The organism is Halobacillus sp. KGW1 (assembly GCF_001592845.1).
Classification (GTDB): Bacteria; Bacillota; Bacilli; order Bacillales; family Halobacillaceae; genus Halobacillus.
Genome location: NZ_LSOC01000004.1, coordinates 431,110 through 488,780 on the forward strand (window position 1 = coordinate 431,110; position 57,671 = coordinate 488,780).

The window sequence follows — 57,671 nt, forward strand, 5'->3', positions numbered from 1 at the left end:
CGTTCCGGCGACAGTCTCCACATTGACGTTGTCTGCCTGCTCCAATACTTGGACATCCTTCGGCTGTGTTTGGAGAAGAATATCGATCTCCCCGTTTCGGATGGCTGTAGTTCGTGCTGTTTCATCCGGAATCGAACGCCACACGACTTTATCTAAGTACGGCAGTCCATCTTTAAAGTAGTCCTCATACTTCTCCAGGACCATTTCCTGATCCTTCGTCCACTCACCCAATGTGAATGGGCCGCTGCCGGCATCCGCACCAGCCAGGTCGCCGCCGTTCTCATCGACGATCGTTTTGTTGACAATGGCATTCATCGGATAAGCAAGGAATGTCAGGAACGGAGCGACCGGCTCGGCTAAAGTCAGGACGACTGTCGTGTCATCCGGCGTCTCGATACTTTCCAAGGACTCAAACTGAGCCGCCCTTACTTCGTTTTCTATAATTCTTTCAATGGAGTACTTCACATCTTCTGAAGTCAAAGCGTCCCCATTATGAAACGTCACGCCGTCGTGGAGGGTCAAAGTATAGACCGTACCATCATCAGAAACTTCATAATCCTCTACTAAGTCTCCTTCGATTTCTCCGTAGGTCCCTTTCTCATACTTGAACAAGGTGTTGTACATGTTCTCGATGTAGCGCATGGAGGCTGCATCTGTCACGACGTGAGGATCGAGACTCTGTCCTTCGGATAGATCTGTGATCGTCAATGTTCCACCTTCCGAAGCCTCCCCTTCCTGATTTGTCTCCTCCGAACCGGAATCAGATGAACCAGACTCCGTCGGGTCCTGACAGCCGGCAAGCAAGAGCAGCAGGGATACGAGCAGCAACAACCAGTAGATTTTCTTCATTCAATAATGGCCCCCTTTTTTATTTTCAGTAAATTTAAAAAATACAGTAATTTTATTATATTGTAGAAACCTGTCGTATTTATATGGGAGATGTTCCAAAGAATAAAAGCAAATGTTAGGAAAGTTTACAAATCAGGTGATCTTCAAATTTTATGGATTTGAACGTTACATTTCGGAGAGGACAGGGAATGCTTACAATGGACATTCCATAAAATTCTGGAAGGAGCAGATAAGATGAACCAGCAACAGCTCGACCGAATTAAAAACGGAAAAGGATTTATTGCCGCTCTGGATCAAAGTGGCGGAAGTACGCCGAAGGCTCTGGCTGATTACGGCATTCCTGAAGATGCCTACAATAATGAAGACGAGATGTTCGATAAAGTCCACGAGATGAGGACAAGGATCATCACCTCCCCTGCTTTCGATTCCGAAAAAATTCTAGGAGCTATTCTTTTTGAGAAAACGATGGACCGTAAAGTCGAAGGGAAATACACAGGAGACTATCTCGCGGATAAGGGCATTGTGCCTTTTCTGAAAGTCGATAAAGGGCTTGCCGATAAAGAAAACGGCGTCCAGCTCATGAAGCCGATCAACGATCTCGACGAAACGCTTCGTCGGGCGAACGAGCGGAAAATATTCGGAACGAAAATGCGCTCCGTCATTCACGATCCGGATGAAAGTGGAATCGAAGCAGTGGTTCAACAGCAGTTTGATATTGCCAAACGGATCCTCGCTTCCGACCTGATGCCGATTGTCGAACCGGAAGTGAATATTCACAGCGAAGAGAAAGAGAAATGTGAAGAGCTTCTGCGCAATCATATTCTTAAACACTTGAACGAGTTGGAAGAGGATCAGCAGGTCATGTTGAAGTTGACGATTCCAACAAAAACGAATGCGTATAAGGAACTTGTCGACCACCCGAAAGTCATTCGTGTCGTCGCTCTCTCCGGAGGTTATGAACGGGAAGAGGCCAACGAGAAGCTGACAGCGAATGATGGGTTAATCGCGAGCTTCTCCCGGGCACTTGTCGGCGATGTGTATGCAGACCAATCAGACGAAACGTTTGATCAGGCCCTGCAGAATGCCGTCGATTCCATTTACGCAGCTTCTGTACAAAAAGGCAGATAATAGAATCCAGAAAAGGCGTACACCGTGGTGTACGCCTTTTTCATGAACGGGAAACCTATTCTAAGGAAATAGGAAATAGTAACGATATTCCTCTTTCCCTTTTCCTATCATTTGTTCATGATCCTTCCAATCTTTTATACTTTACTTAAAGAAAGGTGGTCCCCACTTATGGAAACGATGGAACAGCTTTACCAATCCAACTTCAAAGATAACGCCTACCCTTTTTATGAAAAAATGAGAGATAAACAACCCGTATTTCAAATGTCTGATGGCACTCCCGCTACGTGGCTTGTCACCAAATATGACGATGTCAAAGAAATGCTGAAGGCGCCGGGTTTCCTAAAAGATCAGACGAAGCTGATCCAGAGGACGCCTGACGATGACGGTGACAAAGAAATCACTATCTTCGAAAACATGATGCTTGATGTCGACCCTCCTGACCACACGCGCTTACGCAAGCTTGTCCAGCCCTACTTCCACCCGAAAACGATCAAGGAATTGACTCCACGGATCAGTGAAATCGCTGATGATCTAATCGAGCAAATGAAAAAGAAAGGAGGACCGGTGGACCTGATCGACGATTATGCCTTCCCTCTGCCGATCATCGTCATCAGTGAGATGCTCGGTGTACCGGCAGAAGACCGGGATAAGTTCCGGAAGTGGTCCAATTCCATCGTGGCCGCCTCCAACGAAGAGGACTCGGATTTTGCAGCGGATGTGGAAGCCTTCACTACCTATTTGACCGACCTCTTTGAGAAGAGAAAGCAGAATCCGACCGACGATCTTGTTTCCTACCTTATCCAAACAGAGGAAGACGGAGAACAGTTGAGCCGGCAGGAGTTATATTCGATGATCTTTCTTTTGATCATCGCCGGTCATGAAACCACCGTCAATTTGATCGGTAACACGATGCTCGCCCTTTTTGAGCACCCGGACCAGCTGGATTTAGTCAAAAAAGATGCTTCCCTCATCCCGGGAGCCGTTGAAGAAGGACTGCGCTACTACAGTCCTGTCGACTTCTCGACAGCAAGATGGGCAGCCGACGACATGGAGTTTCGCGGGCAGACGATCCGGCGCGGCGATATGGTCTTAGCCTCCATCAGCTCCGCCAATCGGGATAACGATAAATTCGAAAAGGCAGACGCGTTTGACGTTACAAGGAAGAGCAACGGTCACGTCGCGTTCGGCTTTGGCATTCACTTCTGCCTCGGTGCCCCACTCGCCAGATTGGAAGGGAACATTGCATTGGAGAAGCTGTTTGCATCGCTCCCTGCCATCACAATCGACCCGAACGGAGAGGCGCCCGAATGGCGCTCGATCTTTCTTCTACGCGGCCTGCGCAGTCTCCCTGTCACCTGGTAAACGAAAGAGGCACTCGTTATAGAGTGCCTCTTTTCCTATTTATCAAAAAATGTAAAAAAACCAGCTGAGATACGATAAAATGTAGAAAAAGGAGAGATGAAGATGGAACAAACGTTGATTCAAGCAGATGACACGTGGCTGTTGTGGGCATTTCTTGCCGGCTGGGCAGCTGTAAGCATTTATCTGGAGCAAAAATACAAATGGGCAGCCAAAATGACCGGAGCCATCATCGCCCTCGTCGGTGCCCTGATCCTCGCCAACATAAAGGTGATTCCGACAGACGCACCCGCCTACGATGCCGTATGGACATATGTCATTCCTCTGGCTATCCCGCTGCTCTTATTTCAAGCCAATTTAAGAAAAGTGATCAAAGAAAGCGGACGGATGCTGTTCATCTTCCTGATCAGCTCCATCGGTACCGTCATCGGTGCGTACATAGCCTTCTTCTTCCTGAAAGATACCATTCCAAACCTGGATAAGATAGCAGCAATGGAAACAGGCTCTTACATTGGCGGAGGTGTGAACTTCGCCGCCCTGTCCGGCAAGCTGAACCCACCCGGAGAGCTCGCCGCTTCCGCAATCGTTGCCGACAACCTGTTGATGGCTTTGTATTTCTTTGTGTTGATCCTGATCCCGGCCTCCTCCTTCTTCCGCAGGAAATTCCGGACTCCCTACATCGATGAGCAGGAACGCACCGTCGACTCGTCTAAAAATACGGCAGCAGATTATTGGAAGAGGAAGGACATCTCTCTTAAAGATATTGCGCTTGCAAGCGGGAGTGCGTTCGTTTTGGTGGGTGTTTCCTTCAAGCTGGCGGATTGGATCAGCGCCTGGATTCCATCAGGCGAAGGAGTACCGGTGTATTTAAACATAATGAACGGATTATTTGGAGATGGTTATTTGATGCTGACGACCATCACCGTTCTTGCTGTCACCCTATTTGATAAATTTTTCGATAACATACGTGGTGCACAGGAATTGGGGACCTATCTTATATACATTTTCTTCGTCGTCATCGGTGTACCCGCATCCATTCCATTGTTGATCCAGAATGCTCCGCTGCTTATCATCTTTGTCGCAATCATCGTTTTCTTCAACATGCTCCTGACATTCGGAGTCGGTCGTTTGTTCCGTTTCAGCCTGGAGGAAATGATCGTAGCAAGCAATGCCAACGTCGGCGGGCCGACGACCGCAGCAGCCTTTGCTATTGCGAAAGGGTGGCAGCGGCTGATTGTCCCTATCATGTTGGTCGGCACACTTGGATACATCATCGGCAACTACGCCGGCAGTATGATGTACTATGTCTTTCAATCTATGTAAACGGGACCTGACTGCCTGAACTATGCCTCAGGTAAAGCCTTTTTCCCTTCCTATCTCTTTTCGAACAAGCGAAAGGCCCCTCCAGAGAGGGGCCTTTTTTACTTATATAGAAAGTTTCTTCGCGAGCGAATACATGGATTCATTCCGAACCGGCGTTTCTTTATCAATCTCTGACAGCTCATAAGTAATGAGCTCCTCTTCCTTCAAGCTGACATAGAAGCCTGTCTGGCCAGAATTCAGAAGTTCGACCGCATAGGCACCGAGACGTGTCGCCATCATCCGGTCTCTTGCAGACGGCGTTCCACCATATTGGGTATCATCCAAAATCGTTACCCTCGCTTCCACGCCGGCTTCCTCCTTCAACCTCGCTCCGAAATCCGCTGCATTTCCGACTCCCTCCGCCATGATGATAATGCGGTAACGGTGGTCCTCCTGATCTTTCATTTCCTCGATCACCTCATCAAGCTCCGCTTTTCTCTCCGGGATGATGATGGTTTCCGCACCACCGACCAAGCCGGCTGATAGAGCAAAGGTACCGGAATCTCTCCCCATCACTTCGACGATGGTCGTCTTCTCATGAGAATCCGCCGTATCCCGAATACGATCGATATTCTCCATGATCGTATTCAAAGCCGTATCGAAGCCGATCGCCGACGCTACATGAGGAATCGTAGAATTGATCGCAGCCGGGACTGCTATACAAGCGACACCCTTGTCTGCGAGAACATGCGCCATCTGCAATGCTTCCAGACCGCCGATTACGATTAAGGAATCGATTTCAAATTTAGTAAGCTGCCGCTTGATTTGTTCCTGTGCTTCTTCTTCGAACATATCCATATCCTGAGAAGACTGTAGAATCGTGCCCCCTCGGGCAAGAATCGTCCGTACCGCTTCCTTGTCCAGTGTCTCTACGGATTCTTCTAATAATCCGTGAAATCCGTTATGGATTCCTACCACTTCCTTGCCGGAAGCCATTCCTGACTTCACTACTGCCCGAATGACAGCATTCATACCGGGAGCATCTCCTCCACTTGTCAACACGCCTATTCGATTCATTATCATCACTCACTTTCTGTCGTTCACATCTGGATGTTCAGAGGCAAAAGGAATTCCACCTTTTCCCTGACCTAATCCTTATAATAACATTTTGCGCCTTTCAAAGTCGTGGGAATGCTCTTCATCCATGATTTATGAAAAAAATCCCCCGCCCGGCAGGATCCCGGACGGAGGATTTCGTTCTTATTTAAATAATGCTAACAATCGCTCAAAGAACCCTTTTTCTTCTTTCTTTTTCGGTTTCTTCTCTTCTTTTTCCTCCTGCTTGACCGCTTCCGTCTTCATGACGAATTGGACAGAATTGACCTGCTCATTTTTCTCAGAAACGAAGGACACCGGCTCATAATCCGACTTGTCGTATTCCTCTACCATCTGATCGATTTCGGACTGCATCTGGCCCGGGAGATCACTCGTTGCAGAAGCCAGCTCTGAAGTGCCGCCTTTCAACCGGCCGGCCCCCTCTTCAAGCTCTGCCGTTCCATCCGTCAAACCGGCAATTCCCCCGTGGATATCCTCATAGGAATTCGTCAGTTCCGCTACGCCCCCCGTGTACTGCTTCAAACCCTGATGGAAGGTCGCATAATTGGAAGTGAGCTGATCGAAACCCGTCTGCAGTTCAGTAATGGACCCTGCAATATCCATTCTTTCAAGACCGGCTCCGACCTGATCTGCTACGTTGTAAAGCTGGTTACTCATCTCTCCGAGAGAAGCGGAGCTCTGTTCCAAAGCAGGCGTCACTGCTTGGAATGCCCCCTCTGCATCCGTGAAGGCTCCTTTAGCCGCTTGGGCTGCTCTATATGTTTCCAAAAGCTGGTCAATGATATCCTGATCCGCCCCGCTGTCACGAAGTGCCTGAATATCCGCTTCTGTAATGTTATATCCCGGAATTGCTGCGATGGCATCAGCCAGTGCCTGATTCGCTTTTCCATACTGAGCATTCAAATCATCGATTTCCGACTGGGCGTTCTTCAGGCTGTCCGCCAACTCACGCAGCCCGCCCTCTACCTTCGTCAAATCATTTAAATCGACGTCACCAGTGCCGCCCTGAACCGCTTCATTCATCTGCTGAAGGGCGGATTGTATGGAAGCAGATCCTTCCACAAGTTCTGATGACCGGCTGTTCAGGCTTTCCATCCCCTGTTTGTATTGCACAGAGCCGTCATAGAGGCTCGCCACCCCGCCGTTCAATTCTTTAATACCATTCTGTAAATCGCCGACACCGTTATCAATGCTGGCGGTTGCCTCTGCTAAAGACCCCATGTCGTTTTTCACTCCACCGATATCCGGTGCATCAATGGCCATGGAGGAAGGTACAGCGGTGAACTCGATACTTTCCATCTCCATATTGTCAGCGTCCGCCGTAACGGTGAAATCACCTTCTTCTTCGGGGAGAACGGTAAAGGTCACTTGCCGGTCCTTCCCGGCATTGGCCACCGTTCCTTCCTCCGCTTCAATATTCTCGAATTTAGAAGAAGCCATCGGAATCGTAATCTGCATTAAATAGTTGTTGAAGAAACTAGCGTCCGCCTTCTCATTCTTCGTCGTCTTAATTTTAATTTCGAGCTTTCCGTCCTTACCGGCAAGTTGATCCGCGGAAATCTCTTTGCCATTAAGCACATAGGTCACGTCCAGGTCCCAAGGAAGAGGGGTATCCCCTTTCAAGTTGCCTTGGTAATAGAACTCGTCTTCTTCTGCTGTCCATTCGACCTTTTGACCTTCCTGTTTGATTTCATTAACATCGGTCAGGTTCTGCACGCTCGTATAAGGACCATAATCGACAATGCTTCCTTTATCCTTTATATCAAAATTGTTGATGACATAGAGCTTTTCCTGGTCTCCATCCGGTTTCAAATTGGCGTAGACCACCTCATGTTTTGCTGAAAAGGATCCTTTGTCTCCCAGATCCTTCCCACCTTCTTCTGCTGCAACTGGAGAAACAGCTGTCAGCATGAGAACACACGCAGAGCCGACTGCCGTCATACGTTTAATACTCATCGCTCATTCTCCTTTATAGAAATTAGCTTTGTACGTCGTCTTCCTGATGATTGGATCAAGAACGACCATCAGAGCCGGAAGTACGAATACAACCATCAGGAAGGCAAGCAGCGCCCCTCGACCAAGCAGCAATCCGATCGATGAGACGATCGGGTTGGAAGAGGTCATCCATAAGATGAATCCGACGCTCGACAAAATGGCAGCCGACACGAAAATTGAGAAGATCTTCTCATCAATCGTTCTCTTGATGGCCTGCAGGGCCGGCATGTCTTTACGCAGATGGTTGTAATTCTCTGTGAACAGGATCGCATAGTCCACCGTAGCTGCCAGTTGAATCGTACTGATCAGCAGGTAGCCGACATAGACAAGTGGCGTATCCGAGAAATACGGAAACGATAAGTTAATCCAAACCGACAGCTGAATCGTCACAAGCAGAATCAGCGGAATCGAAATGGAACGGAACGTCAACAGCAGCACAAGCGCAACCGTAATGATCGTCAGTGCATTGACAAGCGTGTTATCCTTCTGCACGATATTCTTCATGTCATACAAGGTTACGCTTTCCCCAAGAAGGTGGTTCTCTTCATAATATTCATCCGCGGTTTCTTTCACCTTCTCAATCAGAGAGAAAGCTTCCTCTCCTTCCGCGTCCGTTTCCGTATATAACGTGATGCGGGCATAATGCTCGGAATAAAAGGCCTCGGTCATCGATTCATCCAAAAATTCAGGCGGAATGGCCGGGCTTACGATATTCACGTAAGACATCACGCTCGAAATACCTTCCATATCCTCCAATTCCTGAACAATCTGCTCTTCTTTAGCCCTGTCTCCACGCGGGACGAGAAGCACCATCGGCATATTCTTGCCGAACTCCTGTTGAATCGCTTCGACATCCTGGCCTGCTCTCGTATTATCAGGCTGCTCCCCCGTTCCGTAGATGAAGCTCGTTTGCCCTTGCGCAAGGTATGCCGGGACAATAAGCAGGACGACAAGAATCAGACTGGGAACCTTGAACTTCATGACTCGGCGCCCGACATTCTTGAAATCAGGAATGAACGCTCTATGCTTGGTCCGGTCGATCCACTTATAGAACATAAGCGTAAGAGCCGGAAGGAAGATCATGACGCTGATGAAGCTGAGCAATATCCCTTTCAAAAGGTTCAGACCGAGGTCGGAACCGATTCCGAAATCCATGAATGTAAGGGCAGTGAATCCGAAGAACGTCGTGGAAGCACTGGCAATGATTGCGGGGAACGAACGTTTCATGGCCAACTGCATGGCTTCTTTCGGATCTTCCACCTGCTTGCGGTAATCGGAGAAACTGTGCAGCAGGAAGATGGCATAATCCAGGGATACAGCAAGCTGCAGAATCGGTGCCACCGACTGAGTAACGAATGATACTTCACCAAGGAAGATATTCGTCCCTAAATTAATCAGAACCGATACGCCGATCGCCACCAGGAAGAAGACAGGCTCCATCCATGACGTCGTCGACAGCACGAGAATAAGAATGATGATCGGAACGAGCAGAGCCGCCGCGTAGGCTGATTCACTACCGGTCATTTTCTGGGATGTCGCGGTATTGACCGCTTCCCCTGCAACCGCATTATCCTCTCCGATCAACTCATAAATCGCATCGGTCGCATCTACTTCAAATCCTTCCGCGATGTTCAACGAAAACAAAGCGGCGTTATCTTTATAGTAGGAGTCCGTCATATCGGCATCTGCCATTTCCAATGGAACTTTTAAATCAACCACATCGTCGAGCCATGTGACGCCGCTGACTCCTTCAATCGCCTCCAGGTCTTCTTTATACTGAAGTGCCTCGGTGATGGAAACATCCTGAATCATCACTCGCGCATTCTCCACCGGCTCATCGAACTCTTCCTCCATTAAATCCATCGCCTCCATCGACGGTGAATCCTGTGGAAGATAATCGACCATATTATAGTTCACCGATACAGCGAACTGTGCCACAGCACTTAGTAAGGTAAGTATCGTAAATAGGATGACAATGCTTTTCTTATGTTTGATTACTGATGATGTCCAGCCTATAAGGCCTCCCCCTCTCTTGCAAAACGCGTTGGTACACTTTAATATTTTATTGACACTGTGTTGGATATTCAACAAACAGTTTTATAAATTACGTCAGTTTCCCGACACGAACATGCCTTTGTGTTGGATTGTCACATAACTGTAACGGTTAAGGAGTGAAATCATGAGTGGAAAACTGGACCGCAGAAAGAAATACACAAGAAAAGTTCTCAAAGAAAGCTTGATCATCCTGCTCGCAGAAAAGAAGATAGCCGACATCACCGTCAAAGAAATTTGTGAAATCGCCGATATCAATCGTTCCACCTTCTATACCCACTATACGGATCACTACGACCTCCTTCATAAAATAGAAGCAGAGATTACCGAAGATATGAAGCAGTATTTACAAAATTACAGCTATGAAAAAGAAGAAGAATCCCAGCAGATGACGGAGAAGATCCTGGAGTATATCATCGACAACAAGCGTATGTTCCAAACCCTTCTTACGAGCGACTCCGCTTCCAGCTTCGAACAGAAGATGATGGAGCTCGCGAGGAGCTTCATGCTGAATAATTGGATGAGCGACAGTAAGGTAGAGAAAGAAGAATCCGAATACTTCAGCTCCTTCGTTATCAGCGGCGCCATTCATGTCATTAAGGATTGGATCAGGAACGACATGACCCAGCCGCCAGGGCAGATGGCTGCCATGATCCACACCTTCATCAACCACGGCTTCTCTTATGTAGAATAACCTGCAGACAAACTACGATACAAAAAAGAGCGGTAGAACCCTTGAGTTCTACCGCTCTTTTTGCAAGTTCAGATAGAGAGCTTGCCTGAACGGATATCATCCGTCATCCCTTTGTATGGAGCCTCAGAAACAACCGTCTCCTTATCTATTCCAACGTGCTTCTTAAAGGTGATATCCGCGAATTCAGGTACGACATATTTAGGATACGTCTCATACTTCTCTCTGGATTCCTCCATCAACTCGATATGATCGTTCTGATAACAAACTGTGATATCCGGACGTTCATGCACCCACTTAGGGAAGAAAATAACTCCGTGCATCCGGTCTTCATCGGGCATGAAATTCAGCGAAACGTCGGTACCTGTAGGCTCGGTCCAGGAAACCTTGAACACACCGTCGGTAATTTTGACGATATCTGCTTTTTGGTTACGGACCCAGCGTCCTCCGACCATACCGCTGTGGATCCGGTAGTCGATCGTATCCGCATTCTTAATGTACATTTCATATTCCCAGCCGTTCTCGTACGTATAGATCATTTGCGTTCCAAGAAATTCATTCAAGTTTTTCATGCTGATTTCACCTCTCCAATTATCAAAACATGTAACTATTTACATGTTCTATTTTACATGTAAAACTTTACTCTTATGCTATAATGTTGTCAAACGATCGAATCAGGAGGTCACGGATGGGACGCAGAGTATTAAAATATGCAATTTTAGGTTTACTGAGTAAAGAAGATAAGAGCGGTTATGATATCACTGCTGAATTTAAAGGGGCGATCGGACAATTTTGGAGTGCCAAGCACAGCCAAATCTATGTAGAATTGAAAAAGCTCCTGGAGGAGAATTTAATTTCTCTCTATATTGAGATGGCAGGAGCCAAGCTGGAGAAGAAAATGTATCACCTTACCAGTGAAGGAGAGGAAGAATTGAAGAAGTGGCTGACCGCCCTGCCGGAGGAGGTCGAAACAGAAAAAGATACTTTCGCTCTCCGGATGTATTTCCTGAAGGATATCCCCGAGAATAAACGGGCGGAGGTATTTGAAAACCAGAAGAAGCTTCGAAAAGATAAGCTGTGTGAGCTTAAATCAGAATTCCAGAGCCTTTTCGGGCCGGATACCGACCCACTTCAATTAAATGCAGAAGAACTCGGTCATTATTTCGTATTGACGAAGGCCATTACCAGAGAAGAAGGCTATGTTGCCTGGCTCGAAGAGAGTATTCACTTCCTTCAGAGATGATCATAAGAACAGGAAGGCATCATTACAGCAGATGCCTTCCTGTTCTTAATTACTAAACATGTATTTTCTGTGATTTTTACGGAGCGACAGAGCGATTCCCACCATCATCATCGTCGAGAACAGGGAACTTCCCCCGTATGTAATGAAAGGAAGTGCGATCCCCTTCACCGGCATCAAACCGATGACCATTCCGATATTCTGAAAAATTTGCGCAGACATGCTGACCGCTATAGACACCATTAAACAAGTTCCGAAGAATACCTCCGTTTCTTCCGCAAACTTGAAGAACTTGTAGATGAGCAGAAAAAAGAGGAGTACAACGATAGTGGCTGCAATGAATCCTCCCTCTTCAGCAATGGCGGCAAAGATGAAGTCGGTGTGTTTCTCCGGAATGTAAATTTCTCCGTTCATCAGCCCTTTTCCGGTGAATTGACCACTTCCCGCTGCCAATTGCGCCCTGTGACTCTGATAAGACTGATCCTGACTCGTCGAAGGATCGAGAAAACCGACAATCCTATCCTGTTGGTGCGGCTTCAAAAGAGGCAGCACATATTCCTCCATCACTTCAGACTGATACAGGAAAAGAGTGACCACCGAAACAAGGAGCACCACTGGGACGATCACTAAAACAGCCAAAATTCGTTTCGAAATGTTCGAGAGAAAGATCATACTCCCGATTCCGATGAAATAGAGTATGACCATTCCCGTATCCGGCTGCTGGTACACGAACAAGGCAGGCGGAACGGTCAACAACATAAGTTTCCCTAACATCCTTATATCTGTCCAGATAGTACGGGCTTTCCCGGCCTGGTAAGTGGCAAGGATGCTCGCGGTTAAAATAAACAGACTGATCTTCAGAAATTCCGACGGCTGTATGGAACCGATCAACGGGATATTGAACCAGCGCTTCGCTCCATAGATCACAGGCGCAATCCCCGGCGGTGCCCACCTCAACACGAATACCGATGCAAACGAACCGATGTAAAGCGGCCACGCCAGACGCTCAATTTGATCGATATCCAATTTAGCCACGATCAGCATTAATGTGACACCAATTGCATAATTGATGACTTGTCGACCCGCAAAGTTGATCGAATATACGCCTGCATTCTGACTGCTGTATATAAAAAAAACACTGATCACAAAGAATGAAACGATTATACATAAAATCCCTTGGTCCAGCTTCTCCCAGTACGAAGCTTTCGTAGTCAATGATGCGCTCCTTCCGACTGTCCGAAACGCCGGAGTCCGTTCTTACCTTAGGTCATGACTTCGTAACCATCGACAGATACAACTGAACAGCTAACGCGTCATCCACATACCCGATTGGGAAGAAATAATCAGGGATGACGTCAACCGGGGCTATGAAGTACAGAAGAACTCCTCCAATAACCATAAGCTCCCGTCTACTCTTCTCTTTTTGAAAGAAAGCGTCATACATACGTTCCAGCTGTTGTATAAACGGGCCGGCGGCGCTTCCGACTTTCATTAATTTTTGTTTGAAATTTTCTTTTATGGACGCTTTTCCTTCCTCTGTATCGGCATAGGCCTGGTAAGAGGATAACTCTCCTTTAAGACGATCAAGGGAAAAATCACCATCATAACCTTCACTCACCTTCAGTAACTGATGGATCGTTTCGACGGATTGTGCAAGCTCATCGCTTCCCTTCTCCTCCTCATCCAAAGGATAATCCGCCAACCTATATAAATCTTTCAAAGGCACATCTAAAACTCCAGCGAGTTTTTCCAGATGTGCCGGTGTCGCTCTTCTTCTGCCGTTCATGATTTTAGAGACAACAGCAGGGTCGATGCCCGCCCTTCGTCCGATTTCTCTCATAGAAAGAGCAAGCAGCCCCATTCGTTCCTTTAAATATTCACCAAGTTTTGTTGATGAAGACAACAGCTTCACATCCTTACCGATTCATACATTTCATTTCTTTATTATAACATCTCAACCGTAGACGAATTGTCAACATTTTAAGCATACCTTTTCCTGACAGAAATCCTGCGGTATGTAGAGATATTAACAAGGATGCCTGCCGAGAGCAATAGAACGATCAAAGAAGAGCCTCCATAACTGATGAACGGGAGCGTTATTCCGGTAATCGGGAGTAATCCTGATACGGCGCCGAGATTGAAGACCGCCTGCAAACCGATTTGGAAGGTCAGTCCGACAGCCAGCAGCTTCCCGAACGTATCCTTTGTTTGGACAGCGATACGTACCCCGCGGTACAAAATCGTCACATATCCCCCGAGGATGATAAGCAAGCCGATCAAGCCAAGCTCTTCCAGTACAATCGACATAATGAAATCCGTGTGCGCTTCCGGTAAATAGCCCATTTTCTCCACGCTGTTTCCAAGTCCTCTTCCTGTCCATCCCCCGGAAGCGATCGCTTTATAAGAGCCGATTAGTTGATACCCTTCCCCATTCGGGTCTGCCAACGGATCACGGAAAGAAAGGATGCGATCGAGACGATAAGAAGCAGTAAGGGCGAAATAGACGACGGCACTCCCGGCAATGGATCCAAGTATAAACAAATGCTTCCCCTTAACACCTGCACTCCATACGATGAACCCGCATGGAATGGCGATCGCGGATGCTGTCCCCAGATCCGGCTGCTGAAGCACGAGCAGGAAGACGACTGCCAGAAGAATCAAGGGCGGGGCGACCCCTTCCCGGAAATGATGGATCACCCGCTGGCGTTTCGAATAGAAATAGGCAAAATAGAGAAGCATGACAAGCTTGATCATTTCCGTCGGCTGAAGCAGAACGGGACCGATATGCAGCCACCTTTGAGAGTGGTTCCTCTCTACGCCCACTGTCAGCACGGCAACCAGCAGCACGAGGGAAACGACGACCATCATGGTTATCCACTTCCCGTACCATCTGTAAGGGAGATAAGATGCTAAGGCCATGACAGAAATGCCGATTACAAGAGAGAACAGCTGCCTTTTGAAGAAGAACTGAGCATCTCCAAACTCCATGTACCCTTTGACGAAGCTCGCACTATATACCATCACCACACCGAAGGCTGCCAGAAGAATGACTACGACAATCAGCGCGTGGTCCATTTTCTTAAATTGATTCCACATCTCCTGTCACCATCTCACCGTTATATTTATTCCCTGGTGCTCGTTCATTATGGTACAAACGTTGACAAATTGTCAACGTTGATCCGATAAAAAATAGACAGACCGAGCTGCCTATTTTAACTTTACAGAATTTCGTTGGACCAATTTCGTATGAAGCGTATATTTAGAATCGACATCCTGATTCTGGAGTGCTTGAAAGATGATATGGACGGCAAGTGCACCCACCTCATACTTCGGTTGAGATACCGTCGTCAGCGGCGGGGAAACGAATTCAGATATCTGGATGTCATCAAACCCGATGATGGAGATGTCTTCCGGCACCTTAATCCCGTATTCCTCAAAGGCCTTCAATCCACCGATCGCCATTTCATCATTTGCGAAAAAGACAGCTTCCGGCATCTCCTGCTGGGCAATCAACAATTTTGCAGCTCTGTAACCACCCTCCCTGGTAAAATCACCAGAGACCTTCCACTTGGATTGAAAAACGATGTTGTGCATATCCAATGCTTTCTTGAAACCCTCCAAGCGCCTCTTGTTATCATAAGAATTCGAAGGGCCGCTTACATACCCGATTTTTTTGAAGCCGTACTTAATTAAATACTCGGTCGCAATGAAACCACCATGTTCGTTGTCTACCTCTACATGATAAATATTATCGTTATTCAACTTCCTATCGAGAACGACCAAAGGAAAACCTTCTCTCGCAGCTTCGACGGCGATATCATCGTCAATGTTGTGCGCGAGTATAATCGCTCCGTCGACTCTCTTTTCCCGCAGAAATTTAACCGCAGTAGACTCTTTTCCTCCCACGGAACTGCAGGCGATCAGGTCATAGCCGTTCGATACGGCAACATCCTGAACTCCTTTAATTAACTCGGAATAATACGGACCGGATAAATCACTTAATATCAACGCGATGGTATTCGTCCGATGCTTCTTTAAGTCGGAAGCAATGCCGTTTTTCTGATAGTTCAAGGCGCTTGCTGCTTCTTTCACGCGACGCTTTGTTTCCAGACTGATTTTATTACTGTCATTTAAAGCGTACGATACCGTCGATACAGCTACCCCGGCTAATTTAGCTACATCCTTAATCGTTGCCATTGTTCGTGCCCCCATCAAACTTATTTCTTCTGGTTCCTTATCGGCAACCACTCGAGCACGTGTCGAATAGCATGATCCCAATATTCCCAGTTGTGATCTCCCGGCTCGAAAGCAGAATCAATTTCTACTCCTTCCTGCTTACATTGCTCCAGGAACCGTACGTTATGTTCAAACAGAAAGTCATCTTCGCCGCACCGCTGATACAACAGCGGCAGACGTTTACCCGACTGTGAGATTTTGCTGACTCTATCCATTATATCGTTTTCCGTACCTCTTACATCCCCGTCCCCGAAAATCAATTGCAGCCAACGGGATTTATCACTATCTTCTTCTCGCATTTTGTCCAGGTGGAACACCATATCCGTCACCCCGGACATCGATGCGACTGCTTTAAATTGCTCCGGGCGATTCAATCCCCATTTCAACGCTCCGAACCCGCCCATGGAATGGCCGGCAGCGAATGTATCCTCCGCTTCCCCCGATACAGGAAACATGGACTGTACCCGCCTTGGCAGCTCTTCTGTCAGGAACGTCCAATATCTTCCACCGTATTTCATGTCGGTATAGTAACTGTTATCCACTCCAGGCATAACCACAGCCAAACCGAGTCCTTCTACATAACGTTCCAGAGAAGTACTCCCTGTCCACGTGCGGTGATTGTCACTAAAGCCGTGAAGTAAATATAAGACCGGATATTTACTACTGTCTCCCTTTTCCAATTCTTCCAAAGACGGCTGCGGCAGCAGGACCGTGATCGTGGTTACTTTAGACAATACTTCTGAGAAAAAGCTGCACTCCATTTTCTGCATCGTCCTCGCTCCTTTCTTTTTTCCTCACTTAATTCCGGACACATTAAACCCTTCGACGATATACTTCTGAAAGATGATAAAAATAATTAAAATCGGGAGAACCATGAACGCTGAACCTGCCATCTGCAATCCATAGTTCGTTACATTTTCATCTTGAAGCAGCGCCAATCCTACCGAAAGGGTATAAAGCGACTCATCATTCGCTACGATTAACGGCCATAAGAAACTGTTCCATGATCCGATAAAGGTCAAAATGACTTGAACAGCAAGAATAGGTTTAGACAGAGGAATGATGATACGGGAGAATATATAAAACTCCCCGGCCCCGTCCAATCGGGCCGCCTCGATTAAATCATCCGGGATCGTAACCATGAACTGTCGAATAAGGAATATATTAAATGCAGCGATCAACCCAGGAAGAATAATACCAGCCATCGTATTGGTCAATCCCATTTCATTCAGAATCAAATAAGTAGGAATCATCGTCACCTGACCAGGCAGCATCATCGTAATCAATACCACCATAAACCATGCTTCTTTCCCTTTAAATTCGAATTTGCCGAACCCGTAGCCGGCCATTGTATTAAGGAGCAGCCCGAACATAGAAAATACAACAATAATTAACGTATTGATCAGATAAACATCGAAATTCAGTTCCTGAAACAGCTGTAAGTAATGCTGAAAGGTAGGATTTTCCGGAAAAATAGTAGGCGGAATCGCCAATACTTCGGTTTCCGTTTTAAACGAGCTTAGAATCATCCACAAGAAAGGCAAAGCCACCAATATACCGCCGATCAGCATGATTGCAACGACCAGCGTCTTTTCAAACCTATTCCTTAAATACATAGGAATCCTCCTTACACCGTTTGGTCTTTCCTGAATTTGAACTGCACTAAGGTTGCAATAATGACGATTGCAAACAAGACGAAGGAAGCGGCAGCTCCATATCCGAACTCACTATACTGGAAGCCTTCCTGATAGATGAATAAAGCGATAGAGTTCGTCCCGTTCAAAGGACCACCCTCTGTCATGACGAAAGGCTCCTCGAAGAATTGAAGCCAGCCGATCAAGGTCGTCACGGTAACAAAGAAGGTAGCAAAACTCATGGAAGGCAGAGTAATGTGAATGAGCTTGTGCCAACGGTTCGCACCATCAATATCAGCCGCTTCATAGTATGTACGAGGAATGGACTGTAATGCAGCAAGGAAGATGAGCATGCTTACACCATTACTCTTCCATACAGCTAAGAGAATGAGAGATAACTTCGCGATAAAAGGATCTTCCAACCACGGAACCGGATCGATGTGCAGCGTGTTAAGTACAAAATTAAACAATCCATACTGCTGGTTATACAGAAAGCCCCACACTACCGCGACTGCCACTATGTTGGTAATGGAAGGCATATAGTAGATAACCCGGAAGGTAGAGGAAAGCCATGAACTCAACAACTGCAGAAACAATGCAATAATAAAAGAACTACCCACCGCAAGCGGTACACCGATCATGACATAAATGAATGTATTCCCTAAGGATTGTATAAACACAGGGTCTTTAAACAGCTCCACATAGTTGCTCAGTCCGGCAAAACTGATTGACGACCAGTCTGCAAGACCAGCGAGGTTCATGTCTGTAAAGCTGATTCCAAGAGCAATGATGATAGGTAAGAAAGCGAAAACCATTAATAATAAAACAGCCGGTCCTATAAATAGAAACGGCGTCCACTTTGTCTTCATGTGATTCATCCACGATCCCTCCAAGCCTCTTCCTTAATGTCTGAAAGACTCAGGTCATCCAGGCAGGTATCCTAGTACCCGCCCGATCGACCTGTCATGCAGATGTTTCCTATTAGTCAGTCTGCTAAGACCCTTTCCGTGTCAGCTTTATATTCCTGGATGGCATCATCTATATTCTTCCCGCCGCGATTGATTTCTTCGAGCTTTGTGATCAATTCCTGTCCTAGTCGTTCAAACTCCGGAATCAACGGAAGCGGCTGGGTGGACTCTAACTGTTCTCCGAAAGTACTGACCATCGGATCCTCGGAAAGCAACGGATCTTCCCACGCTTCTTTGTTAGCCGGGAGCTCACTGTTTTCTTCATACCATTTCAATTGCGTATCCTTATCAGCCATCCAATCAATAAATTCAAGAGCAAGGTCTTCCTTATCAGAATTATGGAAAACGGCCAAGTGCGCTCCGCCCATCATCGATTTGTTATTGTCTGCTTCCGGCATGACATGCACGTCCCAGTTCCCTTCAATTTCCGGGGCACGCTCCTTGATAGTCTTAATATCCCATGGTCCGCTGAAGAACATCGGTTTAGATCCGTCCGCAAAAGATTGGAAGAATTCTTTTCCCTCTTCCATTTGAGACAGTCCTTCATCATAGAATAAGTGATGAAGCTCTACCGCTTTCTTAAAGTCAGGACTGTCAAAGTTGTCCGCTCCTGCTCCGACTTCATACTCCCATCCCTGCTGCCATGCCATCATGAAAGGGAATTGAGGATCATTTGCAGGCAAATCGACCGCAAACTGACCTTCCCCGCGATCAGCAAGCTTACGGGAAGCATCGATCATATCCTCCCACGTTTCAGGCCCTTCCGGATAGCCGACTTCCCCCAGGATATCTGTACGATAGAAGAGAAGACGTGTATCTACATACCAAGGAACAGCTATCGTTTTGTCTTCATAAGTAGTGGTACCGATCGCTCCTTCATAGAAGTGATCCGGTTTCAAATTTTCATAGTCCCCGATTTTGTCTGACAAATCCATAAAGGCGCCGGCTTCTGCAAACTCAGCCACCCATGTCGTTCCGATTTGAATGACGTCCGGCCCTTTTCCGGAAGCAACCGCTGTTAATAGTTTGTCATGAGCATTCGCCCAAGGGATGGTCTGCACCTCCACCTTGGCACCGTTCGCATCTTCAAATTCCGTCACAAACTCCTTCAACCCACCGGACATGGTCCACACTTGGAGTGCGTCGGAATCTTCCCCTTCCCCGGAACTTTCATTGGAAGAACATGCCCCCAGAATGAATAGTCCACCGATAAATAAACATAAGACCAATCCTCTTTGCCACTTACTTATTTTTCTCTCCATTTCCGCACACCTCTCACTTTTTAAAAGAATTTAAAACCGAACCGTCGTCTAAACTCTTGCCACAAACAGGTGAAACGTTTCAATAACCAAAGTATAAAATAGCTTGCAAGCGGTTTCAAGTTATTTTTTAAAATATTCCGTATAATCCTTTAATTATAAGTTATATCAGCTATAAATCTTTTTATATCCGTGTGATGTTATATAAAAAACCAATTGAAACGTTTCAATAAATCCCGTATAGTTATCTACAAGTTCTTGGAAAGGAGACAGATTATCTTGGACATTACATCGATCTTGAACCAAATGACGTTGGAAGAAAAAATAAATCAATTGATGCAGTTGGCTACTCCATTCTTCCACGGATCTATGGATAGAGGGGAAATTACGGGGCCGATGAAAGCTATGGATGTATCAGAATCTGCAATTATCCAAGCCGGTTCTGTATTAGGCGCTTCCGGTGCAGAGCAGACCATTTCGATTCAACGGGAACATTTAAAACGCAATCGTCTCGGAATTCCACTCTTGTTTATGTCAGATATCGTACACGGATACAAAACCATCTTTCCGGTACCATTAGCATTAGGCTGTTCCTGGAATTTGAATCTTGCGGAAGAATGTGCCGAAATCGCAGCTAAAGAGGCGGCTGTATCTGGAACCCATGTAACGTTCGCACCGATGGTAGACCTTGTCAGAGATCCCAGATGGGGAAGAGTGATGGAGTCTACCGGCGAGGACGCCTATTTGAACAGCGAATTCGCCAAAGCCCAGGTAAAAGGTTTCCAAGGAGATCATTTGAAAGATGATCCTTACCGGGTCGCGTCCTGCGTCAAACACTTCGCAGCGTACGGTGCTGCAGAAGGCGGACGTGATTACAATACAGTAGACCTGTCGCCGCGTGAGCTCATGGAGTCCTATGTACCGGCTTTTCAAGCGGCCATTGACGCAGGCTGCGAAATGGTGATGGCGGCTTTCAATATAGTGGATGGCGTACCCGCTACGGCTAACGAGCCCCTGTTAAAACAGTTACTTAGAGAACAAATGGGGTTTGGAGGTGTCCTGATTTCCGACTGGGGAGCAGTCAAAGAACTCCTCCCGCACGGGGTGGCGGGAGATGAAGCCGATGCTGCCAGACTGGCCATGCAGGCTGGGATAGATATTGAAATGATGACGACCTGCTACTCCAACCATTTGCCAACGAAGGTAAAAGAAGGGACAGTCGAAGAACACCAGTTGGACGAGGCCGTACTTCGCATCCTGCGGTTAAAAGAAAAGCTGGGCTTATTTGAAAACCCTTACAGAGGGGCGGACATCGAAAAGGAGAAGGAATTTGTCCTTTCAGAAAAACATAGAGAGACCGCTTATGATGCGGCTGTACAATCAATCGTCCTTCTTAAAAACAAATGCCACCTTCTCCCTCTCGATCTAAAACGATCCCTCGCATTGATCGGACCATTCATCGACAGCACCGATATACTTGGTCCATGGTCATGGAAAGGATCACCGGAGGATACGGTCTCTGTATACGACGGGATTGGTAAACATTGCGAATCAACCAGGTTGGTATCCGCCGAAGGTTCCCATATCGAGAAGACTTCCTCTTCCCTTTTGGAAGACGCCCTGAAGAAAGCGGCACATGCAGATACCATCTTGTTAGGACTCGGGGAAGCATCCAAAATGAGTGGAGAGGCAGGCTCCAGAACGAACATCCAAATACCCGAAGCTCAAATGCGGTTGTTCCGGGAAATACAGAAGCTTGGGAAGCCGATCGTCGTCGTCTTGTTCAATGGGCGTCCCCTTGATTTAACGGAGATCGAAGCCGGGGCCGATGCCATTCTTGAAGCATGGTTCCCGGGTACAGAAGGCGGGAACGCCATTGGTGATATCCTGTTCGGACAGGCCAATCCCAGTGGAAAGCTTACAATGTCGTTTCCGAACTCAGTCGGACAAGTTCCCCTTTACTATAATCATTTCAATACGGGAAGACCGAAAGACGCTCCTGATGCACAGGAAAGGTACGCGTCCCAATACTTAGACAGTCCGAATGAACCACTGTTTCCTTTCGGATACGGCCTTAGTTATACAAGCTATCGGTACGATAACATCAAGTCTTCTTCGGGCACTTTATGTTCCGGTGAGAGCATTACATTTTCTATCGATGTGACAAACACAGGAAACATGGCCGGTACAGAAATTGTTCAATTATATATTCAGGACCTCGTTGGAGAGGTCGTACGTCCGGTGAAGGAGCTTAAAGACTTCCAAAGAGTATCTCTGCTGCCGGGTGAAACGAAACGTGTATCGTTCACTATTACAGAAAAGCACCTCCGGTATGTCCATGCCGACCTGTCACGCTCCAGTGATCCAGGTGAATTCAAGACGTTTATCGGAACAAGCAGCCGGGATGTGTCCGAAGTATCCTTCCGTTTAAAAAAAGATGTTAAGGAGAGCCTCCAATGATAAATCACACGCACGAATTAGAAGCAGGACGTTTGAAATTCACTTTTCTCCCAACGGGCGATCTATACAGCATTCGTTATAACAACCTCTTAATCAACCAAGTTTTATCAAACGGAATAGATGGATCGTTGAATAACCTTTACCTCCGCATCCATCAAGATGATGGCACGTATGCAGCCACCCCTCTCCTCGGCATTCAATCACCCAGTACCGTCTGTTTCGGAAACGAAGCAGTAAGCTGGACCGGTGTTTTCGAATCTGTCGCGTATGAGGTCGTATTCCGGCTGTCCGACGATCATCTATGGTTTTGGGATGTGACATTGAAAGGAAATGCCAGGGCGGATCTTTTCTACACACAGGACGTCGGACTTGCAGATATTCAAGCCGTACGATCCAATGAAGCGTACACTTCTCAATACATCGAGCACACGATTTTCAATCAGGAGGAGAAGGGATATATTGTCTCTTCAAGGCAGAACCAGCCTCAAGGTGGTTCGTTTCCTTATCTGCAGCAAGGAGGATTGAGCAGAATTGCCGGATTCTCAACAGATGGATTTCAATTCTTCGGTTTATCCTATAAGGCAACCAACCGTCCGGAAGCTCTTGAAAAACCCACCCTGGCCAACCAGAAATATCAATATGAATTTACCCTGTGTGCCCTTCAGTCGGAGACCATAAAACTGAACGGAGAGGCCACTTACACGTTTTACGGTTTATTCAAAGAAAACCATGCCGAAGCAGTGGAAGAACCGTTTCATCCCGACCATATAGAGAAGGCCTGGAGCAAATCCCGCAATTCTGTACCAGACACGTCTTCCTCTGGCCAACCAAGGTTCAGCGAAATGATCGGTTCTCCTTTAATAACGACAGAACTATCGGAAACAGAACTGCAGGACCTTTACAGCGATCGCATATTGGAGGAGGAAGCAGACGGCACATTATTGTCCTTCTTCACACCGGACTATGCACATGTTGTCCTCAAGCAGAAGGAAGAAACGATGGAACGCCCGCACGGCCATATTTTAATGGATGGGCACAATGATCGCATCCGAAATGATGTGCTCACAACTACTTCCTACATGTATGGCATTTTTAATTCTCAAGTGGCCGTCGGCAATATTTCTATGAACAAGATGATGTCCAACAGCCGCAATCCTCTCAATCTGATTAAGACAGCCGGACAGCGGATATACGTGGAGGTGGAAGGAACATACCGTCTCCTTACCATGCCTTCGTTATTTGAGATGGGGCTTAATTATGCGAAGTGGATATACAAGACCTCAGATGAGGTGTTTCTCGTTACGAATTTCATCGATACGGACGGCAGAGGTATTCAGATGGACTTCCAGGCTGAAAGCGGCAAAAGCTATCGCTGCATCGTGACGAGTCAAATAGTAATGAATGCAAACGAATACGACGCCCCCTTTCATTACGACGAGGAAGAAGGCTCTCTGATCTTCAAGGCGGATGAGACAGCGGCTAGTTATCCCGTCCACCCGGGCCTTCGTTATAGAATGAGTATCTCAGGAACGGATTACGAAGTAGTAGACGAAGACTTCCTGACATCGGGAGTAGAGAAAGGAAGCACCTCCCTCGTCATCATGGCTCTGGAGTCTGCTTCAGAATGGACGCTGCATCTGGCAGGTCATTTAAGTAAGACCCCTGCCCCAACGAAGATGATGGACTTCGGTGTGGAAAAGAAACGCTATCGAAACTATATAAATCAGGTCAGGAACCATTTCCATTTATCTCATGCGGATGAACGGATCAATCGGGACATGGAGAAGTTCAATGCTTTGAGCTCCTGGTACACCCACAACATGCTGGTCCATTTCTCCACTCCCCATGGTCTGGAGCAATACGGAGGAGCTGCCTGGGGGACAAGAGATGTCAGTCAGGGACCTTTTGAATTTTTCTTGGCGACAGAGAACTATCAAACAGCAAGAGATATCATTCTTCATGTGTATGCCCATCAATACGCCGGAGACGGCAACTGGCCCCAGTGGTTCATGTTCGATGAGTATTCTTCCATACAGCAGGCGGAAAGCCACGGGGACATTATTGTGTGGCCGTTAAAAATGGTCAGTGACTACCTGAAAACAACCGGGGATTACAGCATTCTGAAGGAAGAAATCCCATATACAGAAGCAGACACATATTCCTTCACAGAATCGAAGTTTCCGTTAATCGAACACATGGATCGACAACTATCCTATATGGACCAACACTTCTTACACGACACCTGCCTCCCCTCTTACGACGACGGGGATTGGGACGATACGCTTCAGCCGGCTAAGGAACAGTTGAAGAAGTACTTGGTAAGCAGTTGGACGACGGCTCTGATGTACCAGGCCGTCCATTCCCTTTCCAGCCTGCTCACCGACAAGGATCCCACACGCGTGGAACGTACAAAGAAAATGGCCGACGGAATTCGAAGAGACTACCACCGATTTATTAATAAGACGGATGTCATTCCAGGGTTCATTTATATGGAAGACAAGGAGCACCCGGAATACATGCTTCATCCCCAGGATCAAACGACCGGCATACACTACAGACTGCTCCCGATGCAGCGAAGCATTATCAGTGAATTATTTACGCCGGAAGAAGCTGCTCGTCATTATGAAATCATAAAAAACCAGCTTACTTATCCTGATGGAGTGAGACTGATGAACCGTCCCGCTACTTATCGGGGAGGAGTGAGCACACACTTTAAGCGGGCAGAGCAGGCTTCCAACTTCGGACGGGAGATTGGTCTACAGTATGTTCATGCACACATCCGCTTCATAGAAGCAATGGCGAAGCTCGGAAAAGATCAAGATGTGTGGGATGGGTTGGCCGTGATTAATCCTGTCCGCATACAAGAAGTCGTACCGAACGCCTCACTACGTCAAAGCAACGCTTATTTCAGCAGCTCCGACGGGGCTTTCCTGGATCGTTATGATGCCCAGGAGCACTTCCATCAATTGAAGGACGGAAGTGTACCAGTCAAGGGCGGATGGCGGATCTATTCCAGCGGTCCCGGTATCTATATGAACCAGCTGATCAGTCAGGCTCTCGGGGTACGGCAGGAAAAGGACAGCATCGTCATCGATCCAGTCGTTCCACCCAATATGGACGGCTTACATTTTCATTTCGATCTTCTCCACCGGCCCGTTACATTCATCTACCATCTGAATTCCGAAGCATCTATGATCACGGCAAACGGAAATAAACTCACATTAAAAAGTACCTCCTCCCCTTACAGGCAAGGCGGATGGAAAATTGCAAAAGGAGAATTAGAACCATACCTTAGCAGCAAAGAAAATACGATCGACATCTATCTTTGAACAACAAAAAGGACTTCCGTCTCCGGAAGTCCTTTTTATTATATCCAGATCCAATCAACCATCCATATCGTCGATGCCATGACAAGAAAGCTCAAAGGCAGACCAACCTTTAAATAATCTTTGAATCGATATCCCCCCGGTCCGTATACAATCAAGTTCGTCTGGTATCCGATTGGAGACAGGAAGCTTGCAGACGCCCCGATGGTTACCAAGATGACAAAGGCCATCGGTTCTACTCCCAGCCTGTTGGCGGCCTCGACAGCGATTGGGAACATTAAGACAGCGGCAGCATTGTTTGTGATCATTTCTGTAAAGAGAGCCGTCAGAACATACAACAGAACGAGGGCTCCGAAAATCCCGAATGGATCGGACAGTCGGATCAGTCCGCCGGCTACCCATTCGGCAGCGCCCGTTTTGAACAAGGCCTGCCCGATTCCAAAGGCACTTGCGATGAGCAGAAGGACGTGGAACTGGACATTCTGCTTGGCTTCATCAGGAGTAACAATCTTGCACAGGAGATAAAAGACGACCAATATACTCATTGCCGTAAACATGGACAGGGCGTTCATGGTGACAAGGCCGATCATTCCAACCAGGGACAGGAGTGCCGTCCACGCCTTCCAACTGCTCATCTTATTTAAGAGCGGGTGTTTCTTAAGCGGTGTAACGACATAAAAATCTTTTGACTGAGCTGCTCTTTCCTGAAAATCAGCTCCTGTCAAAAGCAGGAGCGTGTCTCCGGCTCTCAACTCTATGTCACCAATTTTACTTTCAATCCGTTCATTGTTCCGATGAACAGCGACCACTCCTGCATCAAACGTCGCCCGGAATTGTGTTTCTTTTATCTTTCTATGCAGCAGAGAGGACTGGTGAGAGACGACGACTTCCACAAGACGGCCGTGTCCGTTCTCCAATTGTTCCAGGGAGACGTCCGTTCCTGTTTTGATCGTCAATCCTTTCTTATCCTGCAGCTCAGCGATCTTGGAAATGATACCAGTGAAAATAAGGCGGTCCCCCGCTTTTATCGTTGTAGAATTCTTAACCGGACACACTTTATCTTTGGAGCGCGCAATTGCCAGCAGATAAACTCCTTCCAAATTACGGAGTCCCGCCTCTTCAACCGTCCGATTGACGGCTGGAAAGTGATTCTCTACAACCACTTCCATCAAATATTGCTTCCGTTCATCCCCGCTTCTTTTATTCAAAGGTTTGTAGTCAGGAAGAATACGGTAACCGACCGTCACCAAATAAATCAACCCGATCAAGCTTGCGGGAAGACTGACTTGTGCAAGAGTGAAAAGACTGTATCCCTCCATCCCCCGCTCCAGCAGCAATCCATGGACGACAAGGTTGGTGGACGTACCCATCAAGGTAAGTATTCCTCCCAAGATGGAAGCGTAAGATAACGGAATCAGAAATTTAGACGGTGATATATTATGATCGGCACACCATTCGCGAACGATCGGTGTCAGCGTTACGACGATCGGTGTATTATTCAAAAATGCCGAAGCACCGGATATCGGTACAAGAAACCGGAACAACGATCTCCTCTCCGACTTCCCTTTCCCGAGCAGGGCTGCCACCGATCTCTCAACCAACCCGCTCTTCTGAATGACACCAGCTATGACGAACAGCATAGCAACCGTCAGCATACCTTCATTGGAGAAGCCGGAAATCGCCTCTTCCGGTGTAATGATGCCCACTGCAAGAAACGCAATCAACGCGACGAACACGATAATATCCGGCCGCGCCACCTCTTTAAATAAGCAGATCATCATCACCAAGACGACCAGCAGCACAAACCCCATCTCCCAGGTCATTGTCAATCCTCCATACCCACCTGTTTATAGTCTTACGAAATTAAATATTCAGAATAATCATCAATTGATATTTAAGTCTATAGGTTTACTCGGAATTACGCAACTCTTTTATAGTAAAATATTTCAAAACTATTGGCCGTGTTCCTTAATTTTGAAAAAAATACGTACCTTCGCCCTGTCTGTAAGCAGGATATGTGGAGAAAATCGCGTCATATATATGAATTCTAGAGATTGGGTACACTACGAATACTTTCAAATCAAAGGAGATGCAGGAATGATGAATAACTGGAAAACACTATCCGTGCTGGCGGCAGTCCCGTTTTTCCTGTTAGCAGGATGTAACGATAATGATGAGGTAAGCAACCCACCTGAGGATGCACCTCAAGAGGAGCAGGCAGAAAATGGTGCAGCAGAGACGGATGAACAATCTTTTCCGTTCACCAGCTTCGACTTAGAGGTCCACTATCCGGAGAACAATACATTTGATGTGGATTATGAAAAGGAGAAAGATGGAATGGAAGCGAGTTATCAAGATGACATGGACGACCAAAACCTTCAGTCCGACGAGGCATTGGCACAAATGACACCTCTGTTCCAGGAGCTGACGTTCGACAAGGACACCGCAGACGATGAGGTCATCAAGCAAGTGAAGGAAGCCTTCAACCTGCCGGATGATTATGAGTCCTTCGAGCTCGACGTCGATTTCCCGGATGGTACGGAGAAAGAATACAGGGATCAGACAAAATAAAGGAAGAACACCTCCGGCAGGATGATCGGAGGTGTTCCTTTTTTATGAAATTATCCCCTCCTAAACTCCTGCCATTCATTGTAAAATAAAAGGAGTACATCCATTACATAATGGAAGCAGGAGGTCGTTCGACTATGTCGGAAGCAAACGCTGTCCAATTTTCAAAGCAGCCACAAACAAGGAAATCCCTCGCGGAGGACCTTAGAAATCTAGGAGTGGAGGAAGGTATGACGGTGCTTGTTCACAGCTCGATGAGTTCGCTGGGCTGGGTGTGCGGAGGACCTGTCACCGTCATCCATGCTCTGCAGGATGTTCTGACACCGTCAGGGACCTTGGTCATGCCTGCCCATAGTGCCAACATGTCGGATCCAGCCGGATGGGGGAATCCACCCATCCCTGAATCGTGGTGGGAAACGGTGCGCGCAGAAATGCCCGCCTTTGATCCAGTCATCACTCCTAGTTACTTCATGGGACAGATCGCGGAAGCGTTCCGTTCTTTTCCTGATGTCAAGCGGAGCAACCATCCGGTCTCTTCCTTCGCAGCCTGGGGGAAATACAGCGAAGAAATCACGAAGGACCATTCGCTTGATTTCGGACTTGGGGACCAGTCTCCACTCGCCCGGATTTATGACCGGGACGGGTATGTCCTTTTACTTGGTACGGACTATGAGAGCAATACGTCCATGCATCTCGGGGAATATCGTTCCAAGTGTCTGAAAGAATGTACGAATGGAAGTCCGGTTTATGAAAATGGAAAGAGAGTATGGCGGACTTACAAAGATTTAGAGTATGAGGAAGAACGTTTCCCAACAATCGGAGAAGCATTCGAAAAGGTGCACCAGGTGAAGAAAGCACCGGTCGGAGAGGCAGAAGCCCGTCTGCTTCCCCAGCCCGCAGTGGTGGACTTCACAGAAGCATACCTCTTCCACGCACACCAATAAAAAAAGAGCTTGCGGGATTCAGCCCGCAAGCTCTTTCTCTTGTCTTATTCTTTTTTATCTGAGGAAGCTTTCTGCTCAATCATTTCTGTTTCGTCTAAATAGCGAAGCAGGTCGCCGTAGACGACAGAGTCAGATAGAGCAAGCTCTTCTTCCGCTTGTTTAAATCCGGAAGTACAAGCATCTTCCCCTTCTACCGGTTCGCCGGTCTCCCTGTCATAGCAGTTGCCATTGACACCGACATACTTTTCATTTGCGAAGTTACCATCACGGTCGATCATCAATTCCTGACGATCTTCACTGAAGAGATCCTGTCCGAATTGAACGGGATTGTCATCTTCCACACCAAGCAGATTCATGATTGTCGGACGCAGGTCGATTTGACCACCGACTGTATCATATTCTTTCGGCTCAATGCCTTCTCCGATGATGAGAAGCGGTACGCGTTGAAGCTGGAACTGTTCGTATTCATTGATATCTTTATCCAAATACTCACCCATGGCTTTCTTATGGTTCTCAGAAATACCGAAGTGGTCCCCATAGATGACCAACACCGTGTCATCGGCCAGATCAGATTTCTTGAATTTCTCTACAAACTGTTTCAATGCTTCATCCTGATAACGAATCGTCTGGAAGTAGTTATTCAGCGTCTTACTGGATGTTTGTCCAGGCTCGATCATCTGTTTATCTTCCGGAAGCGTAAACGGATGGTGGTTCGTCAGTGTAATCATCTTATTATAGAAAGGCTGATCGATCTGTTCCATCTTATCCAGGGATTCATCAAAGAAGTACTCATCGAGAAGACCCCAGTTATAGGATTTATCCTCAGTTACATCAAAATCCTTCTTGGAATAGAAACGATCATATCCGAGTGAATCATACATCGTATCACGGTTCCAGAAGCTGGCATCGTTCGCATGCATAACAGAAGACGTGTACCCTTCTTTGCCTAGCACTTCCGGCGTTGCCTCATATTCATTCCCCGCATGCGTAAAGAATGCAGATCCACGGTTCAATCCATACAAGGAGTTATCCAACAGAAACTCGGAGTCGGATGTACGCCCCTGCTTCACCTGGTGATAGAAGTTACTGAAATAAGCCCCTTCTTCTTTCAGGTCGTTCAAGTATGGCGTCAGCTCCTGTCCGTTCACCGTATTATCGACAACAAAGGTCTGCGTACTTTCCAAGGAAAGAGCAATAACGTTCTTCCCTTCTGCAATTCCCTTCATTTCTTCACTAGGCTCCGTCTTTTTCTCATTTAGATAATTCAAGACAGGCGCAAGTTCGTTACTGTCGGCGAAAGAACGCTTCGCCTCTGTCTGTCCCTGTAGAACAAGGTCATACGCGTGGAAGTTCAGGACACCAAGGTACTTAACAAGCATGTTCCGGTCGAATGCCCGCTGCAGCAATTCCGTACGCTCAGTCTGTGCCCAGCCGAGGTTCACGACAAACAAAGGAACAGCGATCATCGCAAGGATCAAACCTTCCTTTCGTTTCGGCATGAAACTCTGCAAACGATTTTTTCTTAAGAAGAACAATAGAAATGCAGCGACGAAGACATCAAGGAACAGGAAAATGTCTGTGGCTGACATGATATCGGTGATACTTCCGCCAAGACCGGCAAGGTTTGCCGCCTGACCTAACATCGGAATCGTTAAAAAGTCGTTGTATTCTCTATAAAATAGGACGTTTACATACAATAGTAAGGACCCGAATATATACATCCCCAGCATTCCCTTACGGCCGCCAAGAAGAATACCGACACCGAATAGTAGGAAAATACTGCTCAGTGGGTTGAATGCAAGAATAGCCGCTTCATTGGCATTTTCAATATTCAACGTGAAGACACTGCCCTGAACGTAATACATCTTCGCCCAGAAAATTGCAATGACAGCAGCATAAATCATGAATTTCTTCTTGAATTCGGGGTTTTCCATCTTTGTTTTAAATTTAGAAAACATGATACAACCTCCGTAAATAGTGATCTAATTTATTTATGTTCCATCAATAGCTGATACCAATTAAAATTAAGCATGCGTAGGAGAACAAGATTGATAATACCACATTTACAATAAAAAAACGCAACAATAATGGAACTGTTATATGTTCTTAATACTATTACACCACTATTACACAACAGTTACCGTAAGATGATAAAAAACTCCAGAAAGCGACAGGCGCTTCCTGGAGTTCAGGGGGACTCTTTTTAAACTATATTCTTTACCAGCTCCACAAATGCATCAGCTTTGATTCGTTTCTTGCCGCCACCCTGGACAAAATGCGGTTTTCCTCCGCCTTTTCCCTCGATATGCGGCAACACTTGTTTCGCCACGTCATTCATATTTCTGTCCAGTCCGCTGCCACAGGCAAGTACAAACTGGAGGGCATCTTCCTGTTCACTGACGAGCAGGACACAGGCATCCGTCGTTTCGTTCAACACAGCCTGCCCTAAAGTCTGGAGCTGCTTAATGGAACGGTCCTGATATACTGCAGAGAGAAACTGTTTCTGCTCTCCTTGTTCCACAAGCTCCTTCGCTTCATAGCCGATCAGCTTACTCTCCAAATCCAAGATGTACTTATCCTTCTCTTTGCTTTTTTCATTCAGCTCAACGATTTCCTCCGGCAGCGCCTCCTCGGGACGGGCAACGAGCTGCTTCAACTCCGTCAACAGTCGATGTTTCTTTCCGAACTGTCCAAGCAGGCGTTCTCCGCAGACAAATTCCAGGCGCACCTGACCCTTATTCTTAGTCCAGCCCAGAAGCTTGACAGCCCTTACTTCCCCGGTCGCCTGCGGATGTGTTCCGCCGCAGCCATTATAATCAACGCCCGGAATCATGACGAGACGGACATTTTCCGTGACGGCGAGTTTCTTACGCAAAGGATACTTCCCCGCCTCTTCCGCCGTCATCCATGCTGTTTCCCCCTTAATATTTTTCAGGATCAAGCGGTTGACCTCTGCTTCCGCTTCTGTAAGCGTTTCTTCCAGAAGCTCAGAAGTATCCAAATCGATCGTGACCGTTTCCTCACCCAGATGGAAGCTGGTCGTCTGCCACTGAAAACGATCTTCCATGACTGCAGAAAGGATATGCTGCCCGCAATGCTGCTGCATATGGTCAAAGCGTCTGGCCCAGTCAATTTCCCCATGGACGGTACCTCCGACGACCATCGGCTCCTCCAAATAATGACGGATATCGCGGTCCACTTCTTCCACACCCGAAACCGGTGCTCCGTTCAAAGCTCCTCGATCACTCGGCTGGCCGCCGCCGGTTGGATAAAAGGCTGTTTCTTCAAGAATGACGAAAAATCCGTTATCATCCTGCCCGGTACGGGCAATGGTTGTATCAAATGCTGTCAAATAAGCATCTTCATAATATAATTTCCGTGTCATATACTTTCCTCCTATGTATATCCTACGGGAATCGTAGCATTTTTTCACATGGTGCCGCCACATATTTCCCGGGAAATCGACGAAACAATAAAGAAGACTCCGCTGTTTCCAGCAGAGCCTTCGAGAGTCTTCCTGATAATTATAAAGATCCTACAGCATCGCGGACGGTCGTATTTCCCCCGACCACTTGGAATTCCTTACCGATTGTTGCCTCATTTTCCAATGTCGCAAGAATGACGCTCGCCACGTCTTCACGGGAAATTTCCCCGCGTTCGACTTTCTCAGCCGCTTCCACTTCACCCGTACCCGCATCGTTCGTCAACATTCCCGGGTGGATGATCGTGTAATCCAGATCCGTTCGTCGCAGCCAGTCATCTGCATAGTGCTTCGCAATGACATAAGGAGCGAAAGAAGCCGGTGCTTCCTGAATCGCTTCCCGCGTCGTATCGAAAGAACTGATCATGACGTAGCGCTTCACACCTGCCTGCTTCGATGCTTCGATCGTCTTCACCGCACCGTCAAGGTCGATCATTACTGTTTTATCAGGGCCGGTATTCGGACCGGATCCCGCTGTAAATACGACAGCGTCCACTCCTTTAAACGCTTTTGCAATGGTTTCCGTGTCGTCTTCCAAGTCAATAAGGACCGTTTCGGCTCCTAAATCTTTGAAGTAGGACGCCTGCTCCTCTTTGCGGATCATAGCGACGGCTTCTACTTTTTCGCTGTCCTGGATTTTCTCAACCAGATGTTTACCGACTTGACCATTTGCACCTACTACAAGAACTTTCACTCTCACTCATCCTTTCTATGGAAAACATACATGGTATAGTTTGTTCACCTGTAAGATATGTAACCTTTTTTTATAAAAAGCAAACATCCCAGCTGTTCCTACCACGGGGAAGAAAGGAAAATATTGTTTATTTATGGATTGTTTGATATATTGAACTGTGACAACTGAATACGTTTTGATTCGGGTGCAGGCGCACAAATGCTGCCTGCTTAAAAGGGAAACCGGTGAAAAGCCGGTGCTGTCCCGCAACTGTAATTGGGAGCGAACTGAAGGACCACTGTCCCCGCCATCAGGCGGGAATGGGAAGGGTTCAGGGAGCGATGATCATAAGCCAGGAGACCTGCCCGTTTCAGCGAACATCATGTACCTACGAGGATAGGGGGTGTGAAGTGCCGTTTCAGGAGAAGGATGGATACGCATGGCTGCGGATCTTATTTGCTTTTCCTATGAAGAACGCAGCTTGACAACTTCTTGGGGAAGTTGTTTTTTTATTGGCTTTATTTCCGAATGAAATAGAGGTGTCTCTATGAATGATCCGATAGACAGCTATATCGACCTTTTTAAAGCATCTATTATGAATCAGTTCTACGCCGCTCTTCCAAGTACACTGGAGGAGACGTTCGAACAATGGCAGAAGGAATGCCGTGACTCGGAAGAACGAATTCGTTTAGAAAAAGCATACGCCCTTGTCCGCGAAGAACTTTTCGGTAAGCATTCGCTGTCCTGATCTTATTTTTGTAAGCGGTTACTATAAGGAGGATGTCTATGCCTGATCAAATGATCTATCGACCTGGTCTTGATGGTGTGATTGCTGCAGAGACGCAGCTTTCCTACCTGGATACAGAGAATGAGGAAATTGTCATCCGCGGCTATGAACTGATTGAGCTTGCCGGCTGTAAGACCTATACAGACTTGATTCATCTTCTGCTTCACGGCAGTCTCCCTGCAGGTGCAGAACGATCAAATATCGAAGCTTCTTTAATAAAGGAATATTCCCTGCCGCAAGGATTTTTTACGCTTTTCGAAAAGCTTCCGTCCTCTACACACCCGATGGATGCGCTGCGGACAGGCGTTTCCGCCCTTGCCGGCCACGATGAAAGGCTGGAAGACCACTCACCGGAGGTCATGCGTACGACAGCGCTGCGTTTACTGGCTAAAATTCCGAACATCGTCGCTAACAGTTACCACATCCTGCAGCAGGAACCGGTCATCGAGCCCAGGGAGGAACTCTCTTACAGCGCGAATTTCTTATACATGATCACCGGTACGATACCATCGGAGCAGGAGGTGAAGTTCTTCGACCGTTCCCTGTTGCTCTACAGCGAGCACGAAATGCCGAACTCGACCTTCACCGCCCGGGTCATCGCATCGACGAATGCCGACTTGTATGGTGCCTTGACCGGTGCCGTCGCCTCCTTAAAAGGGAATCTTCACGGCGGTGCGAATGAAGCGGTCATGCATATGCTGCTTGAAGGAAAAACGACCGACGGATTCCGTCACCTGCTCTATGAAAAGCTCCAGAAGAAAGAAAAGGTGATGGGATTCGGTCATCGAGTGTATAGGAATCGCATGGACCCACGGGCTTCCCTCATGAAAGAAGCTCTTCGGGAACTCGCAAAAGAAAAAAAACGTGAAGACCTGTTTGACATGTGCGAAGCAGGAGAAGCCGTCATGAAAGAAGAAAAAAATCTATATCCGAATCTGGATTACTACGCTGCTCCTGTCTATTACCTTCTTTCTGTTCCAATCGCTTTGTACACGCCGATCTTCTTTGCTGCAAGAACCCTCGGCCTCTGTGCCCATGTCACAGAACAATACGCCAACAACAAGTTGTTCCGTCCCCGTGTCCTTTATTCCGGCCCGCGGGATCTGCATCCATAAAGGAAGAAAGCCGGGCTGCCTGCCCGGCTGTATGGTACATATTCTTTGTAAAGGTGGAGATGAAATGGAAGAAGTGAAAATGAATACCCTCAAGGAAACCGATCCATTATTGGAGGAAATCGCTGCTTATGCGGTTCACGAAGAAGTTACCAGCGAGGAAGCGTTGCAGACAGCCCAGTACGTCCTGATGGATTCGCTTGGCTGCGGGTTTCTCGCCCTTCGATACCCGGAATGCACGAAACACCTCGGTCCCATCGTTCCTGGTACTATCGTTCCTGACGGCTCGCGTGTCCCGGGGACTTCCTATGAATTGGATCCTGTTCATGCCGCCTTCAATATCAGCTGTATGATTCGTTGGCTCGACTACAATGACACGTGGCTCGCTGCCGAGTGGGGGCATCCCTCCGACAACCTGGGAGGAATCCTGGCCATCGCCGACTATATCAGCAGGAGGCGACTGGCCGCAGGGGAAGCTCCGCTCCACATGAAGGACGTGCTCGTGAACATGGTGAAGGCCCACGAAATTCAAGGTGTCCTTGCACTTGAGAACAGCCTGAACAGAGAAGGTTTGGACCACGTCCTTTACGTAAAAGTCGCAACAGCCGCCGTTGTTACAGCGATGCTCGGCGGGACGAAGGAAGAAGTCACCGATGCCGTCTCGCAGGCATGGGTCGATAATTCCAGTCTCCGCACATACCGCCACGCGCCAAACACCGGATCACGGAAATCCTGGGCTGCCGGTGATGCGACAAGCAGGGGTGTCCGTCTGGCTTTAATGACGAGAAAAGGAGAAATGGGATATCCCACAGCATTATCTGCGCCAGGGTGGGGCTTTCAGGATGTCCTGTTCAGCGGGAAAAAGCTGACACTGGCCCGCCCGCTCGGTTCCTATGTCATGGAGAATATCCTGTTTAAAATCGCATACCCAGCCGAGTTTCATGCCCAGACGGCTGCGGAAGCCGCCGTCCAGCTCCACACGGAAGTAAAAGACAGACTTTCCGACATTGCCAGGATTACCATCACCACCCATGAATCGGCGATTCGGATCATTGATAAGAAAGGACCGCTGCACAACCCTGCGGATCGCGATCACTGCCTGCAGTACATCACAGCTGTCGGATTGATTTACGGCACCCTGAACGCCGACCACTATGAAGATGACACGGCCCGGAATCCGGATATCGACCGACTAAGAGGGTTGATGACAACGGTGGAGTGCGAGGAATACAGCCGCGATTACCTCGATCCGGATAAACGTTCGATCGCCAATGCTGTTCAGGTATTCTTTACAGACGGTTCCTGCACTGAACAAGTGGCAATTGAATACCCCCTTGGCCACCGCAGACGCCGGGATGAGGGAATCCCGCTTCTTTTGAACAAGTTCCAGGACAATTTGAAGACACGCTTCCCATTCCGTCAGGTGAACCGGATTCTGAATCGATGTGAGGATTACGACCAATTAGTCGATACATCCGTGCCTCAATTCATGGAATTATTCCGTATATAAGGAGGAGAACGTATCATGACATGGATAGTGGAACCTACATCGACCCAGCCGGAACGAGCAGCAGCGTTCAAGCGATTGATGGAAGAACAGGAACTGCTCAGGATTCCCGGTGCCCATGACGGCATGTCTGCCAAAATAGCCAAAGACGTCGGGTTCAAGGCCCTTTACTTATCAGGTGCCGCCTATACTGCCAGCCGTGCACTGCCCGACCTCGGCATGATTTACTCCAACGAAATGGCAGCAAAGGCACAAGAGTTGATCCGTGCCTCCGACCTTCCCTTACTTGTCGATATCGACACCGGATACGGCGGGACCATCACCGTCGCCCGCGCAGCGATGGAAATGGTAGAGGCAGGAGTTGCTGCCGTTCAAATCGAGGATCAGCAGCTCCCGAAGAAGTGCGGCCACTTAAACGGAAAAACACTTGTCGATACAGAAGAGATGATGCAGAAAATCCGCACGATTAAAGAAACGGCTCCTACCCTCCTGGTCGTCGCCAGAACAGATGCTAAGTCAGTGGAAGGAATGGATGCGGCGGTCGAACGTGCGAATGATTATGTAAAAGCGGGCGCAGATGCTGTTTTTCCAGAGGCTTTGACGTGCGAGGAAGATTTCAATAAGGCGTCCGATGCCATTCACGCCCCTCTTCTGGCCAACATGACGGAATTCGGGAAAACCCCGTATTTCACCGGGGAAGACTTCGAGGCATTCGGAATGAACATGGTGATTTATCCTGTCACCTCCCTTCGCGTCGCTGCTAAAGCCTACGAACGGATTTTCACGGAAATCCTGACCCAAGACACACAAAAGCACAAATTGTCCGACATGCAGTCCCGTGAAGAGTTATACGAAACGATCAACTATTATGATTATGAAGCACTGGACAAGAAAGTAGCCAAAACCATCCTCCCTGAAATCGGAAGGGAATCAAAATCATAAAAAAAGCCCCGGGATGCCTCTCCCGGGGCTTTTCATCAGCCGCGATGCTTGATCGCAAGGCCTTTCAGGAAATTCCTCGCATACTTATCGCCGCATGGTTTGTAGTTTTTATGCCCTTCTTTTCTAAGCAGCGCACTCAATTCGCCTTTTGTTATCGTCACACCGGCAAGTCCGATGATGTCGATCACATCTTCGTTGGTGAGTTTCAATGCTATTTTCACTTTCTTCAGCATGACGTTATTGACGCTGGAATAGTTCTTGATGGAACGGTCCGGTTTGACAGGGGTGCCATCCTTAGAAAGCTGAGGGCCCCTTTCAAATGTAATCAACCCGTTCAGGAAGGACTCCAACATGCTGTTCGTACACTTGATATGCATCTCGTCCTCGTACGCTTCATCATCGTATTCCTCATACTCTTCCTCCGGCTTGGTGAGAACTTTACGCACGTCCTCTTTCGTCAGCTCTACACCGCCGAGCTTGAATATTTCAACCATGTCCATGTCGCGGATATCGAGGGCATATCGCAGCCGTATCAATATATCATTATTATCCATATCATAACCTCCATGTAGTGTCGCGGATTCTTTTGCAGCAAAAGACGACCGGCCTGTTAAAGGACTATTTTAACACAAGTATCCCATTATCCATATCCCCTTCATCTTACCCAAGAACACACCGAAAAAACCGCCCCCATAGCGGGAAGCGGTCTATCGGGTTACGTCTCTGTTTTCAGCAGCCGCCTTAGTATTTTTCCTGCGCTCGTCTGCGGCAGCGAGCGGCGGATTTCGATGGCTGAAGGTACCTTGTAGCGGGCCATATGCTCCTTGGCCCATCCTGTCAGCTCTTCTTCCGTTACGTCGGCATCCTGCTGCAGAACGAGGAACGCCTTCACAACCTCCCCTTTTCGCTCATCCGGGATACCGATGACGGCTGCCTGTACGACAGCCGGGTGCTTCTTCCACAGCGATTCCACATCTTCCGGGAAAATACTGAACCCGGAGGACTTGATCATCTCCTTACTCCGACCTTGAAAATACAGATAGCCGTCCTCATCGAAGTAACCGATATCGCCCGTATGCAGCCAATCATCCTTCCTAACCTCTGCTGTAGCCTCCGGACGATTCCAGTAGCCCTTAAACACACCCGGGCTTCGGATAACAATCTCCCCTGACTCCCCTGGTGGACAAGCTTCTCCTGTCCATGGATCATGGATCTCTATCCTGGAACCAGGAACCGGAACGCCGACGGAACCGAATTTCACCTTTTCCGCAGGCATATACGTATCGACCGTATGTGATTCACTCAAGCCGTACGATGCTTCAAACAAACGGCACCCCGGCGCTAGCTCCTTCCACCTTTCCGCAAGACTCTCCGTCACCGGCATACCGAAACTGGTACACAGGTTCAACCGCAAGTGTTCAAGCGTTCCTTCTGTTCCCATGTCAAGTATCGCTTCATTCATCGGTGCGGTGCTGTACCAGACCGTCACTTCATAATGTTTAAGCATCCTCAACGTTTCAACCGGATCAAAGCGTTCCATCAACACACACGGAGCCCCTGTGTAGACAGGGATATTCACGCCCATCACCATTCCCGCTATATGGCACAGCGGCATGACCGCAAGCCACGTTTCCCGATTCTCCACTCCGTTGGCGCTGACTGCAGCCGCCGTTTTGTAAAGGGCATTGCCGTAGGTAAGCATGGCCGCTTTCGGACGCCCGGTCGTCCCGGATGTAAAAGCAAGCAGAGCGGTCTCATCCATATCAACGGCGGTTGGCTTTTGTAACGAAGGGCCTTCAAGAAGAACATCTCTCCATGCTACTTCCCGCTGCTGCAGGGTTGAATCCTTCTCTGAAACGGCGTCTGCTCGGTACTCGCTGTTTCGAACGGCAATGACACGGGCGAGCGTATGCTCCATTTTTCTCACTTCCGAAAGCAGTTCGCTGCCCGCGAAAACGGCGCACATTCCTACTTCTTCCACGAAGTAATCCAACTCTCCAGCCTTATACATCGGACTTAGCGGACAGACGACTGCCCCGATGTACTGAATGGCATAATGAGCAATCACGTATGGTGGTCCGTTCTGCATGAAAAGCCCGATCCGATCGCCTTTTGTAAATCCAGCGGCGGTTAAGAACCCTGCGACCTTCTGAACCTGCTCCAGCACGTCTCTCCAGTTCCAAGACTTTCCGTAGTAAATGTACGCCGGATCGGTCGGACGCTCCCTGGCATGGTCCTGTAAGTATTCCGTCAAAGGTTTCTTCCCCTTTTTATACATTACCGTATCGTTTCGTCCCTGCTTCTTCATTCCATCCCTCCTACTGCGACATCGGCCAATCAGCGAGACGTCTGTCGCTTTTCACTGGACCGGAAGCCGTCGCCGATCGAAGGAAACGGAGAAGAAAGGAACGGGTAGCTTCCGGTTCAATAATATCTTCAATCAGAAATTTGCCTGCTGCCTTCATCGGGGAGCTGTCGAAATTCCACTGCTCTAAATATTTGGCTCGTTCCTGCTTCGGATCTTCTGCCTGTTGAATATGCTTTCCATACACCACATTCACACCGACCTCAGGACCGGTGAAGTTGATTTCCGCCTCCGGCCAGGCAGCGACGACGTCTGCTCCCATTCCGGGTCCGCACATATTTCCATAAGCGGCTCCAATACTCTTTCGGAGAACGACCGAGTATTTCGGCACCGTCGACTTAGCAAGGGCCGTGTTCCAGTTCATAATCTTCGAAGCCATCTTCCGCTTCTCCGCCTGGCTGCTGATCCGGAAACCAGGCGTGTCATGAAGAAAGACGATGGGAATATGGTAGGAATCGCACAGGCAGATGAAATCCACCGCTTTATCACATTCCTCCGGTCCCGGTGCACCTGCCATCTGCATCGGTTGGTTTGCGACGATTCCGGTTACCTGCCCGTCCAGACGCGCAAAACCGGTGATCAGTGCTTTTCCGTAAAACGATCGGTATTCCATGAACGTCTGCAGATCAAACAGAGTTTCGATAACCTCCCTCACATCATAAGGGCGCCGCAAATTGGCAGGTACGATGTCCATCACATCAATCCTCCGATCGCCATCCCCGCTGTGAACGACCGGCGGAGTGTCTTCTGCATTGGAAGGTAGGTAACGGAAAAATGTGCGCAGCATCTCGATGGCATCTTCCTCGGTTTCCGCTATGTGATCGATGTGACCCGTGTGGACGGCATGGACGCCGGTTCCGCCAAGATCGTCCGCTGTCAGCCGCTCCCCGCTTGCCATTTCGAGCATCCTTGGTCCAGCTACGGCCATCCCCGTTCCCTTCACCTGAGTGACAAAATCGGAGGTGACGGCCATCCATGTCGGACCGCCGTAGCATTCTCCAAGTATGGCAGTCAGGACCGGTGTTTCCCTCCCATGATCGAGCATGCAGTGAGGGAATAGTTTGTCACTAATGCCGTCGGAACCCATCCCGTCCGGCATCCGCAGTCCTCCGCCTTCACATAAGTTGAACAGCGGCAGCTTCCGTTTCTTCGCATAAGAATAGAAGAACTCACTCTTTCGCAGGTGTACTTCCCCCTCTGTTCCGGACAGCACGCGGACGTCCATCGCCTGAACGACCGCCTCTCTCCCTTCCACGCGGATCATGCCGCCGATCAGTCCGTCTGCCGGTGTCCGCTCTTCCATACCAGGTACCGGAGAATGTGCGGCCGCCCCTAGTTCCCAGAACGACCCGGCATCCGCAAGCAGATCGATTCGTTCCCTTGCACTTAATTTCCGCTGTTTCACTAAGCTTTCCTGTTTTCCCTCCACTATCGTATCCCCCTCACATACTAACCAGTCGGTATGTTTCGATTATACGTTTACCGTTCTGAAAATTCAATTATATTCCAAGTCAAATAAAGACGCTCCTCTCTTCCAAAGGAGCGCCTACTTATCTTCTTCCGGACGATACGTTTTCGTGAGATAGATCACGACGGTAAAGAAACATCCTCCGAAAATAAAACCGAGCTTCAGCCATACGTTCGGAGCAATGAAAAACGCGGAGAAAAGAAAGGAAAACCATATCATGATCAGGACAGATACCTTCGCTTTGACAGGAATTCCTCTGCCCGATTTATAATTTTGGATATAGGAACCGAACCATTTATTCGTCATCAGCCAATTGTACAGACGGTCGGAACTGCGCACATAACAAGCTGCTGTCAACAGCAGGAACGGTGTCGTCGGAACCAGAGGGAGAACGATTCCCAACACGCCAAGACCGAGTGATATACTGCCAATGACGATCAACAGTACCTTTACAAACTGTTTCATCGATTAACCCCTTACTACATTCGTCGTATCTCTTCTTATGTTAACCTGATTCCCTTCATAATTTCCATTCGTAACCGTCAGTAATTGTTTCCATACAAAAAAAGGCCGCCCTACGCCAAAGGTGCGACCTATTAATACCTTCTTTCCTTTATGTATGAAAGAAACTTCAGATTCCTCTAGTTCACGGTAATGGCTTTCTCTTTATGGGTATGCCAGTCCCCTTTTTCCACATGCAGCTTCACTTGATAGGTTCCGGATTCCGGGAACACATAGTCAGCCGTATACGTCTCTCCCGCTTCCTCCGCATCGACGAAATCATGGGACTCTTCCCCTTCTTTCCACACTTCGAAACGGACGTCCGCACCTTCCACCGGCGCTTCTGCTTCCATCACATGCGCGGTCAAGGTCGTCTCTTCCCCTTTTTCAACAGGCTCCTCCATCATGATATGGACCATCCCACCTTCCTCTTCCGAAGGCTCTTTCTGTGCAGAATCGACATCTCCGATGACAAGCTCGTCCTTCGGCATGTTGTGAGATCCTCTTGCCTGGACGTGGGAAACGACATAGTACAGACCCGCTTCCTCTACAGAGGTTTCCACCTCATACATTCCGTCCCCCGTCGATTCGCCTTCGAGCATTTTGTGGTCTTCCTCATCCTGACCGTCCTGCCACATCTCGAATTGGACCTCGTCGGCATCATTTACAGCTTCTTCCCCTTTCGTTACATGGGCCTGTAAGGTGAAAGTGTCACCAGGTTCCAGCTGTTCTTCCGGAGTCGTAGAGAAACGGACGTCGAGAGGTACCAGATCACTATCCGCCGCCTGCTGTTCCGCGTTGTCTTCCCCTCCGCATGCCGTGAGCATCAGCAGTATACCAACCATAAGAAAAGTTCCGATTATTGACTTCCTGCCCATTCCGAAGCACTCCCTTTCATTATTGGACTTTCTTCAGATCTTCCACAATCTTGTCCATTTCGCTCCGCTTCGTTCCATCATACTTCTTGATGACCTTCCCTTCCGGATTGACGAGGAAGAAGCTTGTCCCGTGCATGTACTGATCAGAATCCGGGATCTCGTCGACCAGGTTGCTGAACGACTTGATGGATAATTCCTTAATCGTCTGGAATTCATACCCTGTCAAGAAGGACCAGTTGTCGTAGTCCGCTCCGAATTTGTCGCCGAATTCTTTCAACGCTTCCGGTGTATCATTTTCCGGATCGATGCTGAAAGACACAAGCTGGGCATCGATATCTTCTTTCTCCATTTTCTGTTGCAGCACAGCCATATTATTCGTCATCGGAGGACAGACCGTCTCGCAATTTGTGAAAATCGTATCAGCCACCCACCAATCTCCTTCTAAATCTTCGTTACTTAACTTACCGTTATCCTGCGTCGTGAAGGAGAAAGACTGGACAGAGCCTGACATGTTCGACTCAATTTCCCCGCCGCAACCTGCCAGCAGCAATAATACAAACACAATCATACATCCATATTTCTTCATGAGGCCACTTCCTTCCTACTTGTATTCACTCGTCTCACACGTTCCGTATGTATCCTGCAATGAAAAAACACCCCGCCGAATCTTACTGTTCAGGGAGGTGTTTCTTTTCATGAAAAACTGGATAATCAGCGATACTGCTGCCTCCGTACCCACATCGTTGCCGCCCACTTCTCTCCGGCAGTGACCGGCGAACCTCCATGAAGCGTACGCTCATTGATCGCAGGATCGTTATAGAAATACTCGAAATAGACCGCCATTCCTTTGTGAGGGGAGACGGTAAGGTTCATTTCCGGGAAATATGTTTCCCCGCCTTCTTCGACATCATTCAAGTAGAGGACGAGGGTGCTGATCCTCGGGTTTTTCGCGGCTCTGGAAGTAGAACGGAAATAGTCATGGTGCGCTTTATATTCCTGACCCGGTTTATAATGAAGGATATGAATCCCTTCTCCATGCTCCACCGGCACATTCATAATCTGAGCGAGGCGCTTCTCGATCCTGCCAGTCAACTCATCGTCCGGCAGAAACGCACTGCTGCTCGTACGGATATCACTCACATCATGATCGGAACCGATTTTGGAACGGTTCACCTTATCCTTCGACAGACGGATCAACGCTTCACACTCTTCCTCACTGACGACATTTCCCAATATAGCGATCTTCGGTTCTTCCATCTTCGCAAGAATCGTCACTTCACGATCCTCTGTCACAATCCTGCTTCCCGTATGATCGAAAATAGATGCTTCATTTACATGTGTTGCCACTTATTCATCAACCTTTTCTCATTTGATAAAACGCTTACAAAACAAAGGCATATCTTTATGGATATAAAAGCTATTCTATCATTTTTCTCTCCTTTTTTCTGCTGGTTTTCATAAAATTTACAAAATTGTTCACATATGAAATCGGACATCCAAAAAAAAGCTCTTCCTGCCTCATAGACAGGAAGAGCCTTCAACAAGCTGCTTCAATTCGGAGAAGTTTGAGGTCCGCCCCATCGCCCACATCAGCTTCGGCAGCAGCGCCTCGGTATTCATATCGTTCGAAAGGATGACCTTCTCCTGATCGATCACCCTGCCGACCTTATAGAGCGATAAGTCCGCTCCTTCTTCCAGGCACTGTGTCGTGATGACGACGATCTTCCCTTCCCCGATCAGTTCCTCTACGGTTTTGGTGAGATCGCGCTCGAGAAACGGCAGTCCACCGCTTCCGAATGTTTCAATAATGACGGCCTGAAAATGATCTTTGATGAGATTTAACATTTCCGGTTTGACTCCCGGATACAGCTTGAACAAATGAACATCCGTGCACAGCCCCGTTTCCAGGCGGAAATCACCTTCCACACGATCCGGCACATCCATATTAGGCTCAATACGGTCGCCCTCGATATAAGCAATATAAGGATAGTTGATACTTTCAAACGCATCATAGCTTTCGGTCCTCATTTTGACCGCATGCGTCCCTTCAATGACCCGTCCGCCGAAGACGACGAACACACCAGGTTCTCCTTGTTTTGCATAGGTAACAGCATCCGTCAAATTCCGCACTCCGTCCGTCTTCTGTGCATCGATCGGCTGGATGGAGCCGGTCAATACCACCGGCTTCTGCAGATTCGGCAGCATGTAGGACAAGGCTGCGGATGTATAGGACAGCGTATCCGTTCCATGAGTGATGACGAACCCATCGTAGTCCGGATAATGTGCATAGACAGCCTTTGCTATCTCTTCCCAATGCTCCGGCTGCATGTTCGTACTATCAATGTTGAGAACCGTATCCGTATCAATCTGTACGTCCTCTTCCTTCAATGGCAGATAACCGACCAGATCCTGGATGGGAATGCCCGGGATCAGCCCCTCCTCCGTTTGGATACATCCGATCGTTCCACCTGTCGACAAGAGAAGAATTCGTTTCATTATCTCCACACCTTTTTTATAAAATCCTAAAGCTCTATCTACTATAACAGACAGGAATGATTTTGGTATGCACTCCAATTAAGCTATACTAAGTCATGGGAGGATTACCAAATGAAATTAACCAGACTCACTGAACTTCGCAAACAAAAGAAATGGACGATGCAGGAAACGGCCGACCAGCTCGGCATCGCCAAAAGTACATATGCCGGTTATGAATCCGGATACCGCCAGCCTTCGCTGGATTCCCTGATCAAACTGGCCGATATCATGAATACCTCGATCGATTATCTATTGAACCGCACCGACGATCCCCGCTCTCCCGATGATCAAAAAATGGTTCTGTTGGACGATTCCAGCCAGCCGCCGGATTGGGAAATCCGCATTGACGGTGCCGCCGCTACGGAAGATGAGCTTCACGATTTCCTGGCATTCGTAAGGACAAAACGTCAGCTCAGACAGTAATCAATCCATACTGACGATGCCGGGGCTTGTCATTTTATGCGTATCAAGAATACGGTTCAGTTCCAATTCTGTCAGCACCCCTTCTTCTAAACAGATATTCCTGATTGTCTGTCCTGTACGCAGGGCCTTTCGAGCAATTTCCGACGCTTTCTCATATCCGATATAAGGATTCAGTGCGGTAATGATACCGATACTGTTCTCTACATTGTTTTTCATCACCATATCATTCGCCTTAATATCTTTCACACAATAATCGGTGAATACTCTGAAACCGTTCTTCATGATTTTGATGGACTCCAACAAATTGAACACGAGCACCGGCTCCATGACGTTCAGCTGCAGCTGCCCTGCTTCTGAGGAGAGGCTGATCGTCTGATCATTGCCGATCACCTGGAAAGCGATCTGATTGATCACCTCTGCCATGACAGGGTTCACCTTCCCAGGCATGATGGAGGAACCAGGCTGGCGCGCCGGAAGATCGATTTCATTCAAACCGGCACGTGGACCGGAAGCCATTAATCGAAGATCGTTCGCAAGCTTGGACATGTTCAACATGCACGTCTTCAAGTAGCCGGAAATCTCCGTATATAAATCCGTGTTGGCTGTAGCGTCCACAAGGTTCTCCGCGGAAACAACCGGATAGCCGCTGATGTCCCGCAGGCGGTCCACGACTTTGCTGACATAGGCAGGGTCGGCGTTCAACCCGGTACCGACCGCTGTCGCCCCTATATTAATTTCGTATAATTTCTCCAACGAACCTGAAATTCTTTCGATGTCCCGCCCGATCATTCTGCCGTAGCTGGCGAATTCCTGTCCGAGACGAATCGGAACAGCATCTTGTAAATGCGTCCGTCCCATCTTGATGACGGTATCAAACTCTTCCGCCTTCTCCATAAATACCACCTGCATACGGCGCATCGTTTCAAGAAGCAGATCCAGCTGTGAAAGCACGGCCAGGTGAATCGTTGTTGGAAACGCATCGTTGGTGGACTGAGACATGTTCACGTGCGTATTCGGACTTAAAAATTTATAGTCGCCTTTTTCACGGCCCAGGATTTCCAATGCCCGGTTGCTGATTACTTCGTTTGCATTCATATTAATCGACGTACCTGCTCCACCCTGAATCGGATCGACGATGAAGTGATCGTGATGCTTCCCTTCAATAACCTCTGAAGCCGCCTCAATGATGGCGTCTCCCAAATGGGCGGACAAGCGCCCCGTGGAAACATTCGCTTCCGCCGCAGCCTTCTTCACCATGGATACGGAGGTGATGAGAGATTCATGGATTCGGTAACCTGTAATCGGGAAATTCTCGGATGCCCGCAGTGTCTGAATCCCGTAATAAGCGTCTGCCGGAATCTCTCTTTCTCCTAAGAAGTCTTTTTCTACTCGAATTGTCTGTACTTTATACATGATGAAACCTCCTTCATTCTTTTATGAAATTCACAGCGAGATGTCGCAGCTGAACAGCGAATCGTCGCTTTCTTTCTCAATATCCAAATGGATGTTATCGATGACTTCCTGCATATTAACGTATTTTCCAAGATAGATCATCAATTTTGCAAGCAGAGCTTCCGTATTCAAGTCTTGGGAAATGACGACCTGGTTTCGATCGATCTTCCTTCCTACTTCATACAAGTCGATGTCGATTCCTTCCTCTAAGCATTGCGTCGTCAGCACAACGACGACTCCGGCGTCGATCAAGGCCTTCACTTCTTCTGCCAGGTCGACTTCGTAGAATGGAATCCCTCCGCTGCCGAAACATTCGATGATGACACCCTTGTAGTTAGTAGAAATGAAGCGGAAAATCTCTCGGTTGATACCCGGATAGAGCTTCAGGACGAAGACATCCGTACACAACCTCGTCTCCAGCTCCAACCGACGTCCGCGTTCCGCGTCCAACGGCTTTGAATGGTAAGTGATGCGTGTATTATCAACATAGGCGACGTAAGGATAATTGACGCTCTCGAACGCGTGCTTACTTTTCGTCCTCATTTTCATCGCCCTCGTCCCCTTGATGACACGACTGTTGAAGACGATATACACCCCGGCCAGACCATCCGCTGCATAATGAACGGCATCCATCAAGTTCTGTTCTCCATCGGAATCGACCAGTGTCATTGGTATTTGTGAACCTGTCAGGACGACCGGCTTATCCAAATGCATCAGCATCGAATCGAGCGCTGCTGCCGTATAGGCCATTGTATCCGTGCCGTGGGTGATGACGAACCCGTCATAGTTGTCGTAATAGTCATGGATCATTGTCGCAAGCTTGACCCAATGATTCGGGTAAATATTCGTACTGTCCAAGTTCAAGGACACAATACAATCTACATCACACTGAAAGCGAAATTCGAGCCTCCCGACCATTTCCTCCGGACTCAGCCCCGGCGTGAGCCCCTGCTCGCTTTCGACCGAGGCAATGGTTCCTCCTGTACCGATAAGAAGAATTTTTTTCATTGATGAACACCCTTTCCCTGCTTCCTTTTTCTTCTCTATCATTTTGCTATATCAGATACATCCTCTTCCATATCCGTTTCTATTTCCGTTTCTGCTCCATCCGTATACCAGATGAATTTGCCTGTGTACCCGTAGATGATGACAAGCGCGATCGATACGAAGCTCATCCACATGAACGGCAGATAAGACAACGTCGACACACCGAGGATTCCCGCCATGAAAATCCCGTTATCCGACCACGGCACCATTCCGGATGTCATCGTCCCGCCGACCTCCGTATTCCTTGATAGAACCCTGCGGTCGATATGTAGTCTGTCATAACTGCTTTCCATCAGCTTCGGTGTCAAAATCAGCGACACATACATCGCACAGCCGAAAATATTGGTGAACAACCCAGTAAAAATTGTTGATACAGAAAGGCTCCCGGCATTCTTGATCTTGTCCACGAACGTGTTCATGATGACGGTCAATACGCCCACCTTCTCCAGCATACCTCCGATACCAAGACCGAGAATGATGACCGCAATGGAGCCGAGCATCCCGCTTATTCCTCCCCTGTTCAGTAATTCATCGATGAATTCAGAGCCGGAACTGATCTGGAATCCATTGTAAGCTGTCTCAATGGATGACACGACATCCGCATTCTGAAACAATACGGCCCATATGATCCCGACCAATGCACCGAAGGAAATCGTCGGGATGGACGGTTTCTTCATGATCAACAATCCAATGACAATAACCGCGGGTGCAAGCATAAGCGGACTGATGTTGAAGGTATCATTCAAGGACGTCATGATCGATTGGACCCTGTCCAGATCGATATTGCCGCTGCCATGGTAGAACCCTGCTCCTGTAAAGAGAATAGCCGTAATGATAAACGCTGGTACATCAAGGTACAACATCGATTTCACGTGGGAAATGACGTTGACTTTCGACATCGATGCAGCCAGCACCGTACTGTCTGAAAGCGGTGACAATTTATCTCCGAAATAAGCACCGGACAAGACTGCACCTGCTACTAACGGAAGCGGAAGCCCAAGCCCCTCACCGATTCCCATCATTGCAATCCCGGCGGTGCCGACAGTTCCCCAGGACGTTCCTGTGGAAAGAGATGTCAACGCACATATAATTAAAGTAGCTAATAAAAAGATAGAAGGATGAATGAAGTCAAGACCATAATAAATGATCGTTGGAACGACCCCTCCGGCAATCCACGTACCGATTAAAGCACCAACCGCCATCAAGATGATGACCGCTTCCAACCCGTTCGATATTCCTTTGATGATCGAACCCTGCAAGGAATCATACGTAAAACCCAATCTCAACCCAAGTAACATGACGATAAACCAACCGACAAACAGCGCCAGCTGAATCGGCAGTTCCAACAGCGCGGTAAACGAAAACACCACAGCCAGAAACGCAGCCAGCACACAACAGACTTCCAATAGAGACGGTAACCTTGCTTCCTTCATTGCAATCTCCTCCTATTTTCTTTTTAAAAACAAGCCAAGTACGCAATACGAGAACAATTTTCCTCATAATAACATAGGAATCTACTTTTTTGAATGCGTTTTTACGCATTTTGAGAATAATAAAGATTCTGGGATATTCTACAATAAAAAAAAGCCCTCCTGCCGCAGCGGCAGGAAGAGCCTTTTTGTCATGTCTCTATCAGTGAACGGAATCGGACAAATCTTCTTCCGCTTCCTCTTGATTGGTATACCAGATGAATGTACCTGTGTATCCATATAGGATGACAAGCGCGATCGATACGAAACTCATCCACATGAATGGTAGATAGGATAACGTCGACACGCCAAGAATACCGGCCATAAAAATGCCGTTATCCGACCACGGTACCATTCCGGAGGTCATCGTCCCGCCGACCTCCGTGTTCCTCGATAAGACTCTCCGGTCGATTCGGAGCCTGTCATAACTTTTCTCCATCAGCTTCGGTGTCAGAATCAAGGAGACGTACATCGCACAACCGAATATATTCGTAAACAATCCGGCGAAAACCGTCGATACAGACAAGCTGCCCGCACTTCTGATTTTATCTACGAACGTATTCATGATGACTGTAAGGACGCCGACCTTCTCCAGCATGCCGCCGATACCAAGGCCCAGGATAATTACCGCGATGGATCCAAGCATGCCGCCGATACCACCCCTGTTTAACAGTTCATCGATGAATTCGGATCCGGATTCAATTTGAAAGCCATTGTAGGCCGCATCGATCGAAGAAACCACATCCGCTCCCTGGAAGACCACCGCCCAAATGACTCCTACCAGCGCCCCGAAGGATATCGTAGGAATAGACGGCTTCTTCAAGATCAGCAAGCCGATGACGATCAATGCCGGCACGAACATGACAGGATTGATGGTGAACGTCTCATTCAAGGACGTCATAATCGACTGGACTCTGTCCAAATCTACATCTCCCGTCCCGTAATAAAAACCGGCAGCCGTAAACAGAATCGATGTAATGATGAATGCGGGCACATCCAGATAAAGCATCGACTTCACGTGCGAAATCACGTTAACCTTCGACATCGATGCCGCAAGGACGGTGCTGTCTGAAAGCGGTGATAATTTATCACCAAAGTAGGCCCCGGATAACACAGCACCCGCTACAAGTGGAAGCGGCAGTCCGAGTCCTTCCCCGATCCCCATCATTGCAATCCCCGCTGTACCGACCGTTCCCCAGGATGTTCCTGTGGATAGGGAGGTCAGTGCACATATAATTAATGTAGCTAATAGAAAAATAGAAGGGTGGATAAAGTCCAAGCCGTAATAAATGATTGTGGGAACGATCCCACCTGCAATCCAGGTACCAATCAAAGCACCGACCGCCATCAGGATGATGACTGCTTCCAACCCGTTGGAAATCCCTTTGATCATGGAGTTCTGTAGAGAATCATACGTAAATCCTAAACGCAAACCTAGTAAAATGACAATGAACCACCCGACGAACAGTGCAAGCTGGATCGGCAGTTCAAACAGTGCCGTAAATGAAAATACGACAACCAGAAATGCAGCTAATACGAGAAATACTTCCAATAAAGACGGTAATCTTCCTTCCTTCACTTCAATCTCTCCCTATATCCTTTTCATATAATTTAAGTATTTTCTCATCATACCAACATAGAGAGCTTTTTTGAATACGATTTGTCATATTTGCTGACATTGGACAAGAAAAATTGTTCGGAATGAACACCTATCCGAGAGGCTTGAGGTGTAGAATCCACCCATTGCGGGTATATGAATAAACAAATGCTTCTTCAGGAGGTGACGCAGCATGGCAATGGATGTTCTGTGTGACGTGAAGAACTGTGTGCATAATGAAGACGGTCAGAAGTGTGGAGCAGAAACAATCTTCATCATCAGTGAATCAGGAAAAACCGCCTCGTCTCAAAACGAAACAGACTGCAAGACATTTGAAGCGAAGCACTAGACACATAACCGAATAGAAGGTATTCCTGGTAGCCGATGAGGGCTACTTTTTTTAGTTAAGACTGATAAAGATTATCGTTATCATGTTGTGCTTCCAAACAAAATTTTGTAAAACACCTCCCCCCTCCAGCTCTATAGATATCGGAAAGACTACTTCCCCTCCCTAACAAATCGGCCGCCTCATGATTATTTGTTTATTCTTGTTTTATTTTGTTTATATAAAGGGGCCGTTTACGCGGCCGTCCCAAGGACCGCTTCTCCGGCCATTTCCGGGGCTTAGTCCGGCCCTAGGCCATTATCGCAAACCGTCCCCCTTCATTTTTCGATCGGCTATTTCGACGCAGGCTTGTATATGTATAATCGACTAACGGTACCTTAATGGTGTCTAAAGACAGAAGAAAAAAGCAGACATCCATATCAAAAGATGTCCGCTCTGTTTTCTTATATATCGTACGGCTGGGGATCCCTTTTCGTAAAAGTATAGAGGCGCTTAAATCCTGCCTGTTTCGCCATGCTGACCGCGCTCTCCCAGTAATCTCCCGTTGTCTCCGGCTTGTGCGAGTCCGACCCGATTGTCAGGATCTCGCCGCCCACCTCTTTATAAAGCTTCAAAATATCCATCGTAGGAAAAGCCTCTCCGACTTTCTGGTTGGATAAGCCGGACGTATTGATTTCGATCCCGATGCCGCGATCGACCGCCTTCCGCAGAATTTTCCTTAACAATGCTTCGTAGTCGCGGAATGCGTATTTCTCTCCTGCCGTCCCGTCGTAGCGTTTCATCAAATCCAGGTGAGCGAGCACGTCTATATCGGCACCTTCGACAAGCGCGTACATTTCCTCAAAGTAGGCGCGGTAAGCCGCTTCCCGCTCCTTCTCCTGCAGGACTTTCCTAAGCTTCGTTTCTTCTATGTTGTGAACGGAACCGAGGATGAAATCGAGGTCTTTATCCCGTAAGACCTCCTCGTATTCCGCTTTCATCAAGTGCGGTTCGCATAATTCGATCCCTGCTTTGATGGTCAGCCTGCCCTCAAACTCCTCGCGGCATCTCTCTATCTCAGAAAAGTACCTCTCGAAGTCCATGTGTCCATATGTCGGCACATTCGGATTGACAGAGAAGTGTTCGGTAAAGCAAATCTCGTTAAACCCTTTATCCACTGCACTCGCACAAACGTCCTCCATCTCTGCCTTTGAATCAAACGAATGGTTCGTATGATGATGATAATCCGCTGCGTACATTATGCTTCCTCCTTGCCTTCTTCTAGTAAAAAAAGAAATAAGGTAACCCAGAAAAAGGTTACCTCATACAGGAACTTACTTCAACAGAGACTTGAAGTTATGAACGACGTTCTCTACGGTGAAACCGAACGCGGCGATCACTTCATCTCCAGGACCTGACGTGCCGAAAGTATCGACACTCATTACCAAGCCTTCGTCTCCTGCATACTCTCTCCAGCCAAGCTTCGATCCCATCTCGACGACCAGCCGCTTTTTGATGTCCTTCGGAAGCACGTGCTCTTTGTACTCCAGCGCTTGTTTTTCAAACAGATCCCATGACGGCATGCTGACGACCCGGACATACAGCCCCTCCGCTGCCAATTGTTCCTGCGCTTCCAAAGCCAAAGGCACTTCTGATCCAGCCGCTATCACAATCCCCGACGGTTCTCCAGCTGCTTCAGAGAGGATGTAGGCACCTCTTCTCACGCCGTCTGCTGCATGCGAATCCGTTTGTTTAAGCGTTGGTACGCCCTGCCTTCCCAACACCAGCATCGTCGGCTGATCTTGCTGCTCTACAGCAATCTTCCAAGCTTCCTTCGTTTCATTTGCATCCGCCGGACGGAGGACACACAATCCCGGCATTGCCCGGAACGAGGCCAGCTGTTCGACCGGTTCGTGCGTAGGTCCATCCTGTCCTACCGCTACACTGTCATGGGTAAATACGTACGTGACCGGTATTCCCATGAGTGAGGCAAGCCGGACAGCGGGGCGCAGGTAATCCGAGAAAACGAAGAACGTACTGACAAATGGCCTTAAATGGTGCAGAGCGAGACCGTTGGCGATCGCTCCCATAGCGAATTCCCTGACACCGAAGCGGATGTTTCTACCCGCGTAGTCGGAAGGAGTGAAGTCCGGGTACTTTTTCAATCGCGTCTTCGTTGAGGAATCTAAATCAGCAGACCCTCCGACAAATTCGGGCATTACATCAGCAAGTGCATTCAGCAGTTCTCCAGAAGCCGCTCTGGTAGCAAGCGTCTCCCCCTCTTCATAGGAAGGAAGCACCCGTGACCAGTCCTCCGGGAGCCTGCCCGCCAGGAGCCTTTCTAATTCCACAGCCTGCTCCGGGAAGGCTTTTTTATATTCACCGAAGGTCGCTTCCCATTCCTGCTCCTTCGCTTTCCCTCTTTCTTTGATCGTCCGAAAATCCTGGTAGACTTCTTCCGGAACGAAGAACTCCTCTTCATACTCCCACTTGTAGAACCGTTTCGTCCGCTCCACTTCTTCTTTCCCAAGCGGATCGCTGTGCGCATCGCTCGTTCCTTGAATACTGGATGCTCCGTAACCGATGATCGTTTTGATCTCGATAATCGTCGGCTTCTCCGTCTCCGCCTTCGCTTCCTCGATGGCACGCTCCACTGCCAATATATCGTTGCCGTCTTCTACTTTAAGATAATGCCAATGACAGGAGGTGAACCTGCTTTCCACATCCTCCGAGAAAGAAAGGTCGAGACCACCATCCAAGCTGACATCATTGGAATCATAGAGGACGATCAGGCGTCCAAGCCCTAAGTGACCTGCGAGAGACGCAGCTTCATAGGATACGCCTTCCATCAAGTCGCCGTCCCCGCAGATCGTGTACGTATAATGGTCGACAACCGGATATCCATCACGGTTGTAGGTTTCCGCCAGGTGCCTCTCCGCCAAGGCCAAACCGACACTTGCCGGTATTCCCTGACCGAGCGGCCCTGTCGTTACCTCTACTCCCGGAGTGATGCCGTATTCCGGGTGGCCGGGCGTTTTACTGCCAAGCTGCCGGAAATTTTTCAGATCATCGATCGATACCTCATATCCGGAAAGGTGCAGGAGGCTGTAAAGCAGTGTCGAGCCATGCCCTGCCGAGAGGACGAACCGGTCTCTATTGAACCAATTGGGGTTGTCCGGGTTTACGTTGAGGAAGTTCTTCCACAAGGCATAGGCCATAGGTGCAGCCCCCATCGGCATCCCAGGGTGACCGTGGTCGGCTTTTTCTACACTATCGATATTCAACGTACGGATCGTATTGATGGACAACTCGGATACCTTATCTGTCGAAATGGACATGCTATCGCCTCCGTTATTTGTATTGGCACAAGATCAACTGGTTTTCTTCTTGAACGGGACGACCATAAGCGCCAGAATGACGACAAGACTGATGACAATAGCCAGCGGTCCGGCGTAGTTGGCAAGTGTTCCGAAGAAGATTCCACTCACACCGAAATCGGCATCCGAGAACGTCGTGTTGGCGAATCCAAGCTCTCCCAGGACCGGCAGCAGGAAGATCGGCAGAAACGAAATGATGATACCGTTTACAAAAGATCCCCCAACGGCTCCTCTTACCCCGCCCGTAGCATTACCGAACACGCCGGCAGCTGCTCCTGTGAAGAAGTGTGGAACGACGCCTGGAAGAATGATGGTACTTCCGACAAGTGCCATGACGACCATACTGAAGAGACCTCCGATGAAACTGGAGAAGAAGCCGATCAATACGGCATTTGGCGCGTACGTATAGACAATCGGAACGTCCAAGGCAGGCTTCGCATTAGGAACAAGCTTCGTAGAAATCCCTTTGAAAGCCGGGACGATTTCCGCAAGAACGAGACGTACTCCGGACAAAATGATGAATACACCAGCAGCAAAATTACCTGCCTGAATGAAAGAGAAGACAAGGAAATTCGTACCGTCGCTGAGTTCCGCTTCAATGAAAGACGGACCTGCTGCCAAAGCGACAATCAAATACATGACGACCATCGTAAGTGCAATACTTACCGTACTGTCCCGTAAGAAGCCAAGACCTTTCGGAAAGTTGATTTTCTCTGTCGATGTGGACTTCTCTGATTTCAAGGCTTTCCCGACTAAGCCGCTGATTGCATAACCGACCGCACTGAAGTGACCTAATGCGACGTTATCGTTCCCTGTCAGCTCCCGCATGAACGGCTGAAGAATCGCAGGGGATAAGGTCATGATGATACCCAACGCAACCGCTCCGGCGGCGATTTGCGGAATCGTGTTGAAGCCGGCCACGGCCATGATGACGGCGAGCATACAAGCCATATATAACGTGTGATGCCCCGTCAGGAAAATGTATTTAAACCGGGTGAAACGGGCGATCAGAATATTTACAATCATTCCGAAGAACATGATAAGTGCTGTATTGGAACCATACTCATTTAAGGCAAGGGCTACAATCGCTTCATTATTCGGTACTACCCCGGAGACGTTGAACGCCTCCTGGAACATGGAGCCGAACGGTACCAAGGACGTTTCCAAAATACCGGCTCCCGCTGAGATGACGAGGAAACCGACGAATGTCTTCGTCGTTCCCTTCATCGTGTCTGACACGTTTTTCTTCTGGGCGACTAACCCGATCAAGGCAATCATAGCAACAAGAATCGCCGGTTGACTTAATATATCCACCAACACCGTCAGAAAGCTGTTCATTTTCTATCCTCCCCTTCCGCATGTTTCAACTGTGTTTATGCCAGGTTCTTCTCTTCGACGATCTGCTTCACTTTGTCACGCAGTTCATCCATATCAACGATGTTCTCCAGAACGACAACTTCTCCAAGATGCTGTCCGCCTTCTGCTATATCTTTAGCCAGGAAGAAGACATCCGCATCTCCGGGTGCTGCCGAGCTCAAATCCGAGTGTGACACTTCTACACCAGTAACCCCAAGCTCGCTCAAAATTTGATTAATATTCATTTCTACCATAAAACTCGTTCCCAGACCTGATCCACATACCGCTAAAAATTTCATTATAATTCCTCTCCTTCTTTTATAATCTCCATGATTTCTTCTTCACTTGCTGCATCCTTGATGGCCGCAAGCTTCGTATTATCACCAAGCAGCTTCGTTAAATGCGCCAGCGCCTTCAAGTGTGCTTCATTATCGATCGCAGCCAGACAGATGAACAGATCGATCGAATGCTCCGGCTTATCCAACAAAAGCACAGGCTCCCTCGTTCGGAGGAAGGACATACCGACTTCTTTCACTCCCGCATCGGGTCTCGCATGGGGAATCGCAATTCCTTTCCCGATGTGAATATAAGTCCCTATCTCTTCGACATTCTGAATCATGGCGTCGATGTATCGCTGTTCAATCTTCTCTGTATCAAGCAGCGGCTCTGCCGCCTTGGAGATGGCTGAACGCCAATCCAGTTTTTCATTTGTAAAATGGATCGTTTCTTTCGTTAATAGATCAGAAAGCAATGGCTTCTCCCACCTTTTCTCGGTATTTTTGAAGTACATGATTTCTATTAATTCGGAGACCAATTTCTTCTCATTCTTGATATCCGTATTCCTTCGGATGACTTCCATCACCTTTTCCAAAGGCACGCTGTTCTCGTGCAGCGAAGGAAACTCTTCCCTTACCGACTGGATCAAATGAGTCTTCTCCACCGATGACAACAGCGGCTTGACGAGGAACACAGGCTTGATGGAGGTCAACGCCACCGTGGAGAAAATCAAATCATAACTGGAAGGCGGAACGCTCCCAATGCTGTCGGCTGTATGAGCCCGGGAGAATTGAACAGCCGGAAACATCTCCTTCAGCTGCGCCCGCAGCATGATCGAGGAACTAACCCCGTTGGAGCAGATGACTAACGCCTTGACATCCTCCGGCTTCTCTCGTCTGTCCCTCTCCAGATAACCTCCGAAATGAAGAGTGAAATATCCGATTTCCGCTTCGCTGATTTGTTTACCGGTCCA

At 48.1% G+C, this 57,671-nt stretch carries 49 protein-coding genes and 1 riboswitch (2 of these 50 only partly in view); of the genes, 15 read left to right on the forward strand and 34 right to left on the reverse strand.

Going from position 1 to position 57,671, the window contains the following annotated elements; translation table 11 throughout:
* Positions 1-849 carry the 5' portion of an ABC transporter substrate-binding protein gene (locus AXG56_RS16950; RefSeq protein WP_008634465.1) on the reverse strand. Its footprint begins 717 nt before the window's first position, so the window shows 849 of its 1,566 coding nt (coding positions 1-849); its start codon is at positions 847-849; the stop codon falls past the left edge of the window.
* Between the two features lie 234 nt (positions 850-1,083).
* Here AXG56_RS16950 and AXG56_RS16955 point away from each other — a divergent pair, with 234 nt between their 5' ends.
* The 3 genes from AXG56_RS16955 (at position 1,084) to AXG56_RS16965 (ending at position 4,659) form a co-directional block, all read left to right on the forward strand.
* Positions 1,084-1,977 carry a fructose bisphosphate aldolase gene (locus AXG56_RS16955; RefSeq protein ID WP_062515626.1) on the forward strand — a complete coding sequence of 298 codons (894 nt, stop codon included), beginning with the start codon at positions 1,084-1,086 and terminating at the stop codon, positions 1,975-1,977.
* Positions 1,978-2,145: 168 nt separating this feature from the next.
* On the forward strand, positions 2,146-3,339 hold the full coding sequence (locus AXG56_RS16960; RefSeq protein WP_062515628.1) for a cytochrome P450: 1,194 nt from the start codon (positions 2,146-2,148) through the stop codon (positions 3,337-3,339).
* Between the two features lie 102 nt (positions 3,340-3,441).
* Positions 3,442-4,659, forward strand: a complete 1,218-nt coding sequence (locus AXG56_RS16965) for a DUF819 domain-containing protein (protein ID WP_062515630.1) — start codon at positions 3,442-3,444, stop codon at positions 4,657-4,659.
* 102 nt (positions 4,660-4,761) lie between these two features.
* On the opposite strand, the gene AXG56_RS16970 is transcribed toward AXG56_RS16965, so the two are convergent.
* The 3 genes from AXG56_RS16970 to AXG56_RS16980 form a co-directional block, all read right to left on the reverse strand.
* Positions 4,762-5,715, reverse strand: coding sequence for an ATP-dependent 6-phosphofructokinase (locus tag AXG56_RS16970; RefSeq protein ID WP_064503517.1), 954 nt, complete (start codon positions 5,713-5,715; stop codon positions 4,762-4,764).
* Between the two features lie 183 nt (positions 5,716-5,898).
* Positions 5,899-7,710 (reverse strand): hypothetical protein, encoded by a 1,812-nt coding sequence (locus tag AXG56_RS16975; protein ID WP_062515634.1) that lies wholly within the window; start codon positions 7,708-7,710, stop codon positions 5,899-5,901.
* Between the two features lie 3 nt (positions 7,711-7,713).
* A complete protein-coding gene (locus AXG56_RS16980) occupies positions 7,714-9,654 on the reverse strand; it encodes an RND family transporter (protein WP_026578796.1) in 1,941 nt (646 codons plus the stop codon).
* 274 nt (positions 9,655-9,928) lie between these two features.
* Between AXG56_RS16980 and AXG56_RS16985 the strand changes: the two genes are divergently transcribed.
* Positions 9,929-10,495, forward strand: coding sequence for a TetR/AcrR family transcriptional regulator (locus AXG56_RS16985; RefSeq protein WP_008634452.1), 567 nt, complete (start codon positions 9,929-9,931; stop codon positions 10,493-10,495).
* A gap of 68 nt (positions 10,496-10,563) precedes the next feature.
* Here AXG56_RS16985 and AXG56_RS16990 read toward each other — a convergent pair whose 3' ends face one another.
* Positions 10,564-11,064, reverse strand: a complete 501-nt coding sequence (locus tag AXG56_RS16990) for a phenolic acid decarboxylase (protein WP_039870852.1) — start codon at positions 11,062-11,064, stop codon at positions 10,564-10,566.
* A gap of 116 nt (positions 11,065-11,180) precedes the next feature.
* Between AXG56_RS16990 and AXG56_RS16995 the strand changes: the two genes are divergently transcribed.
* Positions 11,181-11,735: a PadR family transcriptional regulator gene (locus AXG56_RS16995; protein ID WP_062515636.1), complete on the forward strand. Its 555-nt coding sequence runs from the start codon at positions 11,181-11,183 to the stop codon at positions 11,733-11,735.
* Positions 11,736-11,780: 45 nt separating this feature from the next.
* On the opposite strand, the gene AXG56_RS17000 is transcribed toward AXG56_RS16995, so the two are convergent.
* The 8 genes from AXG56_RS17000 to AXG56_RS17035 all read right to left on the reverse strand — a co-directional run bounded on the left by AXG56_RS17000 (position 11,781) and on the right by AXG56_RS17035 (position 19,832).
* Positions 11,781-12,947 (reverse strand): FtsW/RodA/SpoVE family cell cycle protein, encoded by a 1,167-nt coding sequence (locus AXG56_RS17000; protein WP_062515638.1) that lies wholly within the window; start codon positions 12,945-12,947, stop codon positions 11,781-11,783.
* A gap of 52 nt (positions 12,948-12,999) precedes the next feature.
* On the reverse strand, positions 13,000-13,635 hold the full coding sequence (locus AXG56_RS17005) for a DUF1232 domain-containing protein (protein WP_062515640.1): 636 nt from the start codon (positions 13,633-13,635) through the stop codon (positions 13,000-13,002).
* A gap of 77 nt (positions 13,636-13,712) precedes the next feature.
* On the reverse strand, positions 13,713-14,828 hold the full coding sequence (gene ftsW / locus AXG56_RS17010; protein WP_062515642.1) for a putative lipid II flippase FtsW: 1,116 nt from the start codon (positions 14,826-14,828) through the stop codon (positions 13,713-13,715).
* Between the two features lie 111 nt (positions 14,829-14,939).
* Complete coding sequence (locus AXG56_RS17015) at positions 14,940-15,929, reverse strand: LacI family DNA-binding transcriptional regulator (protein WP_008634438.1); 990 nt, start codon at positions 15,927-15,929, stop codon at positions 14,940-14,942.
* A gap of 20 nt (positions 15,930-15,949) precedes the next feature.
* Entirely contained in the window at positions 15,950-16,738 is a 789-nt protein-coding gene (locus AXG56_RS17020) for an alpha/beta hydrolase family protein (RefSeq protein WP_062515644.1), read from the reverse strand.
* Positions 16,739-16,762: 24 nt separating this feature from the next.
* The gene (locus AXG56_RS17025; protein ID WP_008634433.1) at positions 16,763-17,584 is read right to left on the reverse strand and encodes a carbohydrate ABC transporter permease; all 822 of its coding nucleotides are present in this window, start codon (positions 17,582-17,584) and stop codon (positions 16,763-16,765) included.
* Positions 17,585-17,595: 11 nt separating this feature from the next.
* Positions 17,596-18,480 (reverse strand): carbohydrate ABC transporter permease, encoded by an 885-nt coding sequence (locus AXG56_RS17030; RefSeq protein ID WP_008634431.1) that lies wholly within the window; start codon positions 18,478-18,480, stop codon positions 17,596-17,598.
* Between the two features lie 107 nt (positions 18,481-18,587).
* Complete coding sequence (locus AXG56_RS17035; RefSeq protein WP_008634429.1) at positions 18,588-19,832, reverse strand: sugar ABC transporter substrate-binding protein; 1,245 nt, start codon at positions 19,830-19,832, stop codon at positions 18,588-18,590.
* A 276-nt stretch (positions 19,833-20,108) separates the two neighbouring features.
* On the opposite strand from AXG56_RS17035, the gene bglX reads away from it, so the two are divergent.
* Positions 20,109-22,289, forward strand: coding sequence for a beta-glucosidase BglX (gene bglX / locus AXG56_RS17040; protein WP_082794505.1), 2,181 nt, complete (start codon positions 20,109-20,111; stop codon positions 22,287-22,289).
* Positions 22,286-25,618: a GH36-type glycosyl hydrolase domain-containing protein gene (locus tag AXG56_RS17045; RefSeq protein WP_062515646.1), complete on the forward strand. Its 3,333-nt coding sequence runs from the start codon at positions 22,286-22,288 to the stop codon at positions 25,616-25,618. Before bglX ends, AXG56_RS17045 begins: the two co-directional genes overlap by 4 nt.
* 38 nt (positions 25,619-25,656) lie before the next feature.
* Here the strand turns inward: AXG56_RS17045 and AXG56_RS17050 are convergent, their stop codons facing one another.
* Positions 25,657-27,438 carry an SLC13 family permease gene (locus tag AXG56_RS17050; RefSeq protein WP_062515648.1) on the reverse strand — a complete coding sequence of 594 codons (1,782 nt, stop codon included), beginning with the start codon at positions 27,436-27,438 and terminating at the stop codon, positions 25,657-25,659.
* 274 nt (positions 27,439-27,712) lie between these two features.
* Between AXG56_RS17050 and AXG56_RS17055 the strand changes: the two genes are divergently transcribed.
* Together AXG56_RS17055 and AXG56_RS17060 are read left to right on the forward strand one after the other, a co-directional pair.
* Positions 27,713-28,186, forward strand: coding sequence for a YusW family protein (locus AXG56_RS17055; protein ID WP_062515650.1), 474 nt, complete (start codon positions 27,713-27,715; stop codon positions 28,184-28,186).
* A 134-nt stretch (positions 28,187-28,320) separates the two neighbouring features.
* The gene (locus AXG56_RS17060; protein WP_062515652.1) at positions 28,321-29,127 is read left to right on the forward strand and encodes an aminoglycoside N(3)-acetyltransferase; all 807 of its coding nucleotides are present in this window, start codon (positions 28,321-28,323) and stop codon (positions 29,125-29,127) included.
* A gap of 44 nt (positions 29,128-29,171) precedes the next feature.
* Here the strand turns inward: AXG56_RS17060 and AXG56_RS17065 are convergent, their stop codons facing one another.
* The 3 genes from AXG56_RS17065 to AXG56_RS17075 all read right to left on the reverse strand — a co-directional run bounded on the left by AXG56_RS17065 (position 29,172) and on the right by AXG56_RS17075 (position 33,302).
* Complete coding sequence (locus AXG56_RS17065; protein ID WP_008634417.1) at positions 29,172-31,085, reverse strand: LTA synthase family protein; 1,914 nt, start codon at positions 31,083-31,085, stop codon at positions 29,172-29,174.
* A gap of 245 nt (positions 31,086-31,330) precedes the next feature.
* On the reverse strand, positions 31,331-32,512 hold the full coding sequence (locus AXG56_RS17070; RefSeq protein ID WP_062515654.1) for a DHHA1 domain-containing protein: 1,182 nt from the start codon (positions 32,510-32,512) through the stop codon (positions 31,331-31,333).
* Positions 32,513-32,651: 139 nt separating this feature from the next.
* Complete coding sequence (locus tag AXG56_RS17075; RefSeq protein WP_008634412.1) at positions 32,652-33,302, reverse strand: SDR family oxidoreductase; 651 nt, start codon at positions 33,300-33,302, stop codon at positions 32,652-32,654.
* A 165-nt stretch (positions 33,303-33,467) separates the two neighbouring features.
* A riboswitch (cobalamin riboswitch) is annotated at positions 33,468-33,665 on the forward strand.
* A gap of 163 nt (positions 33,666-33,828) precedes the next feature.
* Between AXG56_RS17075 and AXG56_RS17080 the strand changes: the two genes are divergently transcribed.
* The 4 genes from AXG56_RS17080 (at position 33,829) to prpB (ending at position 37,629) form a co-directional block, all read left to right on the forward strand.
* Positions 33,829-34,029 carry a hypothetical protein gene (locus AXG56_RS17080; RefSeq protein WP_062515655.1) on the forward strand — a complete coding sequence of 67 codons (201 nt, stop codon included), beginning with the start codon at positions 33,829-33,831 and terminating at the stop codon, positions 34,027-34,029.
* A 38-nt stretch (positions 34,030-34,067) separates the two neighbouring features.
* Entirely contained in the window at positions 34,068-35,183 is a 1,116-nt protein-coding gene (gene mmgD / locus AXG56_RS17085; protein WP_062515656.1) for a citrate synthase, read from the forward strand.
* Between the two features lie 64 nt (positions 35,184-35,247).
* Entirely contained in the window at positions 35,248-36,690 is a 1,443-nt protein-coding gene (locus tag AXG56_RS17090; RefSeq protein WP_152522245.1) for a bifunctional 2-methylcitrate dehydratase/aconitate hydratase, read from the forward strand.
* 15 nt (positions 36,691-36,705) lie between these two features.
* Positions 36,706-37,629, forward strand: a complete 924-nt coding sequence (gene prpB / locus AXG56_RS17095; protein WP_062515657.1) for a methylisocitrate lyase — start codon at positions 36,706-36,708, stop codon at positions 37,627-37,629.
* A gap of 35 nt (positions 37,630-37,664) precedes the next feature.
* On the opposite strand, the gene AXG56_RS17100 is transcribed toward prpB, so the two are convergent.
* From AXG56_RS17100 to AXG56_RS17135, 8 genes are all read right to left on the reverse strand, one after another.
* Positions 37,665-38,183, reverse strand: a complete 519-nt coding sequence (locus AXG56_RS17100) for a DUF1456 family protein (protein ID WP_008634401.1) — start codon at positions 38,181-38,183, stop codon at positions 37,665-37,667.
* Positions 38,184-38,344: 161 nt separating this feature from the next.
* Complete coding sequence (locus tag AXG56_RS17105; RefSeq protein WP_062515658.1) at positions 38,345-39,937, reverse strand: class I adenylate-forming enzyme family protein; 1,593 nt, start codon at positions 39,935-39,937, stop codon at positions 38,345-38,347.
* Positions 39,938-39,947: 10 nt separating this feature from the next.
* Entirely contained in the window at positions 39,948-41,423 is a 1,476-nt protein-coding gene (locus AXG56_RS17110) for an acyl-CoA carboxylase subunit beta (protein ID WP_062515659.1), read from the reverse strand.
* A gap of 117 nt (positions 41,424-41,540) precedes the next feature.
* Positions 41,541-41,927 (reverse strand): YbaN family protein, encoded by a 387-nt coding sequence (locus AXG56_RS17115; protein WP_008634393.1) that lies wholly within the window; start codon positions 41,925-41,927, stop codon positions 41,541-41,543.
* Between the two features lie 176 nt (positions 41,928-42,103).
* Positions 42,104-42,841: a FixH family protein gene (locus tag AXG56_RS17120; RefSeq protein WP_051348995.1), complete on the reverse strand. Its 738-nt coding sequence runs from the start codon at positions 42,839-42,841 to the stop codon at positions 42,104-42,106.
* 19 nt (positions 42,842-42,860) lie between these two features.
* The gene (locus tag AXG56_RS17125) at positions 42,861-43,427 is read right to left on the reverse strand and encodes an SCO family protein (RefSeq protein ID WP_062515660.1); all 567 of its coding nucleotides are present in this window, start codon (positions 43,425-43,427) and stop codon (positions 42,861-42,863) included.
* Between the two features lie 125 nt (positions 43,428-43,552).
* Positions 43,553-44,188 (reverse strand): 2OG-Fe(II) oxygenase, encoded by a 636-nt coding sequence (locus AXG56_RS17130; RefSeq protein WP_062515661.1) that lies wholly within the window; start codon positions 44,186-44,188, stop codon positions 43,553-43,555.
* 171 nt (positions 44,189-44,359) lie between these two features.
* Complete coding sequence (locus AXG56_RS17135) at positions 44,360-45,337, reverse strand: asparaginase (protein ID WP_062515662.1); 978 nt, start codon at positions 45,335-45,337, stop codon at positions 44,360-44,362.
* Between the two features lie 111 nt (positions 45,338-45,448).
* Here AXG56_RS17135 and AXG56_RS17140 point away from each other — a divergent pair, with 111 nt between their 5' ends.
* Positions 45,449-45,799, forward strand: a complete 351-nt coding sequence (locus AXG56_RS17140; RefSeq protein WP_062515663.1) for a helix-turn-helix domain-containing protein — start codon at positions 45,449-45,451, stop codon at positions 45,797-45,799.
* Here AXG56_RS17140 and aspA read toward each other — a convergent pair whose 3' ends face one another.
* From aspA to nhaC (AXG56_RS17160), 4 genes are all read right to left on the reverse strand, one after another.
* The gene (aspA, locus tag AXG56_RS17145; RefSeq protein WP_062515664.1) at positions 45,800-47,212 is read right to left on the reverse strand and encodes an aspartate ammonia-lyase; all 1,413 of its coding nucleotides are present in this window, start codon (positions 47,210-47,212) and stop codon (positions 45,800-45,802) included.
* A gap of 30 nt (positions 47,213-47,242) precedes the next feature.
* Positions 47,243-48,259: an asparaginase gene (locus AXG56_RS17150; protein ID WP_062515712.1), complete on the reverse strand. Its 1,017-nt coding sequence runs from the start codon at positions 48,257-48,259 to the stop codon at positions 47,243-47,245.
* Positions 48,260-48,297: 38 nt separating this feature from the next.
* A complete protein-coding gene (nhaC, locus tag AXG56_RS17155; protein WP_008634380.1) occupies positions 48,298-49,731 on the reverse strand; it encodes a Na+/H+ antiporter NhaC in 1,434 nt (477 codons plus the stop codon).
* Between the two features lie 199 nt (positions 49,732-49,930).
* Entirely contained in the window at positions 49,931-51,346 is a 1,416-nt protein-coding gene (gene nhaC / locus AXG56_RS17160; RefSeq protein ID WP_008634379.1) for a Na+/H+ antiporter NhaC, read from the reverse strand.
* Positions 51,347-51,557: 211 nt separating this feature from the next.
* On the opposite strand from nhaC (AXG56_RS17160), the gene AXG56_RS19030 reads away from it, so the two are divergent.
* Positions 51,558-51,713: a DUF1540 domain-containing protein gene (locus tag AXG56_RS19030; protein WP_008634378.1), complete on the forward strand. Its 156-nt coding sequence runs from the start codon at positions 51,558-51,560 to the stop codon at positions 51,711-51,713.
* A 440-nt stretch (positions 51,714-52,153) separates the two neighbouring features.
* Here the strand turns inward: AXG56_RS19030 and AXG56_RS17165 are convergent, their stop codons facing one another.
* The 5 genes from AXG56_RS17165 to AXG56_RS17185 all read right to left on the reverse strand — a co-directional run.
* Positions 52,154-52,948, reverse strand: coding sequence for a histidinol-phosphatase HisJ family protein (locus AXG56_RS17165; protein WP_062515665.1), 795 nt, complete (start codon positions 52,946-52,948; stop codon positions 52,154-52,156).
* 75 nt (positions 52,949-53,023) lie between these two features.
* Positions 53,024-55,027: a transketolase gene (tkt, locus tag AXG56_RS17170; protein ID WP_062515666.1), complete on the reverse strand. Its 2,004-nt coding sequence runs from the start codon at positions 55,025-55,027 to the stop codon at positions 53,024-53,026.
* A gap of 33 nt (positions 55,028-55,060) precedes the next feature.
* Entirely contained in the window at positions 55,061-56,404 is a 1,344-nt protein-coding gene (locus tag AXG56_RS17175) for a PTS ascorbate transporter subunit IIC (RefSeq protein ID WP_062515667.1), read from the reverse strand.
* Between the two features lie 35 nt (positions 56,405-56,439).
* Positions 56,440-56,721 (reverse strand): PTS sugar transporter subunit IIB, encoded by a 282-nt coding sequence (locus AXG56_RS17180; RefSeq protein ID WP_008634373.1) that lies wholly within the window; start codon positions 56,719-56,721, stop codon positions 56,440-56,442.
* A protein-coding gene (locus tag AXG56_RS17185; RefSeq protein WP_062515668.1) for a BglG family transcription antiterminator crosses the window boundary here: on the reverse strand, positions 56,721-57,671 show its final stretch. Its footprint extends 1,095 nt past the window's final position; the window shows 951 of its 2,046 coding nt (coding positions 1,096-2,046); its start codon lies off the right edge, out of view; it ends in the stop codon at positions 56,721-56,723. The genes AXG56_RS17180 and AXG56_RS17185 overlap by 1 nt, the downstream gene beginning before the upstream one ends.

Coding starts and splice junctions, on each gene's coding strand:
- AXG56_RS17080 (WP_062515655.1), top strand. CDS start 33,829: ATGAATGATCCGATAGACAGCTATATCGACCTTTTTAAAGCATCTATT.
- AXG56_RS19030 (WP_008634378.1), top strand. CDS start 51,558: ATGGCAATGGATGTTCTGTGTGACGTGAAGAACTGTGTGCATAATGAA.
- AXG56_RS16980 (WP_026578796.1), bottom strand. CDS start 9,654: ATGGTCGATTATCTTCCACAGGATTCACCGTCGATGGAGGCGATGGAT.
- AXG56_RS17090 (WP_152522245.1), top strand. CDS start 35,248: ATGGAAGAAGTGAAAATGAATACCCTCAAGGAAACCGATCCATTATTG.
- AXG56_RS17175 (WP_062515667.1), bottom strand. CDS start 56,404: ATGAACAGCTTTCTGACGGTGTTGGTGGATATATTAAGTCAACCGGCG.
- AXG56_RS17055 (WP_062515650.1), top strand. CDS start 27,713: ATGATGAATAACTGGAAAACACTATCCGTGCTGGCGGCAGTCCCGTTT.
- AXG56_RS17100 (WP_008634401.1), bottom strand. CDS start 38,183: ATGGATAATAATGATATATTGATACGGCTGCGATATGCCCTCGATATC.
- AXG56_RS17035 (WP_008634429.1), bottom strand. CDS start 19,832: ATGGAGAGAAAAATAAGTAAGTGGCAAAGAGGATTGGTCTTATGTTTA.
- AXG56_RS17150 (WP_062515712.1), bottom strand. CDS start 48,259: ATGAAAAAAATTCTTCTTATCGGTACAGGAGGAACCATTGCCTCGGTC.
- AXG56_RS16985 (WP_008634452.1), top strand. CDS start 9,929: ATGAGTGGAAAACTGGACCGCAGAAAGAAATACACAAGAAAAGTTCTC.
- tkt (WP_062515666.1), bottom strand. CDS start 55,027: ATGTCCATTTCGACAGATAAGGTATCCGAGTTGTCCATCAATACGATC.
- AXG56_RS16995 (WP_062515636.1), top strand. CDS start 11,181: ATGGGACGCAGAGTATTAAAATATGCAATTTTAGGTTTACTGAGTAAA.
- AXG56_RS17060 (WP_062515652.1), top strand. CDS start 28,321: ATGTCGGAAGCAAACGCTGTCCAATTTTCAAAGCAGCCACAAACAAGG.
- nhaC (WP_008634380.1), bottom strand. CDS start 49,731: ATGAAGGAAGCAAGGTTACCGTCTCTATTGGAAGTCTGTTGTGTGCTG.
- AXG56_RS17045 (WP_062515646.1), top strand. CDS start 22,286: ATGATAAATCACACGCACGAATTAGAAGCAGGACGTTTGAAATTCACT.
- mmgD (WP_062515656.1), top strand. CDS start 34,068: ATGCCTGATCAAATGATCTATCGACCTGGTCTTGATGGTGTGATTGCT.
- aspA (WP_062515664.1), bottom strand. CDS start 47,212: ATGTATAAAGTACAGACAATTCGAGTAGAAAAAGACTTCTTAGGAGAA.
- AXG56_RS17020 (WP_062515644.1), bottom strand. CDS start 16,738: ATGCAGAAAATGGAGTGCAGCTTTTTCTCAGAAGTATTGTCTAAAGTA.
- AXG56_RS17030 (WP_008634431.1), bottom strand. CDS start 18,480: ATGAATCACATGAAGACAAAGTGGACGCCGTTTCTATTTATAGGACCG.
- AXG56_RS16975 (WP_062515634.1), bottom strand. CDS start 7,710: ATGAGTATTAAACGTATGACGGCAGTCGGCTCTGCGTGTGTTCTCATG.
- AXG56_RS17070 (WP_062515654.1), bottom strand. CDS start 32,512: ATGACACGGAAATTATATTATGAAGATGCTTATTTGACAGCATTTGAT.
- AXG56_RS17015 (WP_008634438.1), bottom strand. CDS start 15,929: ATGGCAACGATTAAGGATGTAGCTAAATTAGCCGGGGTAGCTGTATCG.
- AXG56_RS17120 (WP_051348995.1), bottom strand. CDS start 42,841: ATGGGCAGGAAGTCAATAATCGGAACTTTTCTTATGGTTGGTATACTG.
- prpB (WP_062515657.1), top strand. CDS start 36,706: ATGACATGGATAGTGGAACCTACATCGACCCAGCCGGAACGAGCAGCA.
- AXG56_RS17125 (WP_062515660.1), bottom strand. CDS start 43,427: ATGAAGAAATATGGATGTATGATTGTGTTTGTATTATTGCTGCTGGCA.
- AXG56_RS17105 (WP_062515658.1), bottom strand. CDS start 39,937: ATGAAGAAGCAGGGACGAAACGATACGGTAATGTATAAAAAGGGGAAG.
- AXG56_RS17180 (WP_008634373.1), bottom strand. CDS start 56,721: ATGAAATTTTTAGCGGTATGTGGATCAGGTCTGGGAACGAGTTTTATG.
- AXG56_RS16965 (WP_062515630.1), top strand. CDS start 3,442: ATGGAACAAACGTTGATTCAAGCAGATGACACGTGGCTGTTGTGGGCA.
- AXG56_RS17065 (WP_008634417.1), bottom strand. CDS start 31,085: ATGTTTTCTAAATTTAAAACAAAGATGGAAAACCCCGAATTCAAGAAG.
- AXG56_RS16960 (WP_062515628.1), top strand. CDS start 2,146: ATGGAAACGATGGAACAGCTTTACCAATCCAACTTCAAAGATAACGCC.
- AXG56_RS17140 (WP_062515663.1), top strand. CDS start 45,449: ATGAAATTAACCAGACTCACTGAACTTCGCAAACAAAAGAAATGGACG.
- AXG56_RS16970 (WP_064503517.1), bottom strand. CDS start 5,715: ATGAATCGAATAGGCGTGTTGACAAGTGGAGGAGATGCTCCCGGTATG.
- ftsW (WP_062515642.1), bottom strand. CDS start 14,828: ATGTGGAATCAATTTAAGAAAATGGACCACGCGCTGATTGTCGTAGTC.
- AXG56_RS17135 (WP_062515662.1), bottom strand. CDS start 45,337: ATGAAACGAATTCTTCTCTTGTCGACAGGTGGAACGATCGGATGTATC.
- AXG56_RS17165 (WP_062515665.1), bottom strand. CDS start 52,948: ATGTACGCAGCGGATTATCATCATCATACGAACCATTCGTTTGATTCA.
- AXG56_RS17050 (WP_062515648.1), bottom strand. CDS start 27,438: ATGACCTGGGAGATGGGGTTTGTGCTGCTGGTCGTCTTGGTGATGATG.
- AXG56_RS17025 (WP_008634433.1), bottom strand. CDS start 17,584: ATGTATTTAAGGAATAGGTTTGAAAAGACGCTGGTCGTTGCAATCATG.
- AXG56_RS16955 (WP_062515626.1), top strand. CDS start 1,084: ATGAACCAGCAACAGCTCGACCGAATTAAAAACGGAAAAGGATTTATT.
- AXG56_RS16990 (WP_039870852.1), bottom strand. CDS start 11,064: ATGAAAAACTTGAATGAATTTCTTGGAACGCAAATGATCTATACGTAC.
- AXG56_RS17115 (WP_008634393.1), bottom strand. CDS start 41,927: ATGAAACAGTTTGTAAAGGTACTGTTGATCGTCATTGGCAGTATATCA.